Consider the following 56,583-nt stretch of genomic DNA (forward strand, 5'->3'; position numbering starts at 1 on the left):
GTTGCGATCCTCGCCCGGCGCAAGGGCCGGGCGCAGCTACCGGGATGGCTACGCGCTCCAGCTTCCAGTAGCCCCAGTTGCGATCCTCGCCCGGCGCGAGGGCCGGGCGCAGCCCGCCGAGGTGGCCCGCCAGATCGAGGCAGGACTAGCCGTTGCGATCCTCGCCCGGCGCGAGGGCCGGGCGCAGCCGACGCACCCAGCCCGCCACCACCCAGCCCGCCTGACCCGGTTGCGATCCTCGCCCGGCGCGAGGGCCGGGCGCAGCAGCCGAACCCTCGTTCGCCGGCCCCTCCCGGTCGATATAGTTGCGATCCTCGCCCGGCGCGAGGGCCGGGCGCAGCTCCGCCCCCTCTCCCACGCTATCGCTATCGCTATCGCCGTTGCGATCCTCGCCCGGCGCGAGGGCCGGGCGCAGCCCGGCAGCCGGTAGACGTACTCAAGGGCACGCTCGGGTTGCGATCCTCGCCCGGCGCGAGGGCCGGGCGCAGCCGCCGCCGCAGACGAAATGGTTGCCGCCTTCCTGGAAGTTGCGATCCTCGCCCGGCGCGAGGGCCGGGCGCAGCCACCGCCAGGCCGTCGAGCTGGAGGGCCGGACGCTTGGTGTTGCGATCCTCGCCCGGCGCGAGGGCCGGGCGCAGCGGCATGACTGCACTACTGCAATACTGCTCGGCATGATGTTGCGATCCTCGCCCGGCGCGAGGGCCGGGCGCAGCTGCTGTACGGCCCGCTGAACAACGCCAACCAGCTCGCCCGGGGTTGCGATCCTCGCCCGGCGCGAGGGCCGGGCGCAGCTGGGACATCACGCGAGTCTTCGGCACCCTGCACTTTCCGTTGCGATCCTCGCCCGGCGCGAGGGCCGGGCGCAGCGGCTCGTGCTGGCGACCGGCGCGACCGTGGAGGCGGAGTTGCGATCCTCGCCCGGCGCGAGGGCCGGGCGCAGCTCCGGTGTCTCCTCCGGCGTGCGGACCGTGACGGGTGCGTTGCGATCCTCGCCCGGCGCGAGGGCCGGGCGCAGCCACCGGGCGCGGCTGAGAAATGGCGCGGTCCGCTGGAAGTTGCGATCCTCGCCCGGCGCGAGGGCCGGGCGCAGCACTACGCGCTACGAGACGTCATGATGCGCTACTACGACGTTGCGATCCTCGCCCGGCGCGAGGGCCGGGCGCAGCGCATCCCCCAACAGGAGGTACGCCCATCATGGCAAGCCCGTTGCGATCCTCGCCCGGCGCGAGGGCCGGGCGCAGCGTCCGGCGGCGGGTCACCGGACGCCCCGCAGGCTGAGGTTGCGATCCTCGCCCGGCGCGAGGGCCGGGCGCAGCACGAGACCCCACGGCACCGCCTCCTTGCCGGTGATGTTGCGATCCTCGCCCGGCGCGAGGGCCGGGCGCAGCCCGGACCGCAGCACCCACTGCTGGCCGCTCTTTGCGGTGTTGCGATCCTCGCCCGGCGCGAGGGCCGGGCGCAGCCTTCGAGAGCATCGTCCGAGAGCAGCGCCGCACCGAGTTGCGATCCTCGCCCGGCGCGAGGGCCGGGCGCAGCACGCAATTCTGGGGGATGACGAAACCCCCGGGCTAGTGTTGCGATCCTCGCCCGGCGCGAGGGCCGGGCGCAGCCAAGTTCAAGCCGCACCGGTCGACCCAGGTCACGCCGGTTGCGATCCTCGCCCGGCGCGAGGGCCGGGCGCAGCCATCTGCGCGTTCGGCTCGACAACTCCATGATTGGCGAGTTGCGATCCTCGCCCGGCGCGAGGGCCGGGCGCAGCTCCGGCGGGTGGCTGCCGCAAGGGCTCTCGGTGGTGGAGTTGCGATCCTCGCCCGGCGCGAGGGCCGGGCGCAGCCGTGCCCCCTCCCTTCAGTGAGCCGCCTACCCAACGGCTGTTGCGATCCTCGCCCGGCGCGAGGGCCGGGCGCAGCACCCGGGCGGGTGCCCGATGACCGTCGAGCCGATCAAGGTTGCGATCCTCGCCCGGCGCGAGGGCCGGGCGCAGCCAATGGAATTGCACGGGGATATTCCGGTCGCATGGGTTGCGATCCTCGCCCGGCGCGAGGGCCGGGCGCAGCTCGGCCTGCCCGCCACCGTGCCCTGCGTCCTCCCCGGGTTGCGATCCTCGCCCGGCGCGAGGGCCGGGCGCAGCACCGGGGCGTTCGTGCCGTCGTGTTGGCCGATCCAGGGGTTGCGATCCTCGCCCGGCGCGAGGGCCGGGCGCAGCAGCCTCATGACCGCCACCCCGTCAGCGACGTCGGGCGTTGCGATCCTCGCCCGGCGCGAGGGCCGGGCGCAGCCGATCACCCCGTCGACCACCAGGCCGTGCCGCGCCTGGTTGCGATCCTCGCCCGGCGCGAGGGCCGGGCGCAGCCCGGACCACACCGCGTCGCCGAGGACCTCCTCGACGTTGCGATCCTCGCCCGGCGCGAGGGCCGGGCGCAGCTCCCGGGCATGCGTGGGGCCGGCCGTCGGATCGGCGAGGTTGCGATCCTCGCCCGGCGCGAGGGCCGGGCGCAGCGCGGTCACCGCGGAGTGCTCGGCGCCTGACGAGAAGTTGCGATCCTCGCCCGGCGCGAGGGCCGGGCGCAGCACGGCGACGCCCGCCGCGACGAGGCCATCGAGGACGAGTTGCGATCCTCGCCCGGCGCGAGGGCCGGGCGCAGCAGCGGAGCCCGTCGGCGAGGCGGACCAGCTCGCGGGCGTTGCGATCCTCGCCCGGCGCGAGGGCCGGGCGCAGCGAGCACCGGGGGCAGCCGTACAAGCTGACCGACGCTGGGTTGCGATCCTCGCCCGGCGCGAGGGCCGGGCGCAGCATGTGCAGCACATGCCAATCGCAGGAAGACACGCAGGTTGCGATCCTCGCCCGGCGCGAGGGCCGGGCGCAGCGGCGGGACACGACCCAGCTCGGGGATGTCAGCCGTCAGGTTGCGATCCTCGCCCGGCGCGAGGGCCGGGCGCAGCACATACGTCCGCGTGACCGTCGCACGGTCGCCCGCGTGGTTGCGATCCTCGCCCGGCGCGAGGGCCGGGCGCAGCATTAGGTAAGGTGTCACGCGTTGTGACGCAACACGCGTTGCGATCCTCGCCGGGCGCGAGGGCCGGGCGCAGCCTGACCTGGTCAGGCAGCGGACCGGGTGTTAACGCCCGGCGTTGCGATCCTCGCCCGGCGCGAGGGCCGGGCGCAGCAGTGATGGTCCGCTGTGACCTGTTCATCGATGACGACACGTTGCGATCCTCGCCCGGCGCGAGGGCCGGGCGCAGCGGTTCCCGAGCAGCGGAAATAGGAATCTGTCGATGCACATTCGACTCACTCGCGGTCCGTTTTATTCATCTAATCCACATTTTTCGGCTCGGAACCCCCTGGTATATCCGCGTTCACTTGGGGTTCCTAGATCACCAACGTTCCCCGCGGGTCGATCGGCCGCGGCTTGCCGAGATGCTCGACGTCGTCAAGCGCGTAAGCCGGCAGCCGGTAGATCCGGATGCTGTCCTGAGTTGGGTCGATGACTTCCTGGAGCGCGGCGACGAAGCGCACCTTGTCGGTTTCGCGGCAGACCACCTCGAACACTGACTTCTGCACGCGGTGCCCGTACGCCTCACAGATCTTGGCGACCTTGCGGAGTCGGCGTTGCCCCTGCGGGGTGACCGTCTCGACATCGTACGTGACGAGTAGATCCATGGCTCAGTTCACCATCCATGGCCGGTACGCGGCCGTGTCTCCGCGGAGGTGACGTGCGAGCAGCCGGGCCTGCACGAGTGGCAGCAGCGCGGCGGGCACCTGCCGGCCGAGCTGCGTGTGTGGCCATTCGCGTTGCCGGCTCTGCTGCCAGGCACCCAGCACGGTCTTTCGTCCACTGTCTGTGAGCCGGTACGCCCCGTTTGGCAGTTCCTCAAAATCGGTCGGTGTCAGCTCTCGCCTGTTGAGCATGGTGAGCGCGAGCCGGTCGGCCAGTAGCGGCCGGAACTCTTCCATCAAGTCCAGGGCGAGAGCGGGCTTACCTGGCCGGACGGCGTGCAGGAAGCCGATGTACGGGTCGAGTCCGACTTGGTCGAGTGCGCCCTGGACAGCGACGCGCAGCATGCCGTACAGGAAGGAGAGCAGGCAGTTCAGCGGATCGGTGGGCGGTCGCTTGTTGCGCCCGGACGCCTTCCAGTCCTTGCTTTCACCGAGCAGGTACGGCATGGCGGCGAAGTAGTCGCGTGCGGCGATGCCTTCGACGCCGAGCACCTCGTTGGTGCTGGCTGCGGTGGCGAGCAGTTCAAGCCGCCCGGCCAGCAGTTCGGCGCTCGCCCGCAGCGCGGTCTGCCGGTGTCCCTTGGTGTCCCGGGCGGTGCGTAGCAGCACTTGCCGCGCGTTGTGTATCTTGCCGGCGACGATGGCGACCGCGATCGGCAATTGCCGGTCCGGCGAGTCAGCGGCCCGGTGCTGGGCTTGGCGGAGCAGCGGATTGCCGTGAGTGGGGCCGACCAGGCCGGCCCGGAACCGCCCGCTGCCGGTGAGCCAGCTGACCGAGCGTCCGTCGTCGGCGCACCGCAGCAGTAGATCGTCGCTGGGTGTCACACCGCCGAACAGGACCAGGTGGTCGAGCCGGACGAGCGGCAGCAGCCGGCGGCCGGGCTGGTCGGGGTGGTACACCCGCACGGTGTCACCGTCGAGGCGCAGGCTGGTGCCGGGGGTCTGCACGTAGAGGGTGTTGAGCAGCTCAGTCACGCCACTGTCCCAATGGTCGTGGGGTCAACAGGTTGGTTGTGGCCTGCCGCCGGCCGTCGGTCAGCTCGGGCAGGCAGTCCTCGCGTAGGGAACATCGCCGGCAGCGGGCGTCGTTGCGTGCCGCCGGCAACGCCGGGTTGTCCATCAGCCGGCGTACGGCCATGGTCGCGGCCACGACCTGGTCGAGCAGGTCGGCGTCGATGGGTACGGCGTGTCTGCGCCTTTCGGCAACCGAGTAGATGTAGCCGGTCGGCACGTCGAAGCCGGCTTCGAGTAGGCAGAGTGCCTGCCCACCGAGTTGCAGCTCGGCCGGCCCGCCGGCTTTGTACCGTCCGACCTTGTACTCGACCGGTGTGGCCGTGCCCTTCTCGAACTCGACAATGTCGCAGATGCCGCGGAGGCCGTGGGTGTGGCTCCACACCGGTAGTGACCGGACCACGGTGAGGCCTCGGCGCCGCTGGATGCCGGGCAGGTCGACGGTGGTGTGGCTGAGGTCGCCGCGTACCGTCTCGACGCTTTCCGACCAGACACCCTCAACGTGGATCAGCGCGGTCTGCCGGTGGCAATAGGCATAGTGCTCCAGCGCGGACAGCGGCACCTCCCGCTGGTCGGTGCCGCTGTCCGTCGAGTGGTCGTCGGTCACAGCCAGAGGTCGACCAGCTTGGTCAGCTCGACACCGTCCGGCAGCCCCGACTCGTCGATGTCCCGGGTGTAGTCGGTGTGGGCGCGCGGCGCCTTCTCACGGTTGACTCGGTCGACCGTGATGCGTTGGGTGAGGGCAGCCGAGGGGGCGACTCCGAAGGCGTCGGGATGGCTGAACACGTAGAGCCCGCACAGCTTCATCTCGCCCCGGGTGGCGGCCCGGTCGTGGTCGAACATCACGGTGATGGCCTGCCACAAGGCGGCCAGGTCATCGCCGGTCACGCCGGTCTTTGTGGCGCGCGGCGCGGAGTAGAACAGGTGCGCCCGGTAGAGGCCGTACGGAACGGTCCACTTGGAGCCGATCTCCGTACGCTCTCCCTTGTCGATGTCCTCCTGTCGGGTCTGCGTGACCCGGGTGATGGTGTGGTCGGTGGGCAGGATCGGATCGATGCTGCGGGCGAAGGTCAGCTGCAGCGGGCCACGGACCTGCCCGGCACCGCCGCTCCTGCCGGTGCTGAGGACCGCGCCGAACATCCGGACGTCGAAGTAGTGCTGGCAGAGCCACTGCTGGGCCGCAGCGATCTCGGCCGGGGTCGGCTTGTTGCTGACCTTGGGCGGCTTGGCGACATAGGCACCCTCGATCCGGGTGTTCAGGGCGTGGCCGGCCTCGACGAAGATGCCGTACCGGGGATCGTCGCCCCGCAGCAGCGACACCGTATCGCGGATTTTGCGCTTGATCGCCACGTCGGTGACCAGGCCCTGTCCGCTCTCGTCGTCGGTCCGCGGCTGGTTGCCGGCGTCCGGGTCGCCGTTGGGGTTGCCGTCGCTGACGTCGAACAGCAGGACGGCGTCGTGGCGGCGGGTCGGGTCGAGGTGCGCGGCGCTCATGCGTCGTCTCCTTCGTCGTCGGTGTTCGGCGCCGCGTCGTCGGGCTCCGGGGGCAGGTCGGTCTTCTTCTTGTTCGCGGCTGCCGCGAGTCGTTCGACCCGCATCTCGGCCCGCTGCTGGTGGTAGCCGAGGATGAACTGGGCCTTGTCGGTCAGCACCGCGACGCTGGGAATCGCATCGATCTGGACAAAGAGGTCGTCGAGTCGGCGTTCGTACGCGTCCGACCACTGCGGTCGGCGGAGGGGCCCGCGCAGCCGTTTGAGCCACGCCTGCACGTTGCGGCGGCCGGAGACGATGACGACCTGCGGGTTGTCGATAGCGCGGCCGAAGTAGCGTTCGGCGAAGGTGGTGTTCAGCTTCTGGTCGGCGACCCGGAACACGGTCCGTTGCAGGTCGTCCATCACGGCGAAGATGCGGCCGGACACGTAGGCCGGCGGCTGCTTGTGCTCGACGTTCAAGGTCGGCGTCAGCCTCTCTCGTTCATGCTCGGGCAGGGTCGGGTGGCGGCGGAGAGCGAGCCGGATCAGCGCGGCGCGGGCCGGGTCGAGCCGGCCGTCGATACGGATCCGGTTGATGACGTGGTTGAGCAGTTTCGGTGGCAGTGGCCGCTTGAGCAGCGCAGCGCCGAGCAGCCCGTGGAACAGGTCTGGTGGTCGCTGTTCGCCGGAGGCACCGAACTTGGTCCAGGTCCCGGGACCTCCGTTCCGCCCGGCCTCGAACCGCCCGGCCGCCCGGGCCAACTGGGAGACCTTGACCTCCACCACCTCACCGGTCCAGGCGTCGACGATCCTGTGGTCGTCGAACCAGGCCCGGACGTTGTCCTTCACGCGACTGATCGGCTGCTCGACCCAGTCCCGGACGACCACCCGGGCGACGTTGCCACCTACGGTCACCGAGCAGTACCGGGACAGGTCGTCAACCGTCGCTTCCGTACCGCTGGCGGGGCCGGCGATCAGGTTCCGGATCTGGGCAGGGTCCAACTGCTCGACAGTCGCCCACGGGTCGAAGGTCGAGCCGCCCAGCACCCACCAGGCGAGCCGGGCATTCTGCCCGGACAGCGCGGTGCTGTGTAGCGGATCGGAGAGCAGACCGGTCAGCGCGGTCGTGAACTTGAGGCCGCAGTCGGCGCAGATCGGGGTGTTGGTCAGGGACTTCTGCAGCTCGTATCCGTGCGCGGCCTCGTTCATGCTGACCAGCGACGCGTTCTGGGTAGCGCCGGGCACCCACCGCCGAGGAATCAGCTGCGGCACCGTCTTGAGCAACGGCTGCACCTGCCCGCAGACCAGACACAGGCCAGACAGCCCCGAACCCTTCCGGTCACCGGCCACCTCGGCCCAGAAACGCCGCGCCGGGCTGGTGTCCGCGGCGTAGACCCCGTCGACCCAGAAGCCGATCAGGTCTCCCCTGCTCCAATCGGACGGCGGTTGAAGCTTGCTGGCGTGCCCGCCGCGGTAGAAGGCGGCGATGGCCGGGCCCACGTCGTCAGGCTCGGCGGCAGCCCACTCTGTGATCAGGGCGCGGAAGGCGTCGTGCTGCTTCGCGACCCGCTCCGGTTTGGCCCCCTCCGACAGCCAGCCGAAGACGTACTCGCCGTTGTCGACCGCGAGCACAGGCGAGATCCCGGCGGTCCGGGTCACCGCCGGCACCAGCGAGGTTGCGCCAAACTTACGGTGCGGGTCGTCCTTGTCCGCCGTGTCGACAAGGCCACCTCGGGGTACGCCGCTCCCGTCGATCTCCAGGCTCCAGCGCACCGGTTTGCGGGCGTAGAACGCCGGGATGACGTCCTTGCTGGTGTCGGCGTACTCCACCAGCCGTTGCAGCAGCACTAGACCCCCTGGCCTTCCATCGGGAGCGCCAGCTCGATTCCCCGCTCGGGCACGTAGAGCACGCCGGCGGCGACCCGGGCGGCAAACCACTCCATCCGAGGCTGGGCGGATGTCCCGTCCCGGTGGACGGAGTGCAGCATGATGCCGATCTCCTCGTTGACGTCCGCGCGCCGGGTGTCATCCGGCCAGCCGAAATCGGCGCTGAACTCCCGAGTGCCGAGGTACGGCTGCTGGAAGCAGGCTCCCTTGCGGACCCGGCGACGAAGCTGGTCCCGGTACGCCGCGACCCGCTTGTCCGCGTGTGCGGCCAACTCGATATGGGCGTGGATCCGGTACGCGACGTCGCGCAGGCAGACGGCGTTGCGTTGATCGCGGTGCGCGGCGGTGTCGACCCGGCGGGTGCCCTTGATCGCCTCGGCGAGCGGCGCGACGTCGGAGGTCTCGTTGCGCCGAACCGAGAAGTGCCTCACGGGCTTGAGCACCTCGATCGCGACAATCTGGTACCGCATCTCCGGCTTCCAGAAGATCGATTCCAGAACGCCCACTGCGGCAGACGGGGTCATCACCGGATAGCTGACCCGCTCCACCTTCAACTCGGGCCGCGAGAACAGCGCCGCCTCACCGCTGACCTGCACCACAACTGGGAGCTCACCCTCCGCGCTCCGCCGCAGAGTCAGCCCGTTGACCACGTCGGTCGTCACAGCACAATCCCTCCCAAGATCAGAGCCATCGAACACACGATCGACAAGGCACCGAACCACGAAATCAGCGGCCCCTCGCACACCAAGTGCGAGGATGCCCGATCGGTATGACAAGAACGGCTCGACGTTGTCCATCACCGACCGACAGACCATCCAGCATCAACTAGCAAATAGACCATGCTGGACGGCGCCGACACCTTCTGTGATGCACCCAAGGTTGCGATCCTCAGCGCCAAGGCACTGCAGGCCAGTTCCACACTGACAACCGGCTCAGCATAGCGAACTTCCTTGGTTGCATGACGGTGACCGTCCGTTGTAGATTCCTCGAGCTTGGTCGGGTGCATGCCCGGCTCCGAGTTGGGCCGGCACCGTTCGCCCCCAAAAGCGACGGTCCGCTGCGCCAACAGCGGACCGCCCAGCTCCCCGCCATCCGTAAGGTCGAAGGGAACCAGATGACAGTAAGGCAGAGCCGCGCCCACAGGCCACTCGGCCGAGACCGCGAACCGCAGAGATCCAGTCTTCTGCCTCTTCGCTGGGCAGTCATCATGGGTCTCAGCGCGGCAGTCGGCATCATGGTCGGCACAGCCGAGGGCCTTCCCTTCGGCGTGCTCGCCAGTCTGATCACGGCTGGAGCACTGCACAAAATAATGAAGTGAGCAGGGCGCCAGGTGGGCGCCCACGCGCTCACCTGACATGCCCGACCCGCCATCAGACGACGAATTGCTCCAGATTCGGGTCGAGGCTGATGCCGGTGGCGTCGTCGTACTCGCCGATCCATTCGACCAGTGCACCCCGCCGCACCTCGTTGCCGAGGATCGGCCGCAGCAGTGCGATCACGCCGGGTCGGCGAAGCACGCTGGGGTGGATGTTCGTCGTGTACGCCTGCAGACTCCGCAGCTTCGTCGGATCCGGAACCGGTGCCTGGCGCAGTTCCACGACCAGTTGCTCCAGTTCACACCGCAGTTCAGGTGTCTCGGCCCCCTGTGGGGTCACCACGCTGATCCCGTCATCGTTGATCATCCGGAATGCCAGCTTCCGATCCCGCAGCTTGCTACTCGCGTCCATCGGCCCATCGGCAACGGTCTCGAACTCCCACCGCTGCCGAGCCTGTTGGATACATTGCCCGACATGATGGGCGTCGGCGAGATTGAGCAGGGCGTACACGTTGCGGTAGTAGCGCCCGAGCGCCTCCAGGTCGTCCGGGTCGGCCTTGTCCGGTCCGAACTGACGCCCGGTGCAGCCGACCAGGGTCTTGTACGTGGGCGGCTGTCCGCCGTCCTCCGGCGCGAACACGACCACCCGTCCACCGTCTGTCATCCGCCCCTCGCGGTTGGCTCGCCCGGCCGCCTGAAGCAGCGAGTCGGCCGGCGCGATCGCACGAAACACCACCGGAAAGTCGACGTCCACCCCGGCCTCGATCAGTTGGGTGGCCACGAGCAGGACGCGCTCACCCCTGCTGAGGCGTGCCCGCACCTCTTCAAGCACCCGTCGCCGGTGCTCCGGGCACATCCGGGTGGATAGGTGCCGGGCCACACCATCGGGCTCGGCATCATGCCAGCGGTCGTACACCACCTTCGCGTCCGCTGTCGTGTTGACCACGACGAGTGCCGACGGTTCCGAGGCGGCCTGGTCGGCGATGTCGGCCAGCGTTGGCTTCGGGTCGAGCTGCCACTCGTACCGCACTCTTCGCAGATCACTGACCAGCTTCGGGGTGTCGTGGATCAGGTCCGTGCAGGGCACGTCCTTGAACTCGTCCAGCGCCCAGAAGCTCGGCTGTGTCGCCGAGGAGAGCAGCACGGTCGCGCCGAAGTGCCGCACGAGTAGCCGGAGTCCGTCGAGGATCGGCGCGAGCATGGCGTGCGGCAGTGCCTGCACCTCGTCCAACACGATCACCGAGTTGGCCAACCGGTGCACCCGGCGCATCGCCGACGGTTTGCGGGCGTACAACGATTCGAAGAGCCGGACGAAGGTGGTGACGACGAACGGGGCGTCCCAGTTCTCGGCCGCAAGCCGCGCCCACCGGCCGGCTTGCGGGTCGTCGAAATCGGCCTGGCTGTGGTGTTCGAGGACGACCGGCTCGCCGCCCTCCTCGTCGAGCAACCGACGGTAGACGGCGGCGTTCTGTTCGGTGATGGTGAGGAACGGGACCGCCACGATTACCCGGCGCAGGCCATGCTTCTCCGCGTGCCGCAGAGCGAACCCGCCGCTCGCGAGGGTCTTCCCGGCTCCGGTCGGCGCACCGAGGCGGAACACTCCACGATCGCGCTCAGCCGCCGCGAGACAGTCCGCGTAGACCTGCTCCCGCAATCTGGCTATCGGAGTGTCGCCGCGACCGGCGAGTTCGTCGCGCCGCCGCTGTTCGAACAGCTTGTAGAGGTGGCCGAAGTCGGCGTCCGGACGCACCTGCGGGCTTGCCAGTCCCTGAAAGTGCGCGCTGGTGTCCAGGCTGTCCGCGTCGACCAGAGCGCTGTAGCACAGCCGCAACGCCATTTCGCCCACCAACGGATCCGCCCGCCAGTCCGCCGGCACGAGATGGTCGAGCCGCTCCGGCAGGTCCGGCAACAGCCCCGGCAGTTCCCGCTCGGCGGACGCCATGTTGCCCGGTTCGGCAGCCAGTTTTCCTTGGAACGCCCCACGGAGGCTGGGCGTGTCGATCAGTCCACCATGGTGGCCGAAGATCGCACCGGCGAATCCAGCGAGTCCGCGTTCATAAGCGACCCGGGTACCGAGTGACTTATGGTCGATGCCGACCGGACGGCCGGTGGGCGCGACAACAGCGAGCTTGTCCTGCCAGGCGCAGGCCGCCTTGCCCACGTCATGCAGCGCACCAAGCCAGTACGCCACTTCACCCCCACCGAACGGGCCGGCAAACCGTCGCGCCAGCTCGGCGGTGCTACGAAGATGATCGGCCAGCGAATGCCACCGGTTGCTACCAGAAGCAGGGCTGTGCGCCCAAGGAGAACCCATACCAGACAAGAACGGCCCCTACGAACGTCGCAGAATTTTCGGGATTGGAGATCAGGGCCTCGGATGGTATCGGTGGTTGCCGGTTTCGGCGGTGAAGCGCACCGAGTGACGTGGAGGATTTTCAGCCTTTGAAGGCAGGAGTCACCGTGCCTGCACCGAAGAAGTGCACTGACGAGCTGCGCCAATGCGCGGTCCGGCTCGCCTTCTAATGTCGCAAGTCGGCTGGTCAGCGGCAGGCACAATCGATGAAGGTCAGCGTCTGGGACGTCAACGGCGAATATTTCAGCGGATCGTGGAGCTGAAACGTAAGGTTCGTGAGCTGCTCCGAGCGACGGAATCTTGGCCAGGTAAACCACACCCAGGCGGGCTCGAGGACCTCCCGGCGCTCGACGCGCCAGCCGCCGCGTTCGTCGACCAACGGCCGAACTGCGCGCCGGTCGCCGTAGCTCCGCGCCACGCTGCCGCCCCTGTGTAATCGGGCGGCGATTTCGCAACTTCTCCGAGGAACCCTGGCGGGAGCTTTCAGGGGACTGACCGAGACGGTACGACGAGCGGCGCCGCGATCACCCCAGGACTGCGCGTTACAGTCCTCGCCTGGCACGAGGACCGGGGCGCAGCCTCCGCAGCCCTCGGCGATGAACACGACCCAGTACTGGTTGCGATCCTCGCCCGGCGCGAGGGCCGGGCGCAGCGTCAACGCAGGGAGCAAGGCAGCCTTGCCCCCCAACGGTTGCGATCCTCGCCCGGCGCGAGGGCCGGGCGCAGCGCACCGCCCACAACGGCAACCGCCTGGAGGTGCTCGTGGTTGCGATCCTTGCCGGGCGCGAGGGCCGGGCGCAGCACTGGCCTTTGACATCGCAATATAGTTCAGCCATGTCCAGTTGCGATCCTCGCCCGGCCCGAGGGCCGGGCGCAGCGGGCCGGTGAGGCTGCCGACAAGTTGGGTGCCGCGTCGTTGCGATCCTCGCCCGGCGCGAGGGCCGGGCGCAGCGTCGAGGTGTTCGACGAGGCGCAGATCCTGACGGAGTTGCGATCCTCGCCGGGCGCGAGGGCCGGGCGCAGCGTCGGCGTCATACGGCAGCTCCTGGTCGCCCCAGACGGGTGGCGATCCTCGCCGGGCGCGAGGGCCGGGCGCAGCTACGCGGTCGCCGCCGTCATCGAACGGCGTTCCACGATGTTGCGATCCTCGCCCGGCGCGAGGGCCGGGCGCAGCAGGCGGCACAGTCAAGCTCGTGCAGAGCGCAGCCCTGTTGCGATCCTCGCCCGGCGCGAGGGCCGGGCGCAGCGGCGGTGGTCGCGGCCGAGTTGTCCGGCGAGTTCAGCGTTGCGATCCTCGCCCGGCGCGAGGGCCGGGCGCAGCGCCTTCCTAGCACATACGGGATTGCTGCGCAACCCCCAGTTGCGATCCTCGCCCGGCGCGAGGGCCGGGCGCAGCGCGCACCACGGCGACCGGCCTCACGACTTCGGTTGTGTTGCGATCCTCGCCCGGCGCGAGGGCCGGGCGCAGCCGGACTGCGCAGACCAGGTCGCCGGCGGCTCGCCCAGTTGCGATCCTCGCCCGGCGCGAGGGCCGGGCGCAGCTTCGGCGTGCTGGCGCAGGTGACCATCTCTGACAGGTTGCGATCCTCGCCCGGCGCGAGGGCCAGGCGCAGCTACTTTGCCCGCAGGCAGTGGAGGAGGTACGCGGTGGTTGCGATCCTCGCCCGGCGCGAGGGCCGGGCGCAGCGTCGCGCGGCCGGGTACATCGTGGTCGGAGCGATCCAGGTTGCGATCCTCGCCCGGCGCGAGGGCCGGGCGCAGCGGATGATTCACGCCCCGAACGTGACAACCGTGGTCAAGGTTGCGATCCTCGCCCGGCGCGAGGGCCGGGCGCAGCCCCGTGAGCAGGATCGGCATATAGCCGTAGTTCTTGGCGATGCGATCCTCGCCCGGCGCGAGGGCCGGGCGCAGCCCTCCTCCTGGCGGCCCACCCGGACGGCACCCGTAGGGTTGCGATCCTCGCCCGGCGCGAGGGCCGGGCGCAGCCTGGCAGCCAGGCACCACCGCACCGGTGTATTTCCGTTGCGATCCTCGCCCGGCGCGAGGGCCGGGCGCAGCGGAGGAGTCGGCGGTCGACGCGATCGCCGACGCCCGGTTGCGATCCTCGCCCGGCGCGAGGGCCGGGCGCAGCCATCGGAGAGCGGCATGGGCGGTCTCTCCTCTCACCGGTTGCGATCCTCGCCCGGCGCGAGGGCCGGGCGCAGCTCGCCAGGACCTGAATCGTCGGGGTCAGGACCGCCATCAGTTGCGATCCTCGCCCGGCGCGAGGGCCGGGCGCAGCGATGGACCGGGGGGACTTCCGGGCGACGGAGGCCGGGTTGCGATCCTCGCCCGGCGCGAGGGCCGGGCGCAGCCCTGGGGGCCTTTCTCATGCCGTTCAGCGGGACTCCCGGTTGCGATCCTCGCCCGGCGCGAGGGCCGGGCGCAGCCTTCTCCCTCGTTAGCGGGTCGCTCACCCGCACACATGTTGCGATCCTCGCCCGGCGCGAGGGCCGGGCGCAGCGCAGCAGTTGGTGTTCTCTGCGATGGAGGGTGCGCGGTTGCGATCCTCGCCCGGCGCGAGGGCCGGGCGCAGCCAGCACCGGTACGAGTCGCAGCCGCGTCCCCGGTGGCAGTTGCGATCCTCGCCCGGCGCGAGGGCCGGGCGCAGCACATCCGGCAGCTCGCCGAGGCGATCACCGCCGCACTGTTGCGATCCTCGCCCGGCGCGAGGGCCGGGCGCAGCCCGGTGGCGCACGGGGCGCCGCCGCTCGCCGACGGGCAGTTGCGATCCTCGCCCGGCGCGAGGGCCGGGCGCAGCGGCCGTTCCACACACCGGTCGCGTTCCGCGCGTCCCGGTTGCGATCCTCGCCCGGCGCGAGGGCCGGGCGCAGCACGACTGCTACGACCTGGCCTGCGACGAGATCTGACCACGTTGCGATCCTCGCCCGGCGCGAGGGCCGGGCGCAGCTCAGCTCCTCGTGCTGCCGCACGGCGTACGGACGGTCGTTGCGATCCTCGCCCGGCGCGAGGGCCGGGCGCAGCGCCGGGGACGCGGGGCGGTTGGGTGGAGCGGACCAGGTTGCGATCCTCGCCCGGCGCGAGGGCCGGGCGCAGCTAGTGCGGCGCGACGGCGAGCGCGTCGTACTCATTAGGTTGCGATCCTCGCCCGGCGCGAGGGCCGGGCGCAGCGCCCAGCAGGAGCAAGCACCAGCGCATCGACCGGCGTAGTTGCGATCCTCGCCCGGCGCGAGGGCCGGGCGCAGCTGCGCAAGGCCGGCGGGCTGTTGGCTGCGCGAGACGGGTTGCGATCCTCGCCCGGCGCGAGGGCCGGGCGCAGCTCTTTGATTGACGGGAGTCTTTGGTTAGCGCATCGTGTTGCGATCCTCGCCCGGCGCGAGGGCCGGGCGCAGCCCGGCCACGCCGTCGACCACGATTCCCTGCCGCTTCTGGTTGCGATCCTCGCCCGGCGCGAGGGCCGGGCGCAGCGCCTTGACCCGGGTGCTGTCGGCGGTGAGGTACTCCTCGTTGCGATCCTCGCCTGGCGCGAGGGCCGGGCGCAGCGTCGCGGCCAGGCCACTGGCCACGATCTCGGCGTCGGAGTTGCGATCCTCGCCCGGCGCGAGGGCCGGGCGCAGCTGCCACGTTCATCGGTGGGTGGATGCGCAGCGACAAGTTGCGATCCTCGCCCGGCGCGAGGGCCGGGCGCAGCGTTACCTGGTCCGGGTGGCCTTCTTCGTGGCCGTCGGGTTGCGATCCTCGCCCGGCGCGAGGGCCGGGCGCAGCGCCAGCTCCGCCCGGCTCACGGGGCCACGTCCGCGACGTTGCGATCCTCGCCCGGCGCGAGGGCCGGGCGCAGCCCGCGACAAGGCGGCCGGAATGCACGACGAAACTCCGGTTGCGATCCTCGCCCGGCGCGAGGGCCGGGCGCAGCTTGATGCCGTTGGCGTTGTAGGTGATGGCACGCACCACGTTGCGATCCTCGCCCGGCGCGAGGGCCGGGCGCAGCCCTCGGCGGTCTTGTGCTCCGGCATCACCGCCGAGGTGTTGCGATCCTCGCCCGGCGCGGGGGCCGGGCGCAGCGGGCCGGCGGAGATGTTGGAATACGGCGTCTTGTTCCAGTTGCGATCCTCGCCCGGCGCGAGGGCCGGGCGCAGCGCTGCACAGAATTCGACCATGATCGGTCTTACGATGGGTTGCGATCCTCGCCCGGCGCGAGGGCCGGGCGCAGCACGATGATCCACGCGCCGAACGTCACAACGGTAGTGAAAGTTGCGATCCTCGCCCGGCGCGAGGGCCGGGCGCAGCCTCGATGTGCTGCCGACGGGGTACGGGGTGACCCGGGGGTTGCGATCCTCGCCCGGCGCGAGGGCCGGGCGCAGCGTCTATGGCTACGGTGACCCGTTCATCGAGTGGGAGGTTGCGATCCTCGCCCGGCGCGAGGGCCGAACGCAGCGCGCTCGTGGTCCAGTTCCCCGACGGGCTGCACATCTCGTTGCGATCCTCGCCCGGCGCGAGGGCCGAACGCAGCCACCGGGGGGCCCTGTAGCCGTTCCTCGATCCGGTGGTGTTGCGATCCTCGCCCGGCGCGAGGGCCGAACGCAGCCACCATCGGCTACGTCGTGTGGGACGGCTACATCAAGGTTGCGATCCTCGCCCGGCGCGAGGGCCGAACGCAGCGGTTCGCGAGCAGCAAAAATAGCAATCCGTTGATGCCTTTTCGACTCGCGAGCAGCGATTTATTCATCTAATCCAGATTTTTCGCCTCGGAACCCCCCGATGTATCCGCGTTCACTTGGGGTTCCTAGATCACCAACGCTCCCCGCGGGTCAACCGGCCGCGACTTGCCGAGATGCTCGACGTCGTTTAGCGCGTAAGCCGGCAGACGGTAGATCCGGACGCTGTCCTGGGTCGGGTCGATCACCTCCTGGAGCGCGGCCACGAAACGCACCTTGTCGGTTTCGCGGCAGACCACCACGAACACCGACTCCTGCACACGATGCCCGTACGCCTCACAGATCCTGGCAACCCTACGGAGTCGACGTTGCCCCTCCGGCGTGACCGTCTCGACATCGTACGCGACGAGTAGATCCATGGCTGGATACGCGCGCAGGTGTGGCCACCGATGTCGGCAACCCGGCCATGGTCGCCGCCACGCTGATCCTCGCGCTCTCCGTCCGCAGACAAGGGTGGCAACCTCCTTTGGAGGATCCGCCTCTGCCGCCTGCGCCTACATCAGAGGAAGGGCAGCAACGGTACGCCACTCGTACATCTGGTGGTCGCGGTGCATCTCGATCAGGTCAACCTGCCTGATAGCTACGTGAGTGGGCTGAATCTCCGCACGGCTCGTGGCCTCGATGTAGGGCAGTGCAGGCCCGCCAGCGGTGAGGTAGGCGACGCTCACATGCGGACGAAACCGGTCCGGGTCCTCACCAACCTCGTCGGGGCCCAAGACCCGGCCGATCGCCTGCCGGGTTAGGTGGCGTAGCCCGTGGATTCGCTCGGCGGGCTCGGCTGGCATCAAGATCGCCTCGTCGGCCACGACGATTGGTCCGAACTCGACCTGAAACGCTGGAAGGGCGGCCAGCAGCGAGCGAGCTTCGTCGGCGATGTCCTGGACAACGTCCAAGGCGAGTTCATCGGCGAAGCCGACACCCTGCATGGTGAGGTGCAACCATCGATCCGGGATCAGGGTGAGGCTCGGCATCCCTGCCAGAGCTGTTCGGTAGGCCGTCGCGGTGTCGCAGAGTTGTTGTTGGTACTCGAAGGTGATGTGGAAGGCGTAGAAGCGCCTGCCGACGCGCCACCCTGGACGCCACCACCAATGGTTACGGACTTCGTCTGCGTGCTGGCCCGGGGCAAGGTCAACAAGCGACATCCCGACTCCTCATACTTCGGACGGAGCATCCGGCTGAGCCGGCTCTGCCTCTATTGGGTAATCGTCGATGACGACGATCCGGTCTGCCGGCCAGACAGACTCCGACACTTCCAGGACAGTTCCGTCATCGGCCCTGGCCACGTGGATCACCTGCATGACGGGTGCACCGGTCGGCAGCTCCAGCGCGGCAGCTTCCTCTGCCGTGGGTAGGCGACAGAACCAGTGATCGCGGGCCGTTGAGTAGCGCTTGCCGCTGAGTTCCTCAATGCAGAGGAAGAGAGCCTTGGGCACCACCTCGGGCTCTTCCAAATACGTCCCGTCAGCAAGATCGATCGGGATGTAGCTCGCGCCGATCTCTTCGGGTCTGCCGGTCTCTTCGTCATGGAGATTCCGCCGTCGTACTACCACTTCAGTTCCAGCGGGTACACCCATCGCGGCAGCAATCTCACCCTGGACCTGCGCCTTCCCGGCGAACACGATTTCGTGTCGCAGGTGCGCTGTCAGTAGCTTGAGATCGCTACGAGCGCGCCCGTAGCGATGCCGAGAGAGGCGTTGCAGCCGCCGGCTCTCCCGGACAAAGGTCCCTACACCGTGGCGGGACTCAATCAATCCCTCGGCGCGAAGGACACCCATAGCGTTACGCAGGGTGATTGGACTAACCCGGAACCGTCCAGCCAGGGCCGTCTCCGCTGGCAATTGCTCGCCCGCCTGCAATTCCCCGTCACGGATGCTACGTCGCAACTTCGCCGCGATTTGAAGGTACTTCGGTGCTTTGCTGCCCAACTCGTCAGTCATCGCCGTCCCCACTCAGGTAGTCCTCTCTAGGACAACCCCTCCGCCTCACTGTACGTCCACCAATCCCCTGACGCAGACCGGCTGCTTCTTCAGGAGCCGTCAGCCATGTCCGGTGGAGGGCTTGCACACGGGCCAACCAGGACCTACGGTCCTATATAGGTCTACAGGACCTGCGGCCAGTCATCGGGGCCGATCAACAACCAGCCACGCCGAGCCGAGTCATTCCAGCGGCCGGAGAGGGCAGCGCTGTCGACAGCCCAGGACGGAGGCACATGGAACCAGGGGTAGAGCTGCCCGGACGGGCCACAGGGGAACGACTCTCCACCGGTGACCATCGGACCCGCGAGGCGGCCGGCGAGGGCGGCACGGTCTACCAGTCCAGGCGGAACCTGCTGACGCCGGCCGAGATCCGGTGGCAAGAATTCCCGATGACCAAGCTCGGTCGGCGGGGCCTCGACCCGGAGGCAGTCGGCAGGTTCCTACGTCGGGTCGAGGCCGACATGGATGTCCTGTACCAGGAGGTCGTCACCGCTCGGGACGAGGCGCGCTACCACCGGGACATCGTGACGGAGCTGCGAGCAGAACGCCGGCGTCCCCACGAGCCGTGGCCCCAGCGACCACGCGGCGAGTACAGGCGCCCGCCGATCTGGCCGCCCTACTCCCCTCGCCGGCAAGGCTGCCACCGTCAGCCGGAAGACGAATCGGGCGATGACTGACTACCCGGCGCTCCACGGCCCGTCGAGACCGGACTGGAACTGCCTCGTCTGCGGCGACCCCTGGCCCTGCCTGACCCGCAGGCGCCAGCTCAAGGAGCTGTGCCAGTGCAACGTCCGGACGCTCGTGCGCTACATGACCTCGTATCTGCGCGACGCCCGCCAAGAGATCGGCGGCATGGGCACCGCTGAGATCACCGAGCGCTTTCTCGGATGGTGCAGCAGGCCGTTGGAGATGTGGGTCGACCAGGAGCGCAATCGGCCGGTCCGGGGAGATCAAGGCCGTCGACAACCCGGCACGGGCGACAACCAGAAGGCAGGGAGATATGGACGGCACGGATAATGGCCCGGCGCAGAGCCGGAGCGAGTGGGCCGAGGCCGCCGAGCGGGAGGCGGCGAGGCGACGCCTGTTGGAGCAGGCCGAGGCGGACCGGGTTCCGGTGGACGACACCACGAGGGCGGTGCCCGACCGGCGGTGGCGGCGTGACCACCCATGACCTGCCGATAGGACGCCGCGTCGCGCGGTTACGGGTCCGGCGGCGGATGACCCAGCAGATGCTGGCCGACCGGCTCGGCAAGTCGAAGAGCTGGGTCGACAAGGTCGAGCGGGGTGCCCGCGCCCTCGACAGGTTCACCGTCATCCGCGACCTCGCCGACGCGCTCCGCGTCGACCCGGTGGCGCTGCTCGGCCGCGACGCACGTCCGCCGGCGGCGGCCGGTGCCGCCGTGGACGGCGTCGACGGGGTGCGGGCCGCCCTCGCCCGCTACGACACCGTCCTGGCCGGACCGGGCGGCCGAACGGCACCGCCCACCGGCGAGCTGGGCCGGCGGGTGGTGCACGCCTGGCTCACCTACCAGCACGCCGACTACCCGCAACTGCTGCGGGCACTGCCGAACCTGCTCGGCGACGCCCAATGCGTCCACGCCTGCTGCGGCGGCGGGGACGGCGCGGCGGAGTTGCTGGTGCAGGCGTACGGGATCACATCATCGGTGCTGGTGAAGCTCGGCGAGGGTGACCTCGGCTGGCTCGCTGCCGACCGGGCCATGTCCGCCTCCACGGGCGACCCGCTGCTGGTGGCGGCGGCCACCGTCCCGCTGGGACAGGCGCTACGCGTCCTCGACCGCGCCCCGCTGGCCCTGACTGCCACGATCGCCGCCGCGCACCGCATCGCTCCCTCGGTGCCGCGCGACGGCCCGCCGCACGAGCTGGCGCTGCACGGGACGCTGCTGGTCCAGGCCGCCCTGGCCGCCGCCGCGTGCGGCGACGAACGGAGCGCACGGGAACTGGTTGACCAGGCGGCCGGCATCGCCGACGAGATCGGCGACGGCCATGACCGGCACTGGACCGGCTTCGGTCCCACGGCCGTCGAGCTGGCCCGGGTGGCGACCGCCGTCGACCTGGGTGCCGGCGACGAGGCCGTCGCCCGGCACGAGAAGGTCGTCGGCTCGGACGACTGGCGACGGTTGCCGGCCGAACACCGGGCGGCATACCTGCTCGACGCCGCCCGCGCGTACCTCCAGGTCGGTGATCCGCTCGCGGCCGGACGCGCGCTGGTCGACACGGAACGGATCGCGCCGGCCGAGGTCCGGTTACGGCCGGTGGCCCGTACGCTGATCACCGACCTGATGCGCGGCGGACCGGTCCCGGCCGACGTCGCCCGGCTCGCCACGGCCCTCGGGATCGGGTGATCACCGCCCGGCCCCTCCCCCGCCCGGATCCGCAAGCGCTCCCGGCCCGCATCAGCGCTCCACTGTCTCCGGGAGCCACCCGGTCCGGGTGAAGTACCCGACACAGGTGTCGAACAGCGCTTGCGATCGCCGCAGGCTGGCAGGCTGATGGGGGCGATCGGCCACTACGCTTGGCGCTCAGTCGGGGCCATGACCGGCTGGAGCCCGTGCCCGAACGACTACCCACCTGACAGGTGGGTGTGCGACCACGTGAAACGCGGCACGAGAGCGTGCTTCGTGACGAGCGGCGAGGAATCTCGTCTGCGGCAGATTCGGACGGGTCAGCCGGTGACTGTCATCGCGGCTTGTAGATGCTCCCGGGCGTCTTCGTCGAACGCGACGAGTCGTACTCGTTGGACGGTTGTCGGAGTGGACTTGATCGTTGCCACGGCGATCCGGGCAGCTTGGTCGGGAGGGAAGCCGTACACGCCGGTGGCGATCGCCGGGAAGGCGACGGTCCGGGCGCCGATTTCGCCGGCGACTTGCAGGCTCCTCCGGTAGCAGGAGGCCAGGACGTCGGCCTCACCACGGTCGCCGCCTTCCCAGATCGGCCCGACGGTGTGGATGACGTACCGAACCGGTGGGTCGAGGTCAAACGCCGGGGTCACCATCGCGCTGCCACAACAGAATCCTGGCACACCAGGAGAGGCGAGGGAACGCGCGGGCCGGTGGTCATCGTCTCCAGAACAGCAGGTGGGTGACTCCGCTGGGGCTCGGCACTGACTCAAGGTGGAAGCGGTCGAGAAGTTCAGTGTGGCTCTCCCACAGCCGCTCGCCTCGACCGAGGTCGACGGGCGCGACGGCGATGTGCATCGTGTCGACCAGGTCGGCCTCGATGAACTCGCGGATAGTGGCGACACCGCCACCGAGGCGTACGTCCCGACCGGCGGCGGCCTCCTTTGCGCGTGCCAGCGCCTCGGCCGGGGGCGCATCGAGGAAATGGAAGGTGGTGTCAGCCAGGGTGAACGACGGGCGTTCGTGATGGGTGAGCACGAAGACCGGCGTGTGGAACGGTGGGTTGTCCCCCCACCATCCCTGCCAATCGTGGTTCTCCCAGGGGCCACGCTGGGGGCCGAACTTGTTACGACCCATGATCTCCGCCCCGATGTTGTGGTCGTAGTCGCGGGTCATGTAGTCGTCCAGGCCGCGCGTGCCGCCGGGTTCGGTGCGGTAGTGGAAGCTGGCGGTGGCGGCGCGCCAGGAGAACAGGGGGTTGGGGTCTGCGTGGCCGAAGGGCCGCTCCAGGCTCTGCCCCTCCCCGGTGCCGAACCCGTCACGCGACAAGCAGAAGCTCTGCACCCTCAACAGCTGCGGCATGTCTCCTCCTCGGGACCTGATGAGCAACTTCCGATTGCAACTTACAACCGGTTGCGGGGTGCCCGATCAATCTGACCGTCGAACTGCTGGGCGACCGATGGAGCCTGGTCGTGCTGCGGGACGTCATGTTCGGCGGCTACCGGCACTTCGGTGAACTGCTCACGAACTCGATCGAAGGCATCGCGTCGAACATCCTCGCCAGCCGCCTGTCGAAGGCCGTCCGCGCCCTGCCGACGGCGTCCTCGCCGAACTCACCCTGGCCTACGAACGCTCCCGCGCCCCCTCACGAACGACGATTCGGAGCTATGATACGGCAGCAGTTGCCCCATTTAGTTTCGTTCCCCAAGGCTGGTGACGTAGTTGCCTGGCAAAAGGTCTGCCACCCGACGACGGCCGGAGACTCAAGTCGGCGAGTCGGCCCCGCGGGAGAAGTGGCTGTCGCGAACGCTCCTGACGGCCGCCGTCACAGTTGGGGTCACCGTAGTCGGCGGCGTGGGAACCGCTGCCGGCCTACAGTGGCTCGACCTCGGAGGGGACAAGCCAAAGCCGACACCGTCGGCTGCTCCCGGTGGCGATCCGATCAAAATCAACAAGGTCACCCTCGTTCCCAGGGAGAACGACAACACCTGGGTGTTTCCCGGTCTGGTTGGTGCACAGACCCTCGGGGACATCAATGACGATTTCCGTGCGTACGAGAAGAGCACCCATGAGATCATGCGCTCGTACGGAGGCGTCGAGGCTGGCGTCTCCACGGTAGAGCTGGAACTCGAGGGAAATCGCGCGAAGGACGTGCGGTTGACCAATATCGCCATCCGGCCGAACTGCCGTGAGCCACTGACGGGCGCACTCTTCGACAACTCACCGCAAGGATCTGCCGAGACCGTCCAGATTGGCTACGATCTCGACCGCGATCCCGTTTTCGCACAAGAGTCCAAGATGAACGGCAGCGATCTGCGGCCACAGTTGACTGGCAACTATTTTGCCAACCGGAAATACACGCTGAAGCTGGGCGAGCAGGCCACCTTTCGCCTTTCTGCCGTGACCAGCAAACAATACTGCGAATATACCTTTGAGCTAGAGTACATTGTTGACGGAAAACCCGAATCAATGGTCATCAACAATCAGGGCAAGCCGTTCCGGGTAACGGCCCTGGTCGTCCAGAAAGGCCAGCTCGACTGCTCCGCCTACCAACAGGTACACCAACCTTCAGAACGCGGCTGGACCAAGGTTCCAGCTTCCTCCCCGTGCGGCGGATGACCGAACATGCAGCGCACCTCTCTGGCTAGAATCATCTGCTTGGCGGCAGTCCTTCTCGCAACGAGCACAGCCTGTTCGGCAGGCAAAACCTCGAGCAGATCCGCGAACTCGCCAACCATCCAGCCACCGAAGGACTTTCGAGTCACCTTCCTGTCCGAGGCCACGAATATCGTCCACGGTGTCGCGATTAGCAGTAACGGCGAACGCGCCCTTACGAGTTCCGTGGAAGAAGCCGCCGATCCTCCTCACGGATCCGTGTCGCTCTGGGACCTGAGCGATCCGCTGCGGCCTCGCGCTTCCGCACTCATACCTGATCGCGGGGGCACGGCGCTCAAGGTGGCCTTGAGCGGCGACGGCAGACATGCGGTGACCACCAACCTGCGTGGAGAGCTGACTCTCTGGGACCTCTCAGACCCGTCAAACCCGACTTCCCGAAGACTGGCTGCCAAAAGGGTGACGTCACTGGCCTTGAATTACGACGGCCGCTACGCCATCTCCGGCGGCGACGAGGGCGTTCATTTCTGGGACCTCACAAACCCGAACCAGCCGCGGAAAGAAATGCTCCTGGGTATGGGTAAATACTCCACCGACTGGTACGAGGTGGCCATAAGTGCCGACGCGAAACGCGCTCTGGTAAGTCACCAGTCCGGCAACGGCGAAGGCGGCGTGATGGTTTACGACCTGTCGAACCCGGCCAACCCGGAGGGGTATTCGCTGATACGCAACGCCGACTACCACTCGTCAAACACGGTTGCCCTCAGCGGCGACGGAAACACCGCACTCGTGGGCTACCACCACTGGACCACCTACAATAATTTCGTCACCTACTGGGACCTGCGCACGTGGGACAAGACCGAACTGAGGCCGATGACCGGATGGAAGATCACCCCTGACACCGGCGGCTCCGTCGTGCAATGGGAGATCGCGCTCAATCACGACGGAAAACGCGCACTCATCGCTCAACGCAACGACCCCGCACCCAAAGATGAGCCGAACCCTCCGCGCTCCGAAGTGCAATTGTGGGCACTTGACACCTTGGCCGGCTTCCCCCGGTTCTCCCCCACCGGCTGAGCAGCCACCTCTGCTTTCGAGGACGTTCTACGTCGCCGTGGCAAGCGACGTCGCTGGTCGCCGCCGGGCTCACCCGCGCCGCTGCGGCCCTCGCGTAGTGGCTGATCCCCCTCACCGCGCGGCTCCCGATAACCTGTCCCCTCGCCACCACCGCGGAGACCACCGAACATAGGACGAACCGCCGGCCAGAGCTGAGATCGAAAGCCGGCTCGACCCGGCGGACCACGAGGTCGGTCGCCTCACACGGGCCTGCGTCCGGGCCTGGCTCGCCCACGCCGAGGACCAGATCAGCACCCGCAGGACCGTTGCCCTGGTCGCCCAGCTGATGACCATCCCGGCGGTCGCCGAACTGGTCGACGCCGATACGCTCGCCCGCCACCCCGAACTCTGGCAACAACTTCCATCGGGGGCCGTCCGTCGATGGCGTGCAATGGCGGGGCCCATTGTCAATGTAGCGTTGACAGATGACACCCGAGGTGATCGAGCTGACCAGTGTCACGGTCGACCGCGCGCGGCTGGACGAGCGCGAGCTGGAGCTGATCGACCGCGCGCGCCACGCGGGTGCGACATGGGCTCAGATCGCCGTCGCGCTCGGCCTCGGCAGCCGGCAGGCCGCGGAGCAACGCCGGCAACGCCTGGCGGCCGTACGACGGTCGCGGCGGCACGAACGGGATCTCGGGTATTCGACGCGGATCGCGGCGATACGGGGTGCGGTCCTCGACCTCCAGCGGTGGATCGACGCGGACCGGCGGTGGGATACGCGATTCGGGCGGGCGGCTCTCGTGCGGAAGACCGCGGAGGTGGCCGCCGACGCCGATCCGGGCTCGCTGTACGCGTTGGCGTCGCTTCTCGCGCTCGACCTGACAGAAGCAGGACGCGGACGGTTGCCGGGGCCGGTGCAGGCTGTCGCGGCACGATTCGACGCTCTTCTGTCAACGAAACCTTGACAGGTCGGGAACGTATTGCCTGAACCACGCTCAACATCAAAGATCTGAGTCGTCTCGACTCAACCTTGGAGGGCTCATGCGCCGGAACGCCGGCCTGTTCGTGGCGATCTCGCTGCTGTCCGGCTTCGGCAGCAGCGCCATGTCGCTGGTGGCCGGGATCTGGATCCTGGACCTCACCGGTTCCACCGGCCTCGCCGCCCTCGCCGGGCTCTGCGTGTACGCCCCGGTCCTCGCCGGCCCGTGGCTGGGAGGCCTGCTCGACCGAGCGTCGAGGCGATCGCTGGTCATGGCGGTCAACCTCGCTCTGGCCACCGTTCTGCTCAGTCTCCTCACGGTTCGGGGACCAGGTCAGACGTGGCTCATCTTCCTGGCTTCCTGCGCGTACGGCGTCAGCTACGTGCTGATCGACGCGGGCGAGACGGCACTGCTGCCCTCCGCGCTGTCGCCTGCGGAACTCGGAGACGTCAACGGCTGGCGTTCCAGTGCCCAGGAGGGCATGAAGCTCGTGGCGCCCTTGGCCGGCGCGGGCCTCTACGCATGGCGCGGGGGTCACGCGGTCGTCCTGCTCAGCGCGGCGATGCCGGTTCTGGTTGCCATCCTGTACGCGGCCGTTCGACTGAAGCAGACGCCACCCGACCTGCCAACCGAGCAGCAACGCGGCCTGCGCGCGGGCCTCGCCGTCCTGCTCGCGCAGCGGGCGACACGCGTCACTGTCGCGCTCGCCGCCGTGTCCATCGCCATGTCCGGCTTCACGACCGCCGCCAACTACGCGATCGTCACCGGGACACTGGGCCTACCGACGACGTTCCTCGGAGTGCTGTTCAGCGCGCAGGGCGCCGGTTCCATCATCGGCGGTCTCATCGCGGGCCGGCTCATCGCCCGATGGGGCCCGGTCACCGTGGGCGTCGCCGGCACGACGCTGTTCGCCGTCAACTGCCTGGTGCGCTGCCTGCCCTGGTGGCCCGGCACGGTGGTTGCCTCGGTGGTCGCCGGCATCGGCCTGCCCTGGGCCCTGGTCGCCGCAGTGACCGCGGTGCAGACGCACACGCCGACAGCGATGCTCGGCCGAGTGGCCGGGACCGCGAACACCGCGATGTTCGGTCCTATCGTGCTGGCAATTCCCCTCGGCTCCGCCGCCGTCCAGCTCGGCGACCGCCCAACGCTTGTCGTGGCCGCCGCGTTCTGCCTGGCTTCCACAGTCGGCGTGGCCTGCCGCCCTCGAAGGCAGCGGGAAGAGGAGCGTACGTCGGCAGCGGGGCTACCCACCGCAGAGGAACCGCACTCTGACCGAACTCAACCACCGCAGGGTGCAACCCTCGCACGTTCGCCATCCGCCATGGAGCACACCTGAACGACGTTCCAAGCCAGCTCCGGAATCGAGCGGCCATCGGCCACCGGCTCCCCTACGATCGCGTGGTGTCCCGGCCGACGTACCCGATTCGCACCGCGCGGCTCGTCCTGCGCCCGGTCATCCTGGACGACCTCGACGACGTGTACGCCTATCAGCGCCGACCCGACGTCGTCCGCTGGATGCTCGGCGCGGAGCCGCGCACCCGCGAGCAGTCACGGGCATCGGTGCTCTCCATGGCGGGCGAGGACGCGCTGCGCGCCGAGGGCGACTGCCTGACCCTCGCCGTGGCCACCGACGCCGGGGTCATCGGGACCGTGGAGCTGGTCTGGCGCAGCCAGCGCGACCGCACGGCCGAAATCGGGTACGTCCTGCACCCCGACCACTGGGGACGCGGGCTGGCTGCCGAAGCCGTCACGGCACTCCTGGACTGGGGGTTCGACACGTTCGGGCTGCACCGGGTCTACGCCCGGTGTCACGGCCGTAACGACGCGTCCGCCCGCCTGATGGCCCGGCTCGGCATGCGCCAGGAGGCGCGCCACGTCGAGAGCTACCTGTTCCGGGGAGAGTGGGCCGACCGCCTCGTCTTCGCCGTCCTGGCCCACGAATGGCGGTCGCGGCCCAGGTAGGTCCCATCTCGGGCGTTACTCAGGGCAGTGGCTACGTATGTGCTGTCCGGAGCCGTCTACCGGCCTTGCTGTGAGGAATCCGTTGAGAGTTCGGCTGACGCACACCCGCGGTGATGACCGGCTGGGTGTGGCCGCCGAATTAGGTGGTCGAGAGCGGGAGTTACCCGTTGGTGCTGGGCGGCAGTGGCTGGCTGAGTGTGTCGGAGAAGCCGTACACCATCTCGGGGACAGTGGGGGTGCGCGACAGCGGGTTGCCGATGCGCATCAAGTGGCCCGCAGCTGCCGTAGCCGCTGTAGTTGCACAGCGGCTACGGCCCGGGGAATCTGTCAGAACGGGTTGCGGGCCCGTTTGAGTTCGCTGAACTGCGGTACTGACGACAGCAGCCGCAGCGCCTGCAGTAGCTTGTCGGCCTCAGTCCCTTCGGGTGCCGGCGACACCACCGGGCCGAAGAAGCCCGGCCTGTCGTCCAGGACCGTTACCGGACTTCCGGCCTCGTCACCGACCTGGGCCTGTGCCTCGTCGTGGCTGGCACGCACCACCGCGTCTAGCGAGGTGTCCTGAGCTGCGCCGATCAGGTCCGCCGGCAGATGCGCCGCGGTGATCGCCGCGGCCAGGGTCTCGGTGTCGGGATTGGCGTTGTCCGTGTGTGCTCAACGCGGGCTGGTAAGACAGCAGCCGCGGCTCATCGCGATGCTGGTGTGGTGTCCATCTGCGGGGCCGTTGTGGCGGTGTCGCGGCCGGTGAGTGTGATCGCGGCGAGGACCGCGGCCACGCCGGCGATGCCGGCGGCGCCGAGCAGCGCGGCGGAGTACCCGTCGGTGAGGGCGGCCGGGTTACCGAGTTCGTCGGCGCCGTGGGCGGCGGCGAGCGCGGTCATGGCGGCCAAGCCGAGGGCGGAGCCGACCTGGTAGCTGGTGTTGACGATCCCGGACGCCAGGCCGCCTTCCTCGGGTCGGGCGCTGGACAGGGCGGTGCCCAGCGAGGGGATGAACGCCAGGGCCATGCCGAGGGCGGCGACCAGCGAGGCGGGCAGCACGTCGACCAGGTAGCTGCCGGTCGGGCGGATCAGCGCGAGCCAACCCAGACCGGCCGCGAGGACCGCAAGGCCGGTGACCAGGGTGGCTTTAGGGCCGAATCGGGCGATGACGCGGGGCGCGGCGACGATCATGCCGATCATGATGAGGACGGTCATCGGCAGCAGCGCGGCGCCGCTGGGGAAGGCGCTGTAGCCGAGGCCCTGCTGCAGGTAGAGGTTGAGGTAGAACCACATCGGGATCCACGCCGCGCCGAGCAGCAACTGCGCGACGTTGGCGGCGGACAGGTTGCGGTTGGCGAGGATGGACAGCCGCATCAGCGGCTCGCGCCGCTTGGCCTGAATGGTCAGGAATGCAGCGAGCAGAATCGCGGCGCCGGCAAGGGTGGCCCACGTCTGGGCGGAGGTCCAGCCGACCTCCGGGGCACGGACGATGCCGTAGACGGCGGCGCCGAGCCCGGCGGTGACAGTGAGCGCGCCGGCGACATCGAGGCTGCCGTGCCGGTTGCCGCCGGCGGGCATGAGCGTCGGGGTAGCGATCAGGGCGAGCAGCGCGATGGGGATGTTGAGGTAGAACACCCATGGCCAGCTCGCGTATTCGGTGATGACGCCGCCGAGGAACACGCCGGCGGTGCCGCCGGCCGGGGCGGCCGCGCCGTACAGGGCGAGAGCCTTGGTGAGTTCAGCGGGCTTGCCGCCGAACAACATCATCAACAGCGTCAACGCGGATGGGGCGATCAGCGCTGCACCGGCGCCCTGTACAGCGCGGGCGGCGAGTTCGACTTCGACGGTGCCGGCGAGGCCAGCGGCGGCCGAGCCGGCCAGCAGGATCACCCATCCGGTGGCGAAGATGCGGCGGGCCCCGAACAGGTCGGAGAGCCGACCGCCGAGCAGCAGCAGCCCGCCGAAGGCGACGACGTAGGCGTTGAACACCCAAGACAGGTTGCCGGGTGAGAAGCCCAGGTCCTCGCGCATCCGGGGTAGGGCGACGCCGATGATCGAAGTGTCCATGATGACGATGAACTGTGCGAGGGCGATGAGCCCGAGGGCCCACCAGCGTACGGAACTGCGGGACATGACGAACCTCCTTGTACCCCCGGGGGGTATCTGTGTCGGTTGCCATTCTTACCCCCCGGGGGTATATCCCGTCAAGGAGAGTTCCGCTTTGGCATCCACGTCACACCAGCGCGGCAGCCACTTCCGAACCATACCGTAGGGGGGTAGGGTAAAGGCCGGTGATGGGAGCAGCTCATGACACACGGCTACATCAAAGACAAGGACGACTACCTCAAGCGGCTGCGCCGGGTAGAAGGCCAGATCCGCGGACTGCAGCGCATGGTCGACGACGACGTGTACTGCATCGACATCCTCACGCAGGTCTCCGCGGCCACCAAAGCCCTGGAGACGGTGGCGCTGGGACTGCTCAACGACCACCTGGCGCACTGCGTGGTCGACGCGGCGCGCGGCGGCGGCCCGGACGCCGAGGTGAAGCTGAAGGAAGCCTCCGACGCGATCGCCCGGCTCGTGCGGTCCTGAAGCCGCTCGCCGTCACCGACGTTCACCCCACCAGCGAAGGGATACTGCGATGTGCGGTACAGATGACGCTTGCACCTGCTCGACTCAGGCGTCGACCACGACGACGGCTGCGGCCACCAGGCCAGGGAACTCCCAGCAGGTGTTTCAGGTATCCGGGATGACGTGTGGCGGCTGCGCATCACAGGTCAGCAAGCAACTCGCCGAGGTACCCGGCGTCAGTGACGTCAGCGTTGACGCCGCCACCGGCGCGGTCACGATCACCAGCAGCGCGCCAGTCGACGCCGACGCAGTCGCCGCGGCCGTCTCCGCGGTGGGCTACCAGCTAGTTCACTGACGTTTCCCGCGGCCACCGGCCCGGCGTGAGAATGCCTTCCACAGGCTTCTCACGCCGGGCCGGATGTGGTTGCGGCGTAGCTCTCAGCAGCTAGTCGGGACCGAGTCGGCCCATGGCCGCGGCCGGGCCTCATAGCTGATGACGGTGATGACCGCAGGCAGCGCCTCCGGGTTAGCGGTGGCCGGGTCGGCATCGACGCCGGTGCGGCCGGCGCGCGCGAACGTCTGCGCCCGGTGTACCCCGCTGGCATCCTCGAGTGTTTCGCCGATCAACAGGCCACAGCTGCCACCGTGACGGTGCCGGTGTAGGTGCCCGTCGCCAACTGCCAGTTGCCTGGCCGCCTGCCGGGCAGCTGAATCGCGCCAATACCCGTATGGGGTACTTTTGGTGGCATGGAAGAGATGATGTCGGCCGAGCCGCACGGGTATTCGGCCGGGAAGCAGGCGCTGTTGGCGCGGCTGAAGCGGGTCGAGGGGCAGGTCCGCGGGTTGCAGCGGATGGTGGAGAACGATACCTACTGCATCGACGTGCTGACCCAGATCTCCGCGGCGACCAAGGCCTTGCAGGCGGTCGCGGTCGGTCTGCTGGAGGATCATCTGCGCCATTGCGTGGTGCAGGCGGCCAAGGAAGGCAACGCCGAGGCCAAGATCAAAGAAGCGACCACGGCGATCGCCCGCCTTGTCAAATAGCGCCGCCCGCCCTCGCGAGATGCGGGACAGGCGGCGCTTGACGAATGCCCTTACTGCTGTGCGGTGATGCTGGTGAAGCGGCGCAGTCGCAAGCTGTTGCCGACTACGAACACCGATGAGAACGCCATCGCCGCTCCGGCGATCATCGGGTTGAGCAGGCCCGTCGCGGCCAGCGGCAGCGCAGCCACGTTGTAGGCGAACGCCCAGAACAGGTTGCTCTTGATGATCCGCAGGGTGCGCCGCGACAGCCGGATCGCGTCCGCCGCGGCCGTCAGGTCGCCGCGCACCAGGGTCAGGTCAGCGGCCTCGATGGCGACGTCGGTGCCGGTGCCCATCGCCAGACCCAGGTCGGCCTGGGCAAGAGCCGCAGCGTCGTTGACGCCGTCGCCGGCCATCGCCACCACCTTGCCCTGATCCTGCAGCCGCTTGACCACGTCGACCTTGTCGGCGGGCAGCACGTCCGCGATCACCTCATCGATCCCGACCTCGGCCGCGACGGCCCGGGCGACGGTGGCGTTGTCGCCGGTGAGCAGCACCGGGGTGAGGCCGAGACCACGCAACGCGGAAATCGCTTCGCGGCTGGTCGGTTTCACCGCGTCGGCGACCGCCAGGACGCCGCGTGCTTGGCCAGCCCAGCCGGCGACCACGGCGGTCTGCCCCGTTCGCTGCGCGGCCGTCACCGCCTGCTCGATCTCGGCGGTGAGCGTGTAGCCGCGTTCGCGCAGCAGCTGCGGGCGACCGACCAGCAGCTCCCGATCGTCCACGGTGCCGATGACACCGAGCCCTTCCAAGTTCCTGAAGGCGGTGACCGGCGGGAGCGGCGCACGGTCGGCGCCAGCGCGGGCGATCGCCTGGGCGATCGGGTGTTCCGAGGCGGCCTCGACCGCGGCGGTCAGCCGCAGCAGCTCTTCTCGGTCCTGCCCCGGTGCCGGGATCGTGTCGACCAGGGTCATCCGGCCGGTGGTGACGGTGCCGGTCTTGTCCAGCACAATCGTGTCCACGCGGCGGGTGGACTCGAGGACTTCCGGGCCTTTGATGAGGATGCCAAGCTGGGCGCCGCGACCGGTGCCGACCAGCAGCGCGGTCGGGGTGGCCAAGCCGAGCGCGCACGGGCAGGCAATGATCAGTACGGCGACGGCGGCGGTGAACGCGGCCGTCCAGCCGCTGCCGGTGCCGACCCACCAGCCGAGGGTGCCGGCGGCGAGGGCGATGACGATCGGGACGAACACGCCAGAGATCCGGTCGGCCAATCGCTGGGCGGCGGCCTTGCCGGTCTGGGCCTGCTCGACCAGCTTGGCCATCTGCGCCAGCTGGGTGTCCGACCCGACCCGGGTTGCGCGGACGATCAGCCGGCCGCCGGCGTTGACGGTCGCGCCGACCACAGTGTCGCCTGGGCCGACCTCGACGGGTACGGACTCACCGGTCAGCATGCTCGCGTCGACGGCGGAGGTGCCGTCCTCGATCACGCCGTCGGTGGCGACCTTTTCCCCCGGCCGCACCACGAACCGGTCCTCCACCGCGAGTTGCCCGACCGGGATCCGCACCTCGGTGCCGTCGCGCAGCACGGTGACGTCCTTGGCACCCATCTCCAGCAGAGCACGTAGGGCGGCGCCGGCGCGGCGCTTGGACCGGGCCTCGAAGTAGCGGCCGGCCAGGATGAACGTGGTCACGCCGGCCGCGGCCTCGAGGTAGATGTTGCCGGCGCCGTCGGTGCGGCCGATGTCGAAACTGAACGGGTGCGTCATGCCCGGGGTGCCGGCCGTGCCGAGGAACAGTGCCCACAGCGACCAGCCGAACGCCGCGAGGGTGCCCAGCGACACGAGTGTGTCCATGGTTGCAGCGCCGTGCCGCAGGTTGGTCCAGGCTGCCCGGTGGAACGGCAGCCCGCCGTAGACGACGACCGGCGCGGCCAGGGTCAGCGACGCCCACTGCCAGTAGGTGAACTGCCAGGTCGGGACCATGGCCAGGAGAATCACCGGGACGCTGAGCGCGATCGCGGTGAACAGCCGGGTTCGTAATGGGCGCAGCTCGTCGACGGGCTGGGCCTGCTCCGCCGGGTCGTCGGCGCGCTGCGGGGGTGGAGGCAGAGCGGCGGTGTAGCCCGTCTTCTCCACCGTGGAGATCAACTCTTCGGCGGTGACGCCGTCGTCGTACGCCACGGACGCCTTCTCCGTGGCGTAGTTGACGGTGGCGGTGACGCCGTCCATCCGGTTGAGCTTCTTCTCGATCCGCGACGCGCAGGAGGCGCAGGTCATGCCGCCGATCGACAACTCGATCTGGTTCGGGGCCGTTTCCAGTGGCCGCGTGATCGCCATGAGCGCTTCTCCTTACTGGTGGGTGTGGCCGTCTGCGCCGTGCCCGGACGGGCTCGGCGCCGACGAGGTGGCCGGCGTTTCGGCTGCGGGAACCGGGGTGCCGGCGACGGCGGTGAACTCGGCGGTACGCACCTTCCCGCCGTGCTGGAAGTCCAGGTAGAGCCGGTAGCCGCCGGCGGCGGGAACTTCGGTGTGGAAGACCACGTCCGGGCCGGGAGAGGTACGGCCGTCACCGGGTTCGCCGTCGGGGTGCACGTGCAGGTACGCCAGGTCGCCGTCGCGCAGTGCGACGAGATGGCCGTAGGCGCCGAGGTAGGGCTGCAGGTTGGTGACCGGTTTGCCGCCCTTGCTCACTGACAGCGTCAGTTTCGAGGAGCCGCCGGGGATGAGGTCACCGGTGAGGGTGACGGTGTACCCGTCGACGGTCGTGGAGCGTTCGGCGGCCGGTAGCGGCCGGGGTCGGTAGTCGCCGGATGCCGGCACGTCGGCGCCGAGGGTGAGACCGTCGGCGTGTCCGGCGGGCTGGAAGTCGGCGAACACCCGATACTGCCCGGCGGCGGGAACGGCGAGCGGGATCGACCAGGTGCCGTCGCTTTCCAGTTGCGGGTGGACGTGCTGGAAACCGGCCAGGTCGCGGCGCACCACGATCAGGTGCAGGTCCTTGTCGTGGTTGGTCGTGTACTTGGTGACGGGGGCGCCGTCGGGTCCGATGATCCGGAACCGGAACGGTTGCGGCGCGCCGGTGGACAATTCGCTGCTGATCGGGGTGAGCCGGTAGCCGTCCTGGGTGATCTGCAGGCCAGCCGGCAGGGCGGCGGCCGGCGCGACGCTCGAGCTGGCGGCATGACCGCCATGGGCGGCAGCCGGGGCACGCGGGGTCCGGGTGGGGCCGGAAGCGTGACCGAGGCCGAGGGCAGCCGTGAACACGGCCGCCAGCCCGATCCCGAAGCCGCCGAGTTTGACAGCGTTGTTCATAACCTACCTCGCAAGTTCGTAGCCCGCCTCGTCGACGGCGGCGGCGACCGCCGCGTCGTCGAGAGGCCGGTCGCTGGTGACGGTGACCGCGCCGGAGGCCAAATCGACCTGGACGTCGGTCACGCCGGGAATCTGCCGGATTTCAGTGCTGACCGAGTTGACGCAGTGCGAGCAGGTCATCCCGATCACGGTGTAGGTATGGGTCGCCATGACGTTCTCCCTTGTCGGTTCGCGGCGCGCGGCTCTCACCCGCTCACCACACACTATACCCATACCCCCCAAGGGTATATGAGGTGAGGTGGCGGTCACATCAGCCCGGCCAGGACGTGCCGGTTGCCGAGGTGGCCCGGCGGCTGCGGGTGTCGCAGACCGCGGTGTATGGCTGGCGGAAACGGTGGCGTGCCGAGAGTGAGGCGGGGTTGGCGTCGAAGGGGCCGGGTGGTTCCCGCTGCCGCCTGGACGCCGGCCGGCTGCGGCGCCTGGCCGATGCCCTGGATGAAGGGCCGGCCGCGCACGGGTTCGGCGAGGACCAGCGGTGGACCCTGGCGCGGGTGTCGGATCTGATCGCTCGGCTGTTCCGCACCCGGTACACGCTGCGCGGCACCTCGTATCTGCTGTACCGCATCGGCTGGTCGGTGCAGGTCCCGTCGCACCGGCCCGTCGAGCGTGATGAGGAGGCGGTCGCGACGTGGCGGCGGGAGGTGTGGCCGGCGGGAAAACGGTAGCGGCGCAGCGCGACGCGTGGATCTGCTTCGAGGACGAGGCCGGTCAGACGCTGCGCCCACCGAAGGCCCGTACCTGGGGCCGACGCGGCGAAACGCCGGTGATCCCGGTTTCGGGTAAGGGGTCCGGCCGGGTCTCGATCGCGGGGCTGGTCTGCGTGAAGCCGGGCCGACGCAGCCGGTTGATCTACCGCACGATCACCCATCGCGGCCGCAAGAACGAACGACGCAGCTTCGCCGAGACCGACTACATCGCTCTGCTCGACGCCGCGCACCAGCAGCTCGGCGGTCCGATCGTGCTGGTCTGGGACAACCTCAACACCCACATCAGCGCCGCGATGCGGCAAATGATCAACGGCCCGTTGCGAACGGTAGGGTTTGACCTTCCGGTAGGGGGAGCCGCGATGCTGGTCTCATGCTAGGAATTGGTGAGTTTGCAGGTCTGACCGGGTTGAGCGTGAAGGCGCTTCGCCACTATGACGAGAAGGTTGTGCTGGTCCCGGCCGAGGTCGATGCCTTGTCGGGGTATCGAAGGTATGGGGAGGGTCAGGTCCGTGCTGGCGTCGTTGCGCGGGCGCTTCGTGACGCCGGAGTTCCTCTTCCGGCAGTTGCGGCGGTGGTCGCCGCCGGCGGGGCGAGCGATGCTCTGACGGAGCACCGCCGGCGGGTTCTTGAGGACCGCGCGAGCGAAGACCGCGCGCTCGCGGCTGCCGAGGAGGCCCTTCGCGCGTTGGCGGTTCCGGTTGCAGTAGATGAGCGTGAGATGGCTCGGCAACCGTTCGTCGGGCAGGTGATTTCCGTGAGCGTGGATGATGCTGAGTCGCTGTCCGACGTGGACGCCAATGCGGTGTTCGGTGGACTGTTCGAGCAGTTGCAGGCGTCCGGTCTCGGCCCGAGTGGGCAGTTCTGGACGACGCTCCGAGCAGGCGAGCGGGGAACAGTCGAGGTCGTCTGGCCTACGCCCACCGAGGTCGACGACGAGTGGTGCGGTCCGCAGACATTCGCCGGAGTTCTTCCGGCCCGCACCGAGTTGGTCGCGACTTGGCGACCGGCGGAGGGCGAGACGCTCCCGGACGGTCCTACACACCCGGCCGTCGTCGCGCTCTTCGACGCGATTGCCGGTCGGCAGATCGAACTGCGCGGCATGGAGGTGCGCCAGACCGTGCTTGGTCAGAGCGAAGAAGACTACGCCGTCGAGGTCTCTGTCTCCGTGGAGACGCGATGACTGCGGGCGTGGGCGGTGCTGCTGACCTTTCCGCTCTCGTGCTGCGCGGGATCGCCTGGGCCATTCTCCTGGCCGGTGTTGCCCTGATCGCCCGCGGAACAAGGACCACGGCGTAGTGGAGAGCTTCCCGTTCCGGCTCAGCGAGCTGCGCGACCGCACCGGCCCCGACGTGATCCTCACCAAGCGGTGGGATGGCGAAAAGCACGGCTACGTCGCCACGTTCCGCACGCCCGAGGACTTCGTCCGCTACGCCGACACGGTGTGCGACGGCTGAGGGGGCGCACCCCAGGGTGATTGCGAAGTCGGGCGGGAGCGCTTGATCAGGGAGTCCGGGGGGTTCCTGGCGTGGGCGTCGCTCCACCGCAGGTATGCCTACCGGCTCCTTTGGAGCTGAGTCGAATACGACATCACCCACGCCCGCCGCGATCGGCGACCGCAGGCGACCGACCCGGCGGGGTGGTGGGTGACGCGACGGCGGTGGCCCGACCGGCGGTGATGACGTGGACGACTCAGCTCCATAGGCGGCGTACCACGGCATCGAGCCGCCGCACCCACGGCTCCGCCCGGGCCACGGTCCCCGGGCCGACCGGGGACCGCACCCGCGACAACGCAATGACCCTGGGGCGCACCCAATCAGGTCAAGTCACCCAGATAGTGCCCGTTCGAGCGTGTTGTCCGCCCACCCGCCGCCTACCTGATGAGTAGCAAGGCAACTACCCATGGTGGAGCACCTGGCGGTACCGTCGCGGGTACACGATGTACCCCACTCGGGTGAGGTGTTCCATGGTCGACCAACAGCAACCCACGCCAGGACAGCGTGCCGACAGTGCGCCGGAGCTGCTGCCGCTGCGCGGGGCGCTGCTGGTCGAGGCCGCCCGCGCGTACCTCCAGATCGGCGACCCGCTCGCGGCGGGACGCGCGCTGGTCGAGGCGGAGCGAACCGCGTCGGCCGAGGTCCGGTTACGGCCGGTGGCCCGTACGCTGATCACCGACCTGCTGCGCGGCGGACCGGTCCCGGCGGACGTCGCCCAGCTCGCCACGGCCCTCGGGATCGGGTGACCACCGCCCGGTGGACGCTGTGTCACTCCGATCCTCCCCCGTCCGGATCCGCGACCGGCGCACGCCGGGTCAGCGCGAGTCGTGCTGCTCCCCGCGCGCCCGCCGGTGCGCGCCGGCCACCCGGCCGTGCGCGTGGGCGAGCAGCCGGTCGACCTCGGGGAGCCGCCGGACGCCGGGGTTGAGCACGCAGGCCCAGCCGTACGTGCCGTAGGCGGGGTGGGGCAGGATCTCGTCGCACCGGGTGAAGTCGATTCCCGACCGGTGGTCGGGGAGTTCTGCGGGCGGGTAGCCGAACCGGCGCCGGAACTCCTCGCGGCCGACGTGCACGTTGAGGCGGAAGATTCCCGGCCGGTCGAGGTGCGAGTCCTCGTCGAACCCGGGGACGTCGTGTTCCACGATGGTGGCGAACGGCCGGCGACGGTCGGACCCGACGAAGAAGAACCGGTCGCCCCAGCTCGCCTCCGGCGCACCGGGCCGCTGGTCGGCCTGCACCTGCGTGACGTGCGGGAGCGCGACGATCCGCTCGACGAGTTCGGCCACGACCGGCGCCGCCCGGTCGCCGGAGGGCTCAGGCAGAGAAGTCATGACCTCTACCGTATCGTTGACCTGCCCTGTGAAGGTTTGGCGTTGTCTGCTGCTGGGAGGCCGAGCTGAAGTCTCAAACGGGAGGACGTGAGCGTTCGTACCGTCCCGCGGACCTCGCCCGGGAGCACGGCATCTCCACCCAGGCGGTCCGCAACTACGAACGCGACGGGGTGCTGCCGCTGGCCCCGCGCACGCCGAGCGGCTACCGCGCCTACTCGGCCCTGCACGCGCACGCGCTGCGCGCCTACCTCGCGCTCGTCCCGGCACACGGCTACGCGACCGCCGGCGAGATCATGCGCGCCGTCAACGCCGGCGACGTGGACACCGCCCTGCGGGCGATCGACCGCAGCCACGCCCAACTGCTCCGGGACCGCGAGACGCTCGACGCCGTCGAGGCGGCTGTCGGCGTCCTGACGGCCGCCCGCGTCCCCGCCGGGGCCGTCCCGGCGGGGACGCCGGCCACGGGCCGGCCCGACCGTCCGCTGACGATCGGCCACCTCGCCCACCGGATCGGCGTCACGCCGGCCACCCTGCGCAAGTGGGAGCGGGCCGGCGTCCTCGTGCCGCGGCGCGGTCCCGGGACCGGCCACCGGCTGTACCGGGCCGACGACGTCCGCGACGCGGAGCTGGCCCACCTGCTCCGGCGCGGCGGCTACCGGCTCGACCACATCGCCACGGTCCTGCACCAGGTCCGCGCCGCCGCCGGCCCCGAGGCGTTGGCCGGCTCGCTGGAGGACTGGCGGCGGCGGCTCACCGACCGGGGGCGGGCCATGCTCACCGCCGCCGCGCGGCTCGCGGACCACCTGTCCCCGCCGGACGGTCCCCGGGGCTAGCCGATCCGGGAGACAGAACCTGGGCTGTTCCCGGCCCACAGCGCTCGGAGAGGGCGTAGCGCAGCAGCACGACGTCACCGATCTGCCGGACCTCCGCCACCGCGGCCCGGCTGCCGGAGTGCCACGGGAACCGGCCGTCGCCGGGGAACCGGGGCGCCCGGCGGTCGCCGACGAAGAACGGCGCGACCACGAGGTGCAGTTCGTCGGCGAGCCCCCCGCCGAGGAACTGGGCGTGCACCCGCGCGCCGCCCTCCACCATCAGCCGGCGTACCCCCCTGGCGGCGAGGTCGGCGAGCACCCGGCACAGGTCGACCTGGTCGCCGACGGCCGCGACCGTGGCCAGCCCGTCGAGGCGGTGCCGGGTCTTCTCCAGCGCCGACGTGGCGCAGTAGACGATCCGGTCGGCGTCACCGACGGCGAAGAACCGGGCCGCCGGGTCGAGGTCGCCGGTGCCGGTGACGGTCACCTTCGTCGGTGACGGGGGCAGGCCGCGGGCGACCCGGGCCGCCCGGCGCTCGGCCGAGCGGATGACCAGGCGCGGGTCGTCGACCCGGACGGTGCCCGCGCCGACGAGGATCGCGTCGCACCCCGCCCGGACGTCGTCGATCCGGTCGAGGTCGGCCTCGTTGGACAGCAGCAGCCGTTGGTCGCTGGCGTCGTCGATGTACCCGTCGATCGACATGGCACAGCTGACCAGCACGTACGGCCGCTCCGGCGCTGCCGGCCCGCCGCCCGGCACGGTCCCCGGCGACCCGGCGGAATCCGGGCCGGCCCGGTCGGATGTCGGGGGCGTCAACGGACGAACGGGAGGTCGATGGTGTGGGCGGCCCGGCCCACCTTCGCGGCCAGGTAGTCGGCGTTGACCGGGGACAGGTGCAGCCGGGTGGGCACCCGCGCGGCCACCTCGATCCCGAGCCGGCGCAGCTGCCCTTCCTTGTCCGGGTTGTTGCTGAGCAGGGCCACCCGGTCGGCGCCGAGGGCGGCCAGCATCTGGGCGGCGACGGTGTAGTCCCGCTCGTCCGCGCCGTGCCCCAGCGCCAGGTTCGCCTCGTACGTGTCCAGCCCGCCGTCCTGGAGGGCGTAGGCGTCGAGCTTGGCGTACAGGCCGATGCCGCGGCCCTCCTGGCGCAGGTAGAGCACGAGCCCGCCGGCCTCGGCGATCCGCTCGACCGCCTCGCGCAACTGGGGGCCGCAGTCGCACCGCTGGCTGCCGAACACGTCCCCGGTCAGGCACTCGCTGTGCGGGCGGACCAGCGGGGGCGGCCCGCCCGCGGCGGACCGGTCCAGCGCGGCCGTCCAGTCGCCGAGCCCGAACGCCAGGTGCTCCCGGCCGTCGACGAGGCCGTGGAACGAGAACACCCGGGCCGCCGCGGCGTAGCCGTCGGGAAAGCGCAGCGGGACCGTGACCTGGGTACGGACGGTGGCGACGGGCAATGCTCCGGACATCGGTCTCCTTCGTCGGGCGGTCGTCCACTCACGGGTACGCGCCGGGCCGGCGCGGGTGGCCGACGCGCGGGTGGCGTGGTCGACGGCGGGTACGGCAGCCATCGCATCGACGGCGATGGTTAGTACCGTACCCATCGCATCCGTGGCCGGGGGGTAGGGCAGCGCCGGCCCGGGCGGGCGGACGGTTCACCGGCAGCCGACGAGCAGGTCGCGGTGGTCGACGAGGACGTCGAGCCGGCCGGCCGCCGCGTCGGCGAAACGCCGCCGGGCGTACGCCGTGGTCGGTCCGGTCAGCTCGGGCCGCTGCTCGCGGGCGGCGCCCAGCCAGCCGGTGAACCACGCGGCGGCGAGGTCCGCCCGGTCCGGGCCGAGCCGCCAGGGGCTGGGCCGGACGTCGACGCCGACGCCGTGCCGGGCGAACGCGGCGACGCAGGCGTCGACGGCGTCCGGGCCGAGCAGGGTTCGGCCGTCGACGGTGCGCCGCTGGTGGTCGTCGAACGCGGCGGCGACCTCGGCGTCCAGCGGGTCGGCCGGGGTCAGCTCCACCCTGCCCACCACGGAGAGGGTGAGCAGGGCGGCCCGGCCGGCGCACGCCGCCACGATCCGGCCGAGCTCGTCGGCGGTGAGCATGTCCAGCAGCGCGGACGCGGTGACCAGGGACGCATCGGCGAGGTCGGCGGCGGTCAACCGGGTGAGGTCGGCCTGGCGGGTCTGCACGGTGACGGGGGCGCCGTCGGCGGCGGTGTCCACCATGGCCGACCGGGCCCGCGCCAGCAGGCCGGGGTCGCGGTCGTACAGGATCCAGTGCTGCGGGCCGGGCAGCCGGGGGGCCAGCCAGCGACCCATCGAGCCGGTGCCGGCACCGAGATCGTGGACCACGACCGGCCGGGTGCCGGCGAGGCGGCGGCGAACCGGTTCCAGCAGGTCCGCCGCCCTGGCCGCCGCGTCGGCGGGCTCCCGCAGCCGCAGCCAGCCGGCGAAGGCGTCCGCGTCCTGCCCGTCGTTCATGCCGCCAGGGGAGAGTTCGCCGCCCAGGCCGCTCGTGGAGACCTCGCCGTCGCTCATGCCGTCGCTCATGCCGTCACTCCTCTCAGGACCGCCGCGAGGGTCGCCGCGGTGGCCGCCCAGTCGGCCAGGTTGTCCCGGCGGGCGCGGGCGGCGCGGCGCAGCCGCTCCCGCAGGCCGGGGTCGCCGAGCCAGGCGCGCAGCGCGCCGGCCAACGCGGCCGGGTCGTCGGGCGGCACCAGCAGGCCGGGCCGCTCGCCGCCGGGGGCCCGGCCCAGCGCGTCGGGCAGCCCGCCGGCATCGGTGGCCAGCACCGGGGTCCCCCGGGCGAGCGCCTCGGTGACCACCATCCCGTACGTCTCGCCGCGCGAGGCCAGCACCAGCAGATCGGCGGCGGCGTACGCGGCGGCCAGGTCGACGCCGGTACGCGGACCGACCAGCTCCACCCGGCCGGCCAGGCCGGACCCGGCGGCCTGCCGGCGTAGCCGGTCGACGTACGCCGGGTCGCGGGTCAGCGCGCCGACGCAGCGACAGCGCCAGGGCAGGTCGGCCACCGCCGCCAGGGCGGCCAGCAGCACGTCGTGCCCCTTGTGCGGGGCGACCGCCGCGACGCAGAGCAGCCGGTTGCCGGCGGGCGACCCGGGGACCGGCGGGGCCGGGTCGACCCCGGGCGTGGCGACGTGCACCCGGTCGGCGGGCAGCCCGTACCGCTCGCGCAGTCGCCGTCGCGTCCACCCGCTGGTGGCGACGACGGCGGTGGCGGCGGCCAGGGCGCGCGCCTCGGTGCTGTCGCCGCGCGGCAGGTGGACCAGGACGACCAGCCGCAGCCGGCGGGCCTGCGGCTCCAGCGCCTCCGGCGCGACCGAGGCGACCAGGCCGTCGAGCAGCACGACCGCGCGGTCGGGCAGCGCCGCGAGCCGGGCGGCCAGGTCGGCCCGCTCGGCCGGGGCGGGCGCCGGCCAGCCGCCCGGCACGGCATGCTCGTGGACCCGCCAGCCGGCGTCGGCGAGCCCTCGGCAGATCCGGCGGTCGTAGTGGTTGCCGCCGCTGGGGGCGGCCGGGTCGTCGATGTCGCCGGGCAGCACCACGTGCACCTCGGCGACGCCGGCCGCCCGGGCCGTCACAGGGGCCGCTCGTAGCTGGCCCAGGCGATGTGCGACTCGTGCAGGGTGACGGTGATCCCGGCGAGCCCGCGCGCCCCCTCGCCGAGGTCCCCGGCGTGCACCCGGTCGGCGAGCCGGTCGGCCACCGTCCGGGCCAGCACCTCCGTGGTGGTGTTCACCCCGGCGAACGCGGGCTCGTCGTCGAGGTTGCGGTAGGTCAGCTCGCCGAGCACGGCGCGCAGCCGCTCGGTGGCCAGGCCGATGTCGACGACGATGCCGTCGGCGTCGAGGTCGGCCCGGCGGAACGTCGCGTCGACGACGAAGGTGGCCCCGTGCAGGCGTCGCGCCGGCCCGAAGACCTCGCCGCGGAAGCTGTGGGCGATCATCATGTGATCGCGGACGGTCACGCTGAACACGGGTCACTCTCCTAATAGGTGATGAGGTGGCAGAGCGCGGGCAGGGTGCCGGCGCTCAGCCCGGCGAGCACGTCGGGCAGCTCCGCGAAGGGTGAGCGGCCGGTGATCAGCGCGTCGAACGCGGGATCGGCGAGCAACTCCAGGGCGAGCGCGAGCCGGTCGGCGTACGTGCGGCTGCCCCGGCGGGCCGGGGCGATGGTGCCGACCTGGCTGCTGCGCACGGTCAGCCGTCCCGAGTGGAACGCCCCGCCGAGCGACAGCCGCACCGGGCGGTCGCCGTACCAGCTCAGCTCCAGCACGGTGCCCTCCGGGGCGAGCAGGTCCAGGGCCCGCTGGAGCCCGGCGGAGCTGGCGCTGGCGTGCACCACCAGGTCGCGCCCGTCGGTGGCCGTCTCGGGGGTGGCAAACGCGACGCCGAGCGCCGAGGCGACGGCGGCCCGGGCGGGGTCGGCGTCGACCAGCTCGACCCGCACGCCGGGGAAGCGGGCCAGCAGCGCCGCGACGGCGCAGCCCACCATGCCCGCCCCGACCACGGTGACCCGGTCGCCGACCAGCGGCGGGGCGTCCCAGAGGGCGTTCACCGCGGTCTCCACGGTGCCGGCCAGCACCGCGCGCGCCGCCGGCACCCCGTCCGGCACGGGCACCACAGCGGCGGCCGGCACGACGTACGCGCTCTGGTGCGGGTACAGGCAGAAGACGGTACGCCCGCGCAGCGCCGCCGGGCCCTGCTGCACCACACCGACGCTGAGGTAGCCGTACTTGACGGGGGCGGGGAAGTCGCCCTCCTGGAACGGGGCGCGCATCGCGGCGTGCTGGTCGGCGGGAACCCGGCCGGCGAACACCAGCGTCTCGGTGCCCCGGCTGACCCCGGAGTAGCGGGCCCGGACCAGCACCTCGTCGGGCCCGGGGGCGGGCAGCGCCACCGGCCGGATCTCCCCCGCCCCGGGCTCGCGCAGCCAGAACGCGTACGCGTCGCGGGTCACCGGCGGCTCCTCTGCGGCACGTCGTCCTCCTCGTTGTGCAGATCGGGCGAACCGTCGGGCCGGTCTTGCGGGTTGTGGGTGGACGGCCCGTCGACAACAGTCTCTCGATCATCGAACACGGAGGCACGGTGCGCAGGGTTCAACATGGTCCGCCGGCCGGGCTGATCGTCCAGTTCGTTCTGTTGGCGGGTCTCGGCGCGACCGTCGGCCTCGGACCCGCCGGCTGGCTCGCCGGGCTGGCCTACCAGACGGCGCTCTGCGCCCTGCTCGCCCGGGGGCTGCGCCGCCGGGGCGCGGCCGGCCTGGGCCCGGCGGACGTGGTGACGCTGGGCCGGGCGGTCCTGGTCGGCGGGGTGACGGCGCTGGTGGTGGACGGGTTCGACCGGCCCGCGCCGGTGCCGCCGCTGGTCGCCCTCGCCGCGGTGGCGCTGCTGCTGGACGCCGTGGACGGGCGGGTGGCCCGCGGCACCGGCACCGCCAGCGACCTCGGGGCGCGGTTCGACATGGAGGTCGACGCGTACCTCATCCTGGTGCTGGGCGCGCACCTGGCGCCGACGGTCGGCGGCTGGGTGCTCGCCCTGGGCGCGCTGCGGTACGCCTTCGTCGCGGCCGGCTGGCTGCTGCCCTGGCTGCGCGGGACGCTGCCGCCGCGCCGGTGGCGCAAGGTGGTCGCCGCGGTCCAGGGCGTCGCCCTGGCGGTCGCCGCGTCCGGCCTGCTCCCACCGGCTGCGGCGAACGTGCTGCTGGCCGGCGCGCTGGCCCTGCTGGTGGAGTCGTTCGGCCGGGACGTCGGGTGGCTGTGGCAGCGCCGACCGGACGCGGTCCGGGACGACGGCCCAGGCGCCCGACACCACGACATCGGATGGGGTCACTAAACACAGCCTTCGATCTAGTTGTACACCCCTTGCAGTGCCACTGTATGCGGCTTACACTGCTCCAACCTGTGCCGGTGTAGTCCCTGCGCCGCCGCCGCGGCGGGTATTCCGATGTAAGGAGCGCATAGTCTTGTTTCAGCATTTCAGCAAAAGAAAGCGTGCCGGCTCCATCGCCCTTGCCGCACTGACCACCCTCCTGCTCCTGGGTGGGTGCGGTGATTACACTCCGCCGTCGTCCGAGCCGCAAAAACCCGGCAGCGGGGACGGTCGTACGATGGAGAGTCTCGATCCCGAACCGCTCAACACAGAGATCGCAGCGAAGCTGCCCGAGAAAATCCGGCAGCGCGGCTACATTACGGTCGCCACCGACCCCATTTACCCGCCGTACGTCTTCTACGCCGACAACAACAAGGACATCATCGGCATGGACCCGGAGATCGGCCGGGCGATCGGTCAGGTGCTGGGCCTGGAGCTCCGGTTCGAGCAGGTGGCATGGGCGGGTGTCCTGGCCGGAGTCCAAACCCACCGGTACGACATGTCGCTGGTCTCGATGTTCGACACGCCCGAGCGGCAGAAGCAGGTTGACTTCGTCAACTACTACAAGGACGGCTCGCAGTTGATCGTCCAGAAGGGCAACCCGCATAAGATCAACGATCTGAGGGACATCTGCGGGCACAACGTCTCGGTCCTGCAGGGCTCCACCATGCTGTCGCAGTTGGAGAATCTGCAGAAGGAATGCGAGAAGCAGATGCAGATCTCGATTGTGCCCTCAACCGCAGACCAGGTTATGCAAATCCAGACCAAGCGTGCTGTTGCCACCATCGCCAACGGCCTCGTGGTGAAGTACATCGCGGAAAACCAGGGTATCTCCAGCGTAGAGATTCTGGAAGGTAAGGCTTACCAGCCCGGTATCAAGGGAATGGGATTCGCCAAGGACAACGCCCAGTTGCGCGATGCGGTGCAGGCGGCCATGAACGAGGTCATCAAGAGCGGCAAGTACACGGCGATCCTTCAGCGCTGGGGCGCTCCGGCCGACTTCGCGATCCAGGAGGCCACGATCAACGGCGGGGTAGAGATCAAGTAGTTCGGGCGACAGCCGATCGATTTCTCACCACGTCATCGGGCAAGGAGCGAAGATCATGGAAAGCGTCCACACCGTGCTCGGACCGAGGGCGCCGGAGGAGTTCACGCAGGTACTGCCCCACGAGCATCTGCTGTGTGACTTCAGCCCGGTAACGGGGCAGGGTCCCCATGTCCTCAACGACCTTGAGTTGATCATCCCGGAGGTGCTGGAACTACCGGACGTCACGAGGACGTGCCTGGTAGAGGTCACTCCCGCGGATGTCGGTCGGAACCCGGCGGGACTGCGGGCCATCTCCGAGCGGACCGGGCTCTCCGTGGTGATGGGGACCGGGTGGTACCGCGAGTCGTACCACCCGCAGGAAATCGATCGGCTGTCGGTCAATGAGATCGCCGACCGGATGGTCGAGGAGTTGACCACCGGGGTTCCGGTGACCGGTCCGGCCGTTCAGGCCGGCATCATCGGGGAAATCGGTTCGGATCGGGACTACGTCAGCGCGGCCGAGGAACGGGTGTTGCGCGCGGCGGCCCGGGCGAGCAACCGTACCGGCGCCGCGGTGACCACGCACGCGTTCATGTATCCGGTTGGACTGCCGCAGCTTGCTGTAATGCTGGAGGAACGGGCGGATCCGAGCCGCATCGTCATCGGGCACGCGGACACGTACATGAACCCGGACTACCACCGTGAGTTGCTCAAGCGTGGGGTGTACGTCGAGTTCGACACCTGCGGTCGGACGCACCTGAATCCGGATGCGCGTCGAGCCGACGCGCTCGTGGCACTCATCCGGGCCGGCTGGCTGGAGCAGCTTTTGATCTCCAGCGACCGGTGCTTCCGGTCGGATCTCAAGGCGTTCGGCGGCGTCGGCTATCCCTGGGCGCTCACCGGCTTCGTGGCGTTGCTCAAGGACCGTGGGGTGAGCGCGGATGAGATTGACGTCCTCACCAGGGTCAATCCGTTGCGGATGCTGGCATGGTGAGGACGCCCCGGTTCAGTCCTGGATCACGTCGGGCGGGGTCGGCGGGCTCACCACCCAGATCACCTGAGCGGTGGTCGAACCCAGGTTCTCCGCCCGATGGGCCTGTGAGCTGTAGAACTCCATGCTGTCCCCGCCTTCGAGGATGTACTCGACCCCGTCGACCTCGAAGAGCATCCGACCGGAGATCACCATGAAGATCTCCTGGGAGTCGCCGTGGGTGTACGGCTTGGTGCCGGTGGAGGTGCCGGGAGCGAACTCGCCCACGGTCACCTCGACGGCCCGCAGTGGGGGACGGGTGACCAGGTACTTGACTGGCCCGTTCATCGACCGCAGGACGGGGCGGTCGGCCGCCCGCAACACCCCCGGCGCGGAGCTCTTGTCCTGGTCGAAAAGATCAGCCAGGGTAACGGACAGTGCCGAGGCGATCGCACGTAAAGAGTTGAGACTCGCGTTCGACTTCCCGCGCTCCAGTTGGCTCAGGAAGCTCACGCTGACGCCAGCATCTTTGGCGACTCGGCTCATCGGAAGTCGTCTGCTCTGGCGCAGCTCTCGAATGCGCTGTCCAAGGGGGTTCGGTTCCGTAGCGTCACTGTCCACGGCTGCAGACAATAGCACACTTCACAAGATGTGCAGTGGGCTGACCCCGCGTGGCGCCAGATAGAGCACGGAGTTTGCCGTGAGTTGTATCGGCTTCAATGAGTATCGGTGCGATGGGTCTCGGATCGCACAGGATTTGATGTCTCCGAGGGGATCGTAATAATGGATGTTGATACCGCAGAGCGGGCCAAAGCGGATGCCGTCGGGCCGCAGGTGCACATAATTAACCTACGGCATCGTGGTCGAAGTGTGGTGGCGATCGTTGCGTTGCTGCTGGTGGTAGCGCTAGGGTATTCCTTGCTCGCCAACCCCAACATCAACTGGGCCGCGATCGGATACTACTTCACGGAGGAGTCCATCCTCCGTGGCGCATTGATGACGATTCAGCTCACCGTCCTGGCCATGCTGGTTGGCTTGGTCCTGGGTTTGATATTCGCCATCATGCGGATGTCGGAAAATCCGGTCCTCAACGGTATCGCGAACGCGTACATCTGGTTCTTCCGAGGCACCCCACAGCTGGTCCAGCTGATCTTCTGGTTCAACCTGGCGTTCCTGTTCCCGCGGATCGGCATCGGGAGCTACACGGTCGACACCAACACCGTCATGACCCCCTTCGTGGCGGCGCTGATCGGGTTGAGCCTGAACGAGGGCGCCTACATGGCCGAGATCGTCCGGGCCGGCATCCTCGGCGTTGACCCAGGTCAACGGCAGGCTGCCACCGCCATGGGTATGACCCCCACGCAGATCATGTTGCGAATCACCCTGCCCCAGGCAATGCGCTTGATCATCCCCCCGACCGGCAACCAGGCCATCGCGATGCTGAAGGTCACCTCACTGGTATCGGTTATCTCCGCGCGGGAACTGCTGACCAGCGCCCAGATCATCTACGCCAAGAACTTCTTGATCATCGAACTGCTGATCGTGGCGAGCTTCTGGTACCTCATCATCACGACGGTGGCTACGGTCGGCCAGCACTACCTGGAGAAGTGGTTCAATCCGGAAAGCGGCCGCAACGGAAGAGGTAGGTCGGCGAAGCGGTCGAGGTTGACCCAGATTTCGCGTGGACTCAAGAAGTCCACCGCGCCAACGGGAAAGGCCTAATAAAATGAACGTCCCCACGTGGATGGTCGAGGCTCAGGGCGTTCGTAAGAACTATGGTGACCTCGAAGTGCTCAAAGGGATCGACCTGCAGATCCCACCTGGATCGGTAACCTGCCTGCTGGGTCCGTCCGGCTCCGGCAAGAGCACATTCCTGCGCTGTATCAACCATCTGGAGAAGATCGATGGTGGCCGCCTCACCGTGGACGGCCAGTGGATGGGCTACCGGCTGCTCGGCAACAAAGCCTATGAGCTTACCCCGCGCCAGCAGGCACACCAGCGCGCCGACATCGGAATGGTCTTTCAACAGTTCAACCTTTTCCCGCATCTGACGGTACTGGAAAATGTCGCGTTGGCGCCGCGAATCGTGCACAAAATCGCGCGGGAGGCGAGCGAAATAAGGGCCCGGGAACTGCTGGCCCGCGTTGGTTTACATGACAAAACCGGGTCCTACCCCCGGCAGCTGTCCGGCGGTCAACAGCAACGGGCGGCCATCGCCCGAGCCCTGGCGTGTAAACCCAAACTCATGCTCTTCGACGAGCCGACCTCCGCGTTGGACCCGGAGCTCGTCGGTGAGGTGCTCGACGTGATGCGGGATCTGGCCAGCGGCGGGATGACGATGATCGTCGTGACGCACGAGATGACGTTCGCGCGCGAGGTGGCCGACACGATCGTGTTCATGGAGGACGGGCGGGTGGTCGAGACGGGTCCGCCTGACCAGATTTTCGGATCGGCGCACAGTGAGCGGACCCGCCGGTTCCTCACCCGCGTGCTCTGAGGAATTGGCGCAATTTCAACCGAAATGGGAACGGAGAAAAGGTTGTGACAGTGGCGTCTGAGCTCTTGACGATCGAACGGCAGCACCATGCGGGTAGTTTCTCGGCAATCAGGCAGCCGGTGCTGTCCATCGAGCCGGGCACGGGCACCCGTATCGCCTTCGAAACCAACGACGCCTCGTTCCAGCAGATGGACGAGTTCCGCGACATCAAGAAGGTCACCGCGACGAGGAACGCGGTGACCGGGCCGGTCTACGTCGAGGGAGCCGAGCCGGGCGACGTGCTGGCCGTGACGGTGCACCACATCCAGACCGCCGAGCAGGGCTGGTCGGTGTACATCCCGGGGGCCGGCGCGCTGGCCAAGCCCATGGGTGACGAACTGTGGGTGCGGCGGGTGCCGCTGCGCGACGGATACGCCTACTTGACCGACCAGGTCCGCCTGCCGATCCAGACGATGATCGGTTGCATCGGTGTCGCGCCGGCCGAGGGCGAAGCCAACACCATCATTCCCTGTTTCCGTACCGGCGGGAACTTCGACGTGCCGGACATCAAACCCGGCGCCACGCTCTACCTGCCGGTGGAAGTGGAAGGCGCGCTGCTGTCGCTGGGCGATCTGCACGCGGCGATGGCACGCGGCGAATCGTCATTTATCGGGATCGAGACCGCGGGCGTCGCCACGGTCAGCATTGACCTGATCAAGTCGTTTGAACTGGGGGCGCCCCGGATCGACACCGGCGACGAAATCATCTGCATCGGTTTGGGTGATCCGCTCCGCGAGTCGATCCGAGCCGCCTACGAGAGCCTTTTCGACTACCTGGTCGTCGAGCGGGGCTGGGACCGGCACGACGCGTACATCGTGATGAGTGCGGCGGCGCACACCGAACTCGGTGGGCCGGTCGGCTCCGAGCAGCCCGATCCGCTGCATCCGTTGCGGGCAGTCGGGGCCATCACGGTGGCCCGACTCGACAAGGCACTCGCCGACGTGCACGCCACCCGAGCACCCTGGGGTCGGGCCAGGGTGTAGTCGTAGTCGGGACAGGTAACCGGGGTCGATGCTCGATCATCGGCCCCGGTTCGTTACCGCGGTCCGCTGAACCTCTGCCGGGCGGGGCGTCGGTCACACCCGGGCGGCGGCGTCAGATGATGAAGTGGGTCCAGTAGTTCAGCCAGACCACGAACAGGGCGCCCTGGAGCAGGGCCAGGGCGGCGGTGAGCCAGTTGTCGACGGTGGCGTGGCGGGCCCACCGGGCGAGGACCAGGGCGACGGGGAACGCGGCGAGCAGGTAGCGCAGCAGGCTCTTGTACACCGGAGGCCCCATCGACAGCGGCACCAGCACCACGATCAGGGTGTAGACCAGGTAGGGCAGTTCGGCGCGGCGGAACCCGGCGACCGCCACCGCCACGACGGCCAGGGCCAACCAGACCCGCGCGGCGTCGGCGGCCGAGCCGCCGGTCAGGCCGTGGTACGCCACCCAGAGCGGGTTCTGCACCCTGATCCCCCAGCCCTGCTCCTGGGCGTGCTGGTAGGCGAACCAGTCCCCCGTCTGCCACCCGGCGACCGCCATGAAGGCGAGCCACCCGGCCGGCAGGAGCAGCAGCGGCCAGCCGAGCCGCAGGTACCGGCCGAGCGTGCGCGGGTCCAGCCGGTACGCGTGCTGGCGCAGCAGGACCAGGGCGAGCGGGACGACGACGAGGAAGCCGACCGACCGGCTCAGCGCGAGGAGGAAGCCGACGACGCCGACGAGCAGCCACCGCCGCCGCTCGGCGTGGTAGAAGGCGGCGAGGGCGAGGCAGAGGAAGAGCGACTCGGTCAGCGCCGCCTGGAACAGGAACGCGGCGGGCAGGAGCAGCAGGTACCGCACGAAGCGCCGGGCCGTGGTGTCGTCGCCGCAGAGCCGCTCGCCGAGCCGGTGGGCGTAGTAGAGCTGGAACAGGTACGCGACGTTGGCGACCAGCAGCAGCGCCCATGCGGTGTTCCCGCCCAGCAGCGCCGCGACCGGCCGGGCCAGGAACGGGTAGAGCAACGGGAAGGCGAACTCGCTCCACCCGCCGGTGAGCGGCAGCCGGGCCAGGTGGTCGTAGAGCAGGGAGTCCCAGGCGAACCAGAGGGACAGCCACCGGTGCGGCGAGATGGCGTCCTGCTGGGCGCGCATCGTCGCCTCGCCCGCCGGTGGTGCCCCGGGGATCCCGTCCCAGGCGGTCAGCGCGGTCACGGCGACCAGCGACAGCACGAGCTTGGAGCCGACGAAGACGGCCAGCACGAACCCCCACGGCGCGGGGACCCCGGCGGCCAGGCGGCCCGCCCCCCGGCGCAGTTGCCCGGCCCAGGTCGGCCAGGCCCGTACGCCGGTCGGCCGGTCGTCGGCGTCTGCGCGCCCCTTGCTCATCTGGTGGTCCCCCGGCTCGTCCGCGACCGGCCGGGGATCCCCGCTCCCGGCCGGCTCACACCCGGCCGGCAGGTGAATTCGGCGGCGGACCGGGTAAGGGCGCTGCCTCATTCGGCAACTACGGGGGGCGGCACGGGCATGGGCGCGGAACCCGGCACGGTGGTCATCGGCGCGGGCCCGGCCGGCCTGACCGCGGCGTACGAGCTGCTCCGGCACGGCGAGCCGGTGCGGGTGTACGAGGCCGACGACGTGGTCGGCGGCATCAGCCGCACGGTGGAGCGCGACGGGTGGCGCTTCGACATCGGCGGGCACCGGTTCTTCACGAAGGTGTCCCGGGTCGAGGCGTTCTGGCACGAGATCCTGCCCGACGAGGACTTCCTGCTCCGCCCCCGGATGAGCCGGATCTTCTACCGGGGCGCGCTCTACGACTACCCGCTCAACGCGCGCAACGCGCTGCGCAACCTCGGCCTGCGGGAGGCGGTGCGCTGCGTCGGGTCGTACGGCCGGGCCCGGCTGCGCCCGCCGAGGGACCAGTCGCACTTCGAGGGCTGGGTGTCGGCGCGCTTCGGCTGGCGGCTGTACTCGATCTTCTTCAAGACGTACACGGAGAAGGTCTGGGGGATGCCGGCGGACCAGTTGCAGGCCGACTGGGCGGCGCAGCGGATTAAGAACCTCTCGCTGTCCCGCGCGGTGTGGGCCGCGCTGCTGCCCCGGCGCAACCGCAAGGACGTGACCAGCCTGATCGAGGAGTTCCAGTATCCGAAGTTCGGGCCGGGGATGATGTGGGAGCGCTGCACCGAGCAGGTCCGGGCCCGCGGCGCGACGGTCAGCACCGGCACCTGGGTACGGGCGGTGCACCGCGATCCGGCCGCCCGGCGGGTGACCGGGGTGACGGTCGCAGGGCCGGACGGCGAGCGGCGGGAGGAGGCCGCACACGTCGTCTCCTCGATGCCGATCTCCGAACTGGTGGCGGCGCTGGCCCCGCCGGCACCGGCGGAGGTGCTGGCCTGCGCCGCCGACCTGCGCTACCGGGACTTCCTGACGGTGGCGCTGGTGGTGCCGGAGGAGTTCTCGTTCCCGGACAACTGGATCTACGTGCACGACCCGACGGTGCGGGTGGGGCGGATCCAGAACTTCGGCTCCTGGTCGCCGTACCTGGTCAAGGACGGCCGGACCTGCCTGGGGCTGGAGTACTTCGTCTTCGAGGACGACGAGACGTGGCGGCGCTCCGACGAGGACCTGGTCCGGCTGGCCACCGCCGAGCTGGAGCAGCTCGGCCTGGTCACGCCCGGCGTCGTCGAGGCGGGCCACGTCGTCCGGATGCCCAAGGCGTACCCGGTGTACGACGAGCGCTACCAGCACAACGTCGACGTGATCCGGGGCTGGCTGGCCCGCGAGACGCCGAACCTGCACCCGGTCGGGCGCAACGGGATGCACCGCTACAACAACCAGGACCACTCCATGCTGACCGCGATGCTCACCGCGGAGAACATCGCCCACGGCACGACCCACGACGTCTGGTCGGTCAACGTCGAGCAGGACTACCACGAGCAGCGCACGGTCGCGGGCGACGGCCGGCGGGGAACCGGCCGGGACGCCCCGGTGGTCCCGGCCCGCCCGGTGGCCCACGCCGACGGCCGGCGGGTCACCCCCGCGCGCACCGACCGGCCGGCGGGGGTACGCCGCTGAACCGCGCCGAAGCCGGCTGGTCCAACCAGTTGACGGCTTACTGTGGTCGGGACCACACTGCACCGCATGGCCTTCGTTCCCGCCCCCCGCGCCTCCGTCTCCGATCACGTCTTCGGGCAGCTCCGTGACGCGGTGGTCGGCGGCACGTACCGGTCCGGCGACACCCTGCCCGGCGAGCGGGAGCTGGCCGCCGCCTTCGCGGTGAACCGGCACGCCGTCCGGGAGGCGCTGCGCCGGCTGCAACAGCTCGGCCTGGTCCGGGTCAGCCAGGGCGGCGCGACCCGGGTGCTGGACTGGCGGGTGCACGCGGGGCTCGACCTCGCGCTGTCCCTGGTCCGCTCCGGTGACGTCCTGCCGGTCGACACGCTGGTCCGGGACATGCTGGAGATGCGGGCCTGCATCGGCGTCGACGCGGCCCGGCTCTGCGCCGAACGGGCCGACCCGGCCACCCGCGAGACCGTCACCCGCGCCGCGCAGGAGTATGCCGGGCTCGCCCCCGACCTGCCCCGGATGGCCGAGGCCAACATCGCCCTGTGGCGGCACGTGGTGCACGGCTCGGGCAACACCGCGTACCTGCTGGCGTTCAACAGCCTGGTGGCCGGCGCGCTCGCCGTCGGCGACGTGCCGCCCGAACGGCGGGCCGCCGAGCTGCTCGACGTGGCCGGGCACCGCCGGCTCGCCGAGGCGGTGGCCGCCGGGCGGGGCGCCGCCGCCGCCGAGCAGGCCCGGACCCTGCTCACCGCCGCCCTCACCCCCACCGCACCCGGAAGGGAATGCCGAGCATGATCCCCGCCGTGCTCTACGCCGTACCCGCGTTCCTGCTGCTCATCGTCGTGGAGGCGCTGTCCTACCGGTTCGCGCCGGACGACGACGAACGCGGCTACGAGCTGCGCGACACCACCACGAGCCTCACCATGGGCGCCGGCAGCCAGGTGATCGGCTTCCCCTGGAAGCTGCTCACCGTCGGCCTCTACGCCGCGGTGTGGACGGCCGCGCCGGTCCAGCTCTCCCCCACCAGCGTCTGGACCTGGCTGCTGCTGTTCTTCGCCGACGACCTGGCCTACTACTGGTTCCACCGCACCCACCACGAGGTACGGCTGTTCTGGGCCGGCCACGTCGTGCACCACTCCAGCACGTTCTACAACCTGTCCACCGCGCTGCGGCAGAGCTGGACGCCGATGACCTCGCTGCCGTTCTGGCTGGCCCTGGCCCTGCTCGGCGTCCCGCCGTGGATGATCTTCCTCCAGCAGTCGGTCAGCCTGCTGTACCAGTTCTTCCTGCACACCGAGCGGGTCCGGGTGCTGCCCCGGCCGGTCGAGTGGCTCTTCAACACGCCGTCGCACCACCGGGTCCACCACGGCGTCAACGCCGAGTACCTGGACCGCAACTACGGCGGCATCCTCATCGTCTGGGACCGGCTGTTCGGCACCTTCGAACCGGAGCGCGCCGCCGTCCGGTACGGGCTGACCAAGAACATCGGCACCTACCACCCGCTGCGGGTGGCCACCCACGAGTACGGGGCGATCTGGGCCGACGTGCGGGCCGCCGCGACCTGGCGACACCGGCTCGGCCACGTGTTCGGCCGCCCCGGCTGGCAGCCCGCCCGATGAGGCGGCTCGCACCGTTCGGCGTCGTCGCCGCCGTCGAGCTGGTCGGCGTCGCGCTCGACAACGCCGTGCTCCAGTGGCTGACCAAGCCGCTGCTCGCCCCGCTGCTGCTGCTCTGGCTGCTGCGCTCCGGGCGGCGCTTCGACCTGGTCGCGCTCGGGCTGGTCTTCGCCACTGCCGGCGACGTGGCGCTGCTGCTGCCCGGCGAGCCCGCGTTCCTGGTCGGGATGGGCTGCTTCCTCGGCACCCAGGTCAGCCTGATCGTGGCGTTCACCCGGCACCGGCGGCCCCCCGTGCCGGTGGTGGCCGGCTATCTCGTGCTGTGGGCGGCGGCGAACGTCGTGCTGTGGGGTCCGCTCGGGGCGCTGCGGCTGCCCGTGCTCGGCTACAGCCTCGCCCTGTGCCTGATGGCCGCCGCGGCGGCCGGCGTGTCGACCCGCGCGGCGGCCGGTGGGGCGTTCTTCCTCGTCTCCGACCTGCTGATCGGCGTGGACGCTGCCGGGACCACCCTGCCCGGGCACGGCCTGCTCGTGATGGGCACCTACATCGCCGCGCTGCTGCTGCTCACCACGGCGTGGGCGGCGGCGGGTGGGCCCGGCACCGCGCGCCGGCCGGACCGGCGTACCGGTGGGGTCCCGGCCGCCCGGGCGGGCGACCCGGCCACGCCCTGACGCCGGTCGCCGGCCCGCCCTGGTGCGGGCGGGCCGGCGACCGGCGGGGCGCGTGCCGGGCTGCGGACCGGTCCCGGCGACGGGCCGGCGTCGGGAGCGGATCAGTCCCGGCGCCGCAACGGCCGAGCGCGGCGGGTCAGTGTCGGCGGCGGCCGTAGGCGCCGGCGGCGAGCGACACGCCGACCGCGGCGAAGATGACCTGGATCAGCAGCTCGATCCAGTCGATTCCGGCGGTGTCGTCCACCCCGAACGCGCCGGCCACGAGGGTGCCGAGGATCGCGGCGACCACGCCGATCAGCAGGGTGAGCCAGATCGGGATGTTCTGCTTGCCCGGTACGACCAGTCGACCCAGCGCGCCGATGATCAGGCCGATGATGATGGCGGTGAAGAACCCGGTTACTTCCACGGTGGGCCGTTCCTTTCGAGGGGTTGTCGCCTGTGCCCTCCACGGTGCCCCGGACGGCCGGGCGACCAAACCGCCGACGGCCCGACGGGCGGATTCTTCACAGGACTGTCATGCTCCCGCGCGGCAACCGTCACACCCGGCGGCCGGTCCCCGGTCACCCGGCGCAGTGGGCGTACCTGGCGGCCCGCTCGGCCAGCCACAGCCAGCGCCGCTGCGTCTCCCCGGCGGTGGCGGCGACCATGGCGAGGGCGTCCCCGCGCACGGCGGTGAGGGCCGCGCCGGTGGCGACCGGGTCGTCGAGCAGGGCCGCGCCGTCGCGGAACGCCTCGGCCTCGGCCGGGCCGCCGAACCGGGGCACCACCTCGTCGCGCCAGAAGTCCGACCAGGCCAGCTCCGGGTCCCAGGAGAACCGGGCGTACGCCAGGTAGCTGATCTCGTTGGTCGGGTGGTACGCCGACGGCTCGGCGAAGATGGTCAGCCCCCGCATCCCGGCGGCCCCGGACCGGGTGGCCATGTCGGCGTACAGCTCGGGGACCCAGGAGTGACGCTGCCGGTTCCACTGCGACCCGGCGTGGGTGCGCAGCACGCTGGTGGTGTGCGGCAGCCGGTCCACGTGCTCGGCGGTCAGCCGATCCCGCTGCTCGTACCAGAACCCGCGGTTGACGCAGTACTGGTACGCCACGTCGTCGGGCAGGTCGGCCAGTGGCTGCTGGGCGTCCAGGTCGAAGATGTTGTCCCAGTA

53 protein-coding genes, 4 pseudogenes and 2 CRISPR repeat arrays (1 of these 59 only partly in view) are annotated in these 56,583 nt (G+C 70.1%); of the genes and pseudogenes, 28 read left to right on the forward strand and 29 right to left on the reverse strand.

The features are described from left to right. Positions 1-3,244: a CRISPR direct-repeat array (repeat unit 37 nt; unit sequence GTTGCGATCCTCGCCCGGCGCGAGGGCCGGGCGCAGC). A gap of 126 nt (positions 3,245-3,370) precedes the next feature. The 11 genes from cas2 (C5N14_RS26360) to C5N14_RS26410 all read right to left on the reverse strand — a co-directional run bounded on the left by cas2 (C5N14_RS26360) (position 3,371) and on the right by C5N14_RS26410 (position 18,408). Further along, the gene (gene cas2, locus C5N14_RS26360) at positions 3,371-3,661 is read right to left on the reverse strand and encodes a CRISPR-associated endonuclease Cas2 (RefSeq protein WP_117671779.1); all 291 of its coding nucleotides are present in this window, start codon (positions 3,659-3,661) and stop codon (positions 3,371-3,373) included. 3 nt (positions 3,662-3,664) lie between these two features. After that, positions 3,665-4,693 (reverse strand): type I-C CRISPR-associated endonuclease Cas1c, encoded by a 1,029-nt coding sequence (gene cas1c / locus C5N14_RS26365; RefSeq protein ID WP_117671781.1) that lies wholly within the window; start codon positions 4,691-4,693, stop codon positions 3,665-3,667. Beyond that, positions 4,686-5,336: a CRISPR-associated protein Cas4 gene (gene cas4, locus C5N14_RS26370; RefSeq protein ID WP_117671783.1), complete on the reverse strand. Its 651-nt coding sequence runs from the start codon at positions 5,334-5,336 to the stop codon at positions 4,686-4,688. Before cas4 ends, cas1c begins: the two co-directional genes overlap by 8 nt. Next, the gene (cas7c, locus tag C5N14_RS26375; RefSeq protein ID WP_117671785.1) at positions 5,333-6,223 is read right to left on the reverse strand and encodes a type I-C CRISPR-associated protein Cas7/Csd2; all 891 of its coding nucleotides are present in this window, start codon (positions 6,221-6,223) and stop codon (positions 5,333-5,335) included. Before cas7c ends, cas4 begins: the two co-directional genes overlap by 4 nt. After that, on the reverse strand, positions 6,220-8,049 hold the full coding sequence (gene cas8c / locus C5N14_RS26380; protein ID WP_117671787.1) for a type I-C CRISPR-associated protein Cas8c/Csd1: 1,830 nt from the start codon (positions 8,047-8,049) through the stop codon (positions 6,220-6,222). Before cas8c ends, cas7c begins: the two co-directional genes overlap by 4 nt. After that, complete coding sequence (gene cas5c, locus C5N14_RS26385; protein ID WP_117671931.1) at positions 8,049-8,738, reverse strand: type I-C CRISPR-associated protein Cas5c; 690 nt, start codon at positions 8,736-8,738, stop codon at positions 8,049-8,051. The genes cas8c and cas5c overlap by 1 nt, the downstream gene beginning before the upstream one ends. A gap of 720 nt (positions 8,739-9,458) precedes the next feature. Next, a complete protein-coding gene (cas3, locus tag C5N14_RS26390; protein WP_117671789.1) occupies positions 9,459-11,717 on the reverse strand; it encodes a CRISPR-associated helicase Cas3' in 2,259 nt (752 codons plus the stop codon). A gap of 226 nt (positions 11,718-11,943) precedes the next feature. Beyond that, positions 11,944-12,135 (reverse strand): hypothetical protein, encoded by a 192-nt coding sequence (locus tag C5N14_RS26395; protein WP_128763663.1) that lies wholly within the window; start codon positions 12,133-12,135, stop codon positions 11,944-11,946. A 162-nt stretch (positions 12,136-12,297) separates the two neighbouring features. Then, a CRISPR array of direct repeats spans positions 12,298-16,415; the repeat unit is 37 nt; unit sequence GTTGCGATCCTCGCCCGGCGCGAGGGCCGGGCGCAGC. Between the two features lie 124 nt (positions 16,416-16,539). Further along, complete coding sequence (cas2, locus tag C5N14_RS26400; protein WP_117671793.1) at positions 16,540-16,830, reverse strand: CRISPR-associated endonuclease Cas2; 291 nt, start codon at positions 16,828-16,830, stop codon at positions 16,540-16,542. A gap of 135 nt (positions 16,831-16,965) precedes the next feature. After that, positions 16,966-17,613 (reverse strand): 2'-5' RNA ligase family protein, encoded by a 648-nt coding sequence (locus C5N14_RS26405; RefSeq protein ID WP_117671795.1) that lies wholly within the window; start codon positions 17,611-17,613, stop codon positions 16,966-16,968. A 9-nt stretch (positions 17,614-17,622) separates the two neighbouring features. After that, a complete protein-coding gene (locus C5N14_RS26410; protein WP_128763664.1) occupies positions 17,623-18,408 on the reverse strand; it encodes a GntR family transcriptional regulator in 786 nt (261 codons plus the stop codon). Positions 18,409-18,680: 272 nt separating this feature from the next. Between C5N14_RS26410 and C5N14_RS33845 the strand changes: the two genes are divergently transcribed. Genes C5N14_RS33845 through C5N14_RS26425 form a run of 4 tightly spaced genes read left to right on the forward strand, consistent with a single transcriptional unit; the run spans position 18,681 to position 20,810 of the window. After that, positions 18,681-19,124, forward strand: coding sequence for a DivIVA domain-containing protein (locus C5N14_RS33845; protein ID WP_117671799.1), 444 nt, complete (start codon positions 18,681-18,683; stop codon positions 19,122-19,124). Next, positions 19,117-19,464 carry a hypothetical protein gene (locus tag C5N14_RS26420; protein WP_117671801.1) on the forward strand — a complete coding sequence of 116 codons (348 nt, stop codon included), beginning with the start codon at positions 19,117-19,119 and terminating at the stop codon, positions 19,462-19,464. The genes C5N14_RS33845 and C5N14_RS26420 overlap by 8 nt, the downstream gene beginning before the upstream one ends. After that, positions 19,448-19,618: a hypothetical protein gene (locus tag C5N14_RS33425; RefSeq protein WP_243640045.1), complete on the forward strand. Its 171-nt coding sequence runs from the start codon at positions 19,448-19,450 to the stop codon at positions 19,616-19,618. Before C5N14_RS26420 ends, C5N14_RS33425 begins: the two co-directional genes overlap by 17 nt. Then, positions 19,605-20,810, forward strand: coding sequence for a helix-turn-helix domain-containing protein (locus C5N14_RS26425; protein ID WP_243640046.1), 1,206 nt, complete (start codon positions 19,605-19,607; stop codon positions 20,808-20,810). The genes C5N14_RS33425 and C5N14_RS26425 overlap by 14 nt, the downstream gene beginning before the upstream one ends. Before the next feature lie 320 nt (positions 20,811-21,130). Here the strand turns inward: C5N14_RS26425 and C5N14_RS26430 are convergent. Both C5N14_RS26430 and C5N14_RS26435 read right to left on the reverse strand, forming a co-directional pair. Further along, positions 21,131-21,520: pseudogene (locus C5N14_RS26430) on the reverse strand (macro domain-containing protein); the annotation flags it as partial. Between the two features lies 1 nt (position 21,521). Then, positions 21,522-22,166, reverse strand: coding sequence for a dihydrofolate reductase family protein (locus tag C5N14_RS26435; protein ID WP_117671807.1), 645 nt, complete (start codon positions 22,164-22,166; stop codon positions 21,522-21,524). A 492-nt stretch (positions 22,167-22,658) separates the two neighbouring features. On the opposite strand from C5N14_RS26435, the gene C5N14_RS31845 reads away from it, so the two are divergent. From C5N14_RS31845 to C5N14_RS26460, 5 genes are all read left to right on the forward strand, one after another. Next, positions 22,659-23,423: a hypothetical protein gene (locus C5N14_RS31845; RefSeq protein WP_128763665.1), complete on the forward strand. Its 765-nt coding sequence runs from the start codon at positions 22,659-22,661 to the stop codon at positions 23,421-23,423. Positions 23,424-23,462: 39 nt separating this feature from the next. After that, a complete protein-coding gene (locus C5N14_RS31850; protein WP_128763666.1) occupies positions 23,463-24,494 on the forward strand; it encodes an LVIVD repeat-containing protein in 1,032 nt (343 codons plus the stop codon). A 464-nt stretch (positions 24,495-24,958) separates the two neighbouring features. Further along, positions 24,959-25,441 (forward strand): hypothetical protein, encoded by a 483-nt coding sequence (locus C5N14_RS26450; protein WP_117671811.1) that lies wholly within the window; start codon positions 24,959-24,961, stop codon positions 25,439-25,441. A 76-nt stretch (positions 25,442-25,517) separates the two neighbouring features. After that, entirely contained in the window at positions 25,518-26,792 is a 1,275-nt protein-coding gene (locus tag C5N14_RS26455; RefSeq protein WP_117671813.1) for an MFS transporter, read from the forward strand. A 65-nt stretch (positions 26,793-26,857) separates the two neighbouring features. After that, the gene (locus C5N14_RS26460) at positions 26,858-27,418 is read left to right on the forward strand and encodes a GNAT family N-acetyltransferase (protein WP_117671932.1); all 561 of its coding nucleotides are present in this window, start codon (positions 26,858-26,860) and stop codon (positions 27,416-27,418) included. A gap of 327 nt (positions 27,419-27,745) precedes the next feature. Here C5N14_RS26460 and C5N14_RS26465 read toward each other — a convergent pair. Both C5N14_RS26465 and C5N14_RS26470 read right to left on the reverse strand, forming a co-directional pair. Next, positions 27,746-28,054: pseudogene (locus tag C5N14_RS26465) on the reverse strand (disulfide bond formation protein DsbA); the annotation flags it as partial. 47 nt (positions 28,055-28,101) lie between these two features. Next, positions 28,102-29,529, reverse strand: a complete 1,428-nt coding sequence (locus C5N14_RS26470; protein WP_117671818.1) for an MFS transporter — start codon at positions 29,527-29,529, stop codon at positions 28,102-28,104. Between the two features lie 174 nt (positions 29,530-29,703). Between C5N14_RS26470 and C5N14_RS26475 the strand changes: the two genes are divergently transcribed. From C5N14_RS26475 to C5N14_RS26490, 3 genes are all read left to right on the forward strand, one after another. Next, positions 29,704-29,988: a metal-sensitive transcriptional regulator gene (locus C5N14_RS26475; RefSeq protein WP_117671820.1), complete on the forward strand. Its 285-nt coding sequence runs from the start codon at positions 29,704-29,706 to the stop codon at positions 29,986-29,988. A 49-nt stretch (positions 29,989-30,037) separates the two neighbouring features. Further along, positions 30,038-30,322: a heavy-metal-associated domain-containing protein gene (locus C5N14_RS33430; protein ID WP_117671822.1), complete on the forward strand. Its 285-nt coding sequence runs from the start codon at positions 30,038-30,040 to the stop codon at positions 30,320-30,322. Positions 30,323-30,714: 392 nt separating this feature from the next. Further along, complete coding sequence (locus C5N14_RS26490) at positions 30,715-31,011, forward strand: metal-sensitive transcriptional regulator (protein WP_371685909.1); 297 nt, start codon at positions 30,715-30,717, stop codon at positions 31,009-31,011. A gap of 50 nt (positions 31,012-31,061) precedes the next feature. On the opposite strand, the gene C5N14_RS26495 is transcribed toward C5N14_RS26490, so the two are convergent. Genes C5N14_RS26495 through C5N14_RS26505 form a run of 3 tightly spaced genes read right to left on the reverse strand, consistent with a single transcriptional unit; the run spans position 31,062 to position 34,511 of the window. After that, complete coding sequence (locus tag C5N14_RS26495) at positions 31,062-33,326, reverse strand: cation-translocating P-type ATPase (RefSeq protein ID WP_117671826.1); 2,265 nt, start codon at positions 33,324-33,326, stop codon at positions 31,062-31,064. Between the two features lie 12 nt (positions 33,327-33,338). Continuing rightward, positions 33,339-34,301, reverse strand: a complete 963-nt coding sequence (locus C5N14_RS26500; RefSeq protein WP_117671828.1) for a hypothetical protein — start codon at positions 34,299-34,301, stop codon at positions 33,339-33,341. A 3-nt stretch (positions 34,302-34,304) separates the two neighbouring features. Next, positions 34,305-34,511 carry a heavy-metal-associated domain-containing protein gene (locus C5N14_RS26505; protein ID WP_117671830.1) on the reverse strand — a complete coding sequence of 69 codons (207 nt, stop codon included), beginning with the start codon at positions 34,509-34,511 and terminating at the stop codon, positions 34,305-34,307. Between the two features lie 83 nt (positions 34,512-34,594). On the opposite strand from C5N14_RS26505, the gene C5N14_RS26510 reads away from it, so the two are divergent. The 5 genes from C5N14_RS26510 (at position 34,595) to C5N14_RS26525 (ending at position 37,307) form a co-directional block, all read left to right on the forward strand. Further along, positions 34,595-35,026 (forward strand): winged helix-turn-helix domain-containing protein, encoded by a 432-nt coding sequence (locus tag C5N14_RS26510; RefSeq protein WP_243640049.1) that lies wholly within the window; start codon positions 34,595-34,597, stop codon positions 35,024-35,026. Then, positions 34,990-35,445, forward strand: coding sequence for a transposase (locus tag C5N14_RS26515; RefSeq protein WP_243640050.1), 456 nt, complete (start codon positions 34,990-34,992; stop codon positions 35,443-35,445). The genes C5N14_RS26510 and C5N14_RS26515 overlap by 37 nt, the downstream gene beginning before the upstream one ends. Continuing rightward, on the forward strand, positions 35,439-36,248 hold the full coding sequence (locus tag C5N14_RS26520; protein ID WP_117671836.1) for a MerR family DNA-binding transcriptional regulator: 810 nt from the start codon (positions 35,439-35,441) through the stop codon (positions 36,246-36,248). The genes C5N14_RS26515 and C5N14_RS26520 overlap by 7 nt, the downstream gene beginning before the upstream one ends. 115 nt (positions 36,249-36,363) lie before the next feature. Beyond that, positions 36,364-36,522, forward strand: a complete 159-nt coding sequence (locus C5N14_RS32405; protein ID WP_165878228.1) for a hypothetical protein — start codon at positions 36,364-36,366, stop codon at positions 36,520-36,522. Positions 36,523-37,031: 509 nt separating this feature from the next. After that, positions 37,032-37,307: a hypothetical protein gene (locus tag C5N14_RS26525; RefSeq protein WP_117671838.1), complete on the forward strand. Its 276-nt coding sequence runs from the start codon at positions 37,032-37,034 to the stop codon at positions 37,305-37,307. A gap of 69 nt (positions 37,308-37,376) precedes the next feature. On the opposite strand, the gene C5N14_RS26530 is transcribed toward C5N14_RS26525, so the two are convergent. Further along, positions 37,377-37,892, reverse strand: a complete 516-nt coding sequence (locus C5N14_RS26530; protein ID WP_371685910.1) for a DUF6194 family protein — start codon at positions 37,890-37,892, stop codon at positions 37,377-37,379. A gap of 65 nt (positions 37,893-37,957) precedes the next feature. Between C5N14_RS26530 and C5N14_RS26535 the strand changes: the two genes are divergently transcribed. Beyond that, positions 37,958-38,725 carry a TioE family transcriptional regulator gene (locus tag C5N14_RS26535; RefSeq protein WP_117671839.1) on the forward strand — a complete coding sequence of 256 codons (768 nt, stop codon included), beginning with the start codon at positions 37,958-37,960 and terminating at the stop codon, positions 38,723-38,725. Positions 38,726-38,762: 37 nt separating this feature from the next. Here C5N14_RS26535 and C5N14_RS26540 read toward each other — a convergent pair. The 6 genes and pseudogenes from C5N14_RS26540 to C5N14_RS26565 all read right to left on the reverse strand — a co-directional run. Further along, positions 38,763-39,407 (reverse strand): annotated as a pseudogene (locus C5N14_RS26540) (RibD family protein); the annotation flags it as partial. Positions 39,408-39,517: 110 nt separating this feature from the next. After that, the gene (ribA, locus tag C5N14_RS26545) at positions 39,518-40,171 is read right to left on the reverse strand and encodes a GTP cyclohydrolase II (RefSeq protein ID WP_117671841.1); all 654 of its coding nucleotides are present in this window, start codon (positions 40,169-40,171) and stop codon (positions 39,518-39,520) included. Positions 40,172-40,357: 186 nt separating this feature from the next. After that, positions 40,358-41,179: a class I SAM-dependent methyltransferase gene (locus C5N14_RS26550; protein ID WP_117671940.1), complete on the reverse strand. Its 822-nt coding sequence runs from the start codon at positions 41,177-41,179 to the stop codon at positions 40,358-40,360. Positions 41,180-41,244: 65 nt separating this feature from the next. Continuing rightward, complete coding sequence (locus tag C5N14_RS26555) at positions 41,245-42,300, reverse strand: glycosyltransferase family 4 protein (protein ID WP_243640051.1); 1,056 nt, start codon at positions 42,298-42,300, stop codon at positions 41,245-41,247. Continuing rightward, positions 42,297-42,695 (reverse strand): 6-carboxytetrahydropterin synthase, encoded by a 399-nt coding sequence (locus C5N14_RS26560; protein WP_117671843.1) that lies wholly within the window; start codon positions 42,693-42,695, stop codon positions 42,297-42,299. Before C5N14_RS26560 ends, C5N14_RS26555 begins: the two co-directional genes overlap by 4 nt. A gap of 11 nt (positions 42,696-42,706) precedes the next feature. Beyond that, on the reverse strand, positions 42,707-43,678 hold the full coding sequence (locus C5N14_RS26565; protein ID WP_117671845.1) for a zinc-binding alcohol dehydrogenase: 972 nt from the start codon (positions 43,676-43,678) through the stop codon (positions 42,707-42,709). 128 nt (positions 43,679-43,806) lie between these two features. Here C5N14_RS26565 and C5N14_RS26570 point away from each other — a divergent pair. The 3 genes and pseudogenes from C5N14_RS26570 to C5N14_RS26580 all read left to right on the forward strand — a co-directional run. Then, positions 43,807-44,490, forward strand: a pseudogene (locus C5N14_RS26570) (CDP-alcohol phosphatidyltransferase family protein); the annotation flags it as partial. Between the two features lie 193 nt (positions 44,491-44,683). Continuing rightward, entirely contained in the window at positions 44,684-45,637 is a 954-nt protein-coding gene (locus tag C5N14_RS26575; RefSeq protein ID WP_128763667.1) for an ABC transporter substrate-binding protein, read from the forward strand. A gap of 55 nt (positions 45,638-45,692) precedes the next feature. Continuing rightward, complete coding sequence (locus C5N14_RS26580) at positions 45,693-46,610, forward strand: phosphotriesterase (protein WP_117671849.1); 918 nt, start codon at positions 45,693-45,695, stop codon at positions 46,608-46,610. A 12-nt stretch (positions 46,611-46,622) separates the two neighbouring features. Here the strand turns inward: C5N14_RS26580 and C5N14_RS26585 are convergent, their stop codons facing one another. Then, a complete protein-coding gene (locus tag C5N14_RS26585; RefSeq protein WP_371685911.1) occupies positions 46,623-47,225 on the reverse strand; it encodes a helix-turn-helix domain-containing protein in 603 nt (200 codons plus the stop codon). A 231-nt stretch (positions 47,226-47,456) separates the two neighbouring features. On the opposite strand from C5N14_RS26585, the gene C5N14_RS26590 reads away from it, so the two are divergent. From C5N14_RS26590 to C5N14_RS26600, 3 genes are read left to right on the forward strand one after another with little or no spacing between them, the layout of a single operon-like run. Continuing rightward, on the forward strand, positions 47,457-48,308 hold the full coding sequence (locus C5N14_RS26590) for an amino acid ABC transporter permease (protein WP_243640053.1): 852 nt from the start codon (positions 47,457-47,459) through the stop codon (positions 48,306-48,308). A gap of 4 nt (positions 48,309-48,312) precedes the next feature. Further along, complete coding sequence (locus C5N14_RS26595) at positions 48,313-49,083, forward strand: amino acid ABC transporter ATP-binding protein (RefSeq protein ID WP_117671855.1); 771 nt, start codon at positions 48,313-48,315, stop codon at positions 49,081-49,083. A 50-nt stretch (positions 49,084-49,133) separates the two neighbouring features. Beyond that, positions 49,134-50,105 carry an acetamidase/formamidase family protein gene (locus C5N14_RS26600; protein WP_117671857.1) on the forward strand — a complete coding sequence of 324 codons (972 nt, stop codon included), beginning with the start codon at positions 49,134-49,136 and terminating at the stop codon, positions 50,103-50,105. Positions 50,106-50,217: 112 nt separating this feature from the next. Here the strand turns inward: C5N14_RS26600 and C5N14_RS26605 are convergent, their stop codons facing one another. Continuing rightward, a complete protein-coding gene (locus tag C5N14_RS26605; protein ID WP_243640054.1) occupies positions 50,218-51,468 on the reverse strand; it encodes a hypothetical protein in 1,251 nt (416 codons plus the stop codon). Positions 51,469-51,606: 138 nt separating this feature from the next. Here C5N14_RS26605 and C5N14_RS26610 point away from each other — a divergent pair, with 138 nt between their 5' ends. The 4 genes from C5N14_RS26610 to C5N14_RS26625 all read left to right on the forward strand — a co-directional run bounded on the left by C5N14_RS26610 (position 51,607) and on the right by C5N14_RS26625 (position 55,435). After that, positions 51,607-53,157: an NAD(P)/FAD-dependent oxidoreductase gene (locus tag C5N14_RS26610; protein WP_117671859.1), complete on the forward strand. Its 1,551-nt coding sequence runs from the start codon at positions 51,607-51,609 to the stop codon at positions 53,155-53,157. Between the two features lie 66 nt (positions 53,158-53,223). Further along, a complete protein-coding gene (locus C5N14_RS26615; protein ID WP_117671861.1) occupies positions 53,224-53,943 on the forward strand; it encodes a FadR/GntR family transcriptional regulator in 720 nt (239 codons plus the stop codon). After that, positions 53,940-54,767, forward strand: a complete 828-nt coding sequence (locus C5N14_RS26620) for a sterol desaturase family protein (protein ID WP_117671948.1) — start codon at positions 53,940-53,942, stop codon at positions 54,765-54,767. The genes C5N14_RS26615 and C5N14_RS26620 overlap by 4 nt, the downstream gene beginning before the upstream one ends. After that, positions 54,764-55,435, forward strand: coding sequence for a lysoplasmalogenase (locus C5N14_RS26625; RefSeq protein WP_117671863.1), 672 nt, complete (start codon positions 54,764-54,766; stop codon positions 55,433-55,435). Before C5N14_RS26620 ends, C5N14_RS26625 begins: the two co-directional genes overlap by 4 nt. A gap of 136 nt (positions 55,436-55,571) precedes the next feature. Here C5N14_RS26625 and C5N14_RS26630 read toward each other — a convergent pair whose 3' ends face one another. Continuing rightward, a complete protein-coding gene (locus C5N14_RS26630; RefSeq protein ID WP_117671865.1) occupies positions 55,572-55,841 on the reverse strand; it encodes a GlsB/YeaQ/YmgE family stress response membrane protein in 270 nt (89 codons plus the stop codon). Positions 55,842-55,995: 154 nt separating this feature from the next. Continuing rightward, a protein-coding gene (locus C5N14_RS26635; protein ID WP_117671867.1) for a hypothetical protein crosses the window boundary here: on the reverse strand, positions 55,996-56,583 show its 3' portion. It continues 993 nt past the right edge of the window; only the last 588 of its 1,581 coding nucleotides appear in the window; its start codon lies off the right edge, out of view; its stop codon occupies positions 55,996-55,998.

The organism is Micromonospora sp. MW-13 (genome assembly GCF_003434305.1).
Lineage (GTDB): Bacteria > Actinomycetota > Actinomycetes > Mycobacteriales > Micromonosporaceae > Micromonospora.

Bases quoted from the DNA above. Each gene is read 5' to 3' on its own strand.
- C5N14_RS26405 (WP_117671795.1), bottom strand. From the start codon at position 17,613: ATGTCGCTTGTTGACCTTGCCCCGGGCCAGCACGCAGACGAAGTCCGT.
- C5N14_RS26450 (WP_117671811.1), top strand. From the start codon at position 24,959: ATGACACCCGAGGTGATCGAGCTGACCAGTGTCACGGTCGACCGCGCG.
- C5N14_RS26410 (WP_128763664.1), bottom strand. From the start codon at position 18,408: ATGACTGACGAGTTGGGCAGCAAAGCACCGAAGTACCTTCAAATCGCG.
- C5N14_RS26550 (WP_117671940.1), bottom strand. From the start codon at position 41,179: ATGAACGACGGGCAGGACGCGGACGCCTTCGCCGGCTGGCTGCGGCTG.
- C5N14_RS26625 (WP_117671863.1), top strand. From the start codon at position 54,764: ATGAGGCGGCTCGCACCGTTCGGCGTCGTCGCCGCCGTCGAGCTGGTC.
- C5N14_RS26490 (WP_371685909.1), top strand. From the start codon at position 30,715: ATGGAAGAGATGATGTCGGCCGAGCCGCACGGGTATTCGGCCGGGAAG.
- C5N14_RS26495 (WP_117671826.1), bottom strand. From the start codon at position 33,326: ATGGCGATCACGCGGCCACTGGAAACGGCCCCGAACCAGATCGAGTTG.
- C5N14_RS26525 (WP_117671838.1), top strand. From the start codon at position 37,032: ATGGTCGACCAACAGCAACCCACGCCAGGACAGCGTGCCGACAGTGCG.
- C5N14_RS26530 (WP_371685910.1), bottom strand. From the start codon at position 37,892: ATGACTTCTCTGCCTGAGCCCTCCGGCGACCGGGCGGCGCCGGTCGTG.
- cas2 (WP_117671793.1), bottom strand. From the start codon at position 16,830: ATGGATCTACTCGTCGCGTACGATGTCGAGACGGTCACGCCGGAGGGG.
- C5N14_RS26605 (WP_243640054.1), bottom strand. From the start codon at position 51,468: ATGAGCAAGGGGCGCGCAGACGCCGACGACCGGCCGACCGGCGTACGG.
- C5N14_RS26610 (WP_117671859.1), top strand. From the start codon at position 51,607: ATGGGCGCGGAACCCGGCACGGTGGTCATCGGCGCGGGCCCGGCCGGC.
- cas7c (WP_117671785.1), bottom strand. From the start codon at position 6,223: ATGAGCGCCGCGCACCTCGACCCGACCCGCCGCCACGACGCCGTCCTG.
- C5N14_RS26595 (WP_117671855.1), top strand. From the start codon at position 48,313: ATGAACGTCCCCACGTGGATGGTCGAGGCTCAGGGCGTTCGTAAGAAC.
- cas2 (WP_117671779.1), bottom strand. From the start codon at position 3,661: ATGGATCTACTCGTCACGTACGATGTCGAGACGGTCACCCCGCAGGGG.
- C5N14_RS26500 (WP_117671828.1), bottom strand. From the start codon at position 34,301: ATGAACAACGCTGTCAAACTCGGCGGCTTCGGGATCGGGCTGGCGGCC.
- C5N14_RS26615 (WP_117671861.1), top strand. From the start codon at position 53,224: ATGGCCTTCGTTCCCGCCCCCCGCGCCTCCGTCTCCGATCACGTCTTC.
- C5N14_RS33845 (WP_117671799.1), top strand. From the start codon at position 18,681: ATGGAACCAGGGGTAGAGCTGCCCGGACGGGCCACAGGGGAACGACTC.
- ribA (WP_117671841.1), bottom strand. From the start codon at position 40,171: ATGTCCGGAGCATTGCCCGTCGCCACCGTCCGTACCCAGGTCACGGTC.
- C5N14_RS26455 (WP_117671813.1), top strand. From the start codon at position 25,518: ATGCGCCGGAACGCCGGCCTGTTCGTGGCGATCTCGCTGCTGTCCGGC.
- C5N14_RS26520 (WP_117671836.1), top strand. From the start codon at position 35,439: ATGCTAGGAATTGGTGAGTTTGCAGGTCTGACCGGGTTGAGCGTGAAG.
- C5N14_RS26505 (WP_117671830.1), bottom strand. From the start codon at position 34,511: ATGGCGACCCATACCTACACCGTGATCGGGATGACCTGCTCGCACTGC.
- C5N14_RS33430 (WP_117671822.1), top strand. From the start codon at position 30,038: ATGTGCGGTACAGATGACGCTTGCACCTGCTCGACTCAGGCGTCGACC.
- C5N14_RS26435 (WP_117671807.1), bottom strand. From the start codon at position 22,166: ATGCCGCAGCTGTTGAGGGTGCAGAGCTTCTGCTTGTCGCGTGACGGG.
- C5N14_RS26420 (WP_117671801.1), top strand. From the start codon at position 19,117: ATGACTGACTACCCGGCGCTCCACGGCCCGTCGAGACCGGACTGGAAC.
- cas3 (WP_117671789.1), bottom strand. From the start codon at position 11,717: ATGGGTTCTCCTTGGGCGCACAGCCCTGCTTCTGGTAGCAACCGGTGG.
- C5N14_RS26470 (WP_117671818.1), bottom strand. From the start codon at position 29,529: ATGTCCCGCAGTTCCGTACGCTGGTGGGCCCTCGGGCTCATCGCCCTC.
- C5N14_RS33425 (WP_243640045.1), top strand. From the start codon at position 19,448: ATGGACGGCACGGATAATGGCCCGGCGCAGAGCCGGAGCGAGTGGGCC.
- C5N14_RS26475 (WP_117671820.1), top strand. From the start codon at position 29,704: ATGACACACGGCTACATCAAAGACAAGGACGACTACCTCAAGCGGCTG.
- C5N14_RS26580 (WP_117671849.1), top strand. From the start codon at position 45,693: ATGGAAAGCGTCCACACCGTGCTCGGACCGAGGGCGCCGGAGGAGTTC.
- C5N14_RS26620 (WP_117671948.1), top strand. From the start codon at position 53,940: ATGATCCCCGCCGTGCTCTACGCCGTACCCGCGTTCCTGCTGCTCATC.